This is a genomic window from Streptomyces sp. NPDC049040 (genome assembly GCF_043197715.1).
Lineage (GTDB): Bacteria > Actinomycetota > Actinomycetes > Streptomycetales > Streptomycetaceae > Actinacidiphila.
The window spans coordinates 230,687-288,357 of the sequence record NZ_JBICTO010000001.1 but is presented as its reverse complement, the minus strand read 5'-3'; the positions used below and the strand labels follow the sequence as shown (position 1 = coordinate 288,357).

The window sequence follows — 57,671 nt, the reverse complement described above, 5'->3', positions numbered from 1 at the left end:
CCGCAAGGTGGTGTCGAGCCGGCCGAGCCAGGCGCCGGCGGTGTTCCCGTACAGCCGGGTGATCGTGGCCAACGACCATTCGATCAGCGGGGGTTCACCGCCGGTCGCGTGCTCCCGCAGGACCGCGAGCGCCAGGGTGGAGAGCGCCTGCCGAGTCTGCCCCGAGCAGTCGCGTGCCTCGCTCGCGTCGGTCGCGATGCGGCCGAGCGGTCCCGCGTCGTCGCCCCGGAAGAGCCGGGGCGGCACGCAGGCGAGGGCGGCCAGTGCGGGCGCCCTGACCGGGTCCTGCTCGTTGCGCAGCCGCAGCAGGTCGTCGAGCAGCCGCGCGACGGCCGCGGCGTCACCGGACCTGGCGGCGTTCCTGACCAGCAGGGGGTAGGCCACCGCCCGGTCGTCCGCAGCGGGGCGGCGGGTCGCGGCGATCAGCCGCTCGCGTGCCTCGTCGGGCGGCAGGTGGGCGACGGCGGCCAGCACCACGCCCCAGGGCGCGCCCCTGTCCGCGGCCTGCGCCGCCATCCGCCGCGCCTCGGCTCTGGCGCGGTGGCGCGGCAGGGCTTCGAGTATCGCGTCGCCGAGGTCGGTGCGGCTGAGGTCGCTCCCCGCGGTGGCGGTGTCGTGGAAGGCCTCCCTGCGGGCCGGGGGGAGTGCGCGGAGCAGCCGGGTGAGGGATCCGGGCAGGTGGCCCCAGGCGCGGCCCAGGTCGGTGAACTCCGGTGTCCCGAGCCGGGCGAGCCGGCTCAGCGCGGTGCGCGAGACCAGCGGTACGGGGTTGTCCGCTGCCCGTTCGGGCGCGGTGAGCAGCCGGATGGTCCGTGCGGGCTCGGCTTTCAGCAGCCGGCCCAGGATGCGCTTGACCGCGGGGGGCAGGGTGGCGGGGCAGTGGGCTTCGAGCAGGTCGAGCACCCGCTGCGGGCGGGCGTCGGCGAGGTCGGTGAAGACGTCGGCGTTGACCTCCCACCAGCCGGTGCGGATCTGCGCGGGCAGGTCGGCGAGCTGCCGGGCGATCTCGTCGAGCAGGGCGTCCGGGTGCCGGCGTGCGAGTGCCCGCCGCCGGTCGACGGAGCGGTGGAGGCCGGGGAGCAGCAGCCGCACGGTGTCGGGCCCGCAGCCCGGCAGCAGCCGTGCGGCCTCGACGTCTCCCCACCGCTCCCTGACCGCGGGCAGCAGCCGTTCCGCCAGTGCGGTGCGCCGCCCGGCGACGACGGCGCCGGTGATCTGCCGTCGTACGACCGCGGGCGCGTCGTCCATCGCCCGCTCCAGTGCGGTGTCGCCGATCGGCAGCCGGAGCGACGCCTTGAGCGCGTGGCCGCGCACTGCCGCGTCGGGGTCGGCGAGCCGGTCTTCGAGGAAGCCGGTGTCCCCTGCGACGGCGGCCGCGACGACGGCGAGCCTGCGTCCGTACGCGCCCCGCGTGTCCAACTCATCGAGCATCGGCCGCAGTTCGCCCGCCCCGCGGCGGTCCCGCACCCATGAGGCGAGGGCGCGCATCCGTGCGGGGTAGGAGAGCGGGTCGAGTTCGGCGAGGAGGCTGTCGACCGCGGTGTTCGGGGCGTGCGGGTCGTGCGTTTCGATGGACACGCCGGTCATTGTGCTGCCGCCGGGCGGTGGGGCCGCAGCGGTTTTCGCGAAGACCGCGTTCCCGGGACGGGGGCGAGGATCACCCGAAGGAGTGTCTTCGGTATATGCCAGGAGAAACCTGCCTGGTCGGCAGCACCCCGTGCCATCCCGGTCCGGTGCCGTGGCGATGGTCCTTGCAGGCGGCGGGGGTCGGATCCGCCGCACCCTGAACAGCCGTGGCACGTCGTGCCGTTGTGTGTCGGCAGGGGCGCACGCGCTACGCGTTGTTACGCACGACTCGCTCTCCGGCACCGCTACGATGGCTCGCAACTGCCCGACTCCGCACCGGATATCGCACCAGCACGACGTGGACCCCCCGGGGGCCCACGGAGAGCGTGGTATCCGCCCCGCGAAGAGAAGGGAGTTCCCTCCATGCCCGATCACCAACTGGGCGATGGGGGTCGCAAGAAGCGTGAGTGGTGGGCACCGGCCGAACGGCGTATCGGTGCGAGCGGCCGGTTTCTCATGGCGGTGGCGAGGTTCTTCAAGGACCTCATCGACATCGCCGGGTTCATCGACCGCCACCTGTGACGGTGTGGCCCCCACCGGGGTCGCCCGGTAGGGGCCACATCTTGCGACCGGAAGCGCTTCGCCCTGTCTCAGGCTGCAACCAAGGGGACGGGCGGGGCGCTTCCTTGCGTTCGATCGCGGTCTTCCGCCGGCCCTTCCGTCCACAGGACCCACGGTTGTGATCTACGTCACGTCACGAGGGGTTCGTCCCCATAGTGCCCTTTCCGTCACGCGATGCGCCACACGCTCTCGGCGGATCGGCGTTGGGCAGGGGCCGTACGCAGGGCCATCACCGCAGGCCGCGCAGGGGAGTTGTGACGGAGGTCACAGCGACGAGGTGCCATGAAGTCACCCGTCCGGGGTCACCCGGACGACCGAACTCCGTTGGCACGCCCCCAGGTCGAGGCCAACGGTGCTTCATCATGCCAGTCTGCCGGGCTCGCTTCCAGGCCGCTTCGGACAAAGGCGTCCCGGGCCGACCTGCGAAATCGCCCCAGGGGGTGACATTTCACGGCCTCGGCGGCAATTGCGGATGCACGTGCAGCGGGTGTTCGGCGGGCGGGTGACCTGCCGGGACCCGCTCAGTCCCGGTCGGTGTCCTCGTCGGGGCCGGCCGGCCGGGAGGAGCCGGGCGCATCCGGCTGCCCGGTGATGCCCGGGGCGTCCGCCGGAGCGGCGACGTACGCGGTGACGCGGCCCGCGAGCACGTCGTACTCGGCGGGGCTCAGCCCGACGCGTGCCTGCCGCAGCACGGCCGCCACCAGGGGCCACCGCTCGTCCACCCGGCTCCGGCCCGCCTGGTCGATCCCCGCGGCGTCAGTGCCGCCGGCCTCGCCCGCCGCCCGGCCCGCCTCGGCGTCCCGCAGGGCGTCCGCCGCGTCGCCGCGACCTGCCGCCTCCAGCTGCTCGGCGCTGACGCCGACGGCGCGGGCCATCCGCGCCAGCGTCTCGTCGGGGCTGCGGACCGGCACCCTGGTGCGGCTGACCAGCTGGAAGCCGGAGACCAGCTGGCGCCATCTGGCCTCGCTCAGCCCGGCCCGCCTGGCGGCCTCCCGCTGGGAGAGCCGTGCGGCCAGTTGGGCCCGCTTGATCAGTAGTCCCTCGGGTGGCGCGTCCGGGCCCTCAGTCATGTGCCGAGCTTCGCACAACTACGCATCCAGCGTCCACTCCGCGGCCCGGCTTCGCCCATCCCACCCCCGGCGACCTGCCCGGATGGGTGCCCGTGGCCATCCGGGGATGCGTAGCAGGTGCGTACTACCTTGCTTTACGCGGTACTACGCGCTACTTTCTCCCCATGGCATCCCGCACCCGCACCCGGCCCAGCCGGCTCCACCAGGAGCCGGAGGCGGTCACCTGGGCACGGGAGAAGGCGGGCCTGACCAAGCGGGCGCTCGCCGACCTGGTCGGCATCTCCGAGCAGCTGATGGGCGAGATCGAGTCCGGCTGGCGCAGCGCGACCCCGGCGAACCTGGCCAAGATCGCGGCCGCCCTGAACTGCCCGCTCGTCGTCCTCGAACGCAAGCGGCAGGCCGGCGCGGCCCCCGCACCGACCGACCGGGAGCCGACCGCCACCGACTGAGGCGGCCGCGGCCCGGACCCCGGCCGGGCCGCGCGCCGCGGGTTCACCCGCCGTGGGTGCCGCCGCTGCGGTAGTCGGTGTAGGTGTACGGGTTGTCGAGGATCTTCGTCGCTGGGACATCCGGGTTCATGCCGCGCTGCCAGGCGTCCTCGCCGAGTTCCGCGCGCAGGTGGTCGACGGTGGCCTCGACCGTACGGCGGACGGCCGTGAGGTCGGTGTCGAGCAGACGGCCGTCGCGCTTCACGACGCGGCCGTCGACCAGGACGGTGTGGACGTCGGCGCGCTGGGCCTGGAAGGCGACATGGCCGTGCGGGTTGAGCACGGGGAAGGACACCGGCGAGTGGTCGTTCTTGATCAGCACCAGGTCGGCCTTCTTGCCGACCTCCACGCTGCCGAGGTCGGACTCGCGGCCGAGCGCACGGGCGCCGCCCCTGGTGGCCCACTCGACGACCTGGTCGGCGCGCAGCGCCGCGTGCGTGACGGTCTCGCCGAGGGCGTGCGCCTCCAGGTGCTCGCGGGAGCGGTCGGCGCCCAGCGTGGCGCGCATCGCGGAGAACAGGTCGCCGCTCCACCACACCGAGGTGTCCATCGACAGCGAGACCGGTATGCCGTAGGAGCGCAGCGCCCAGCTGGGCGGGTAGCCCTGGCCCGCGCTCTGCTCGCTCTCGGTGGACACCGACACCGAGCCGCCGGTGGCGGCGATGCGGTGGTAGGAGTCGGCGGACAGCGAGGCGCCGTGCACGTAGACGGTCTCCGGCGTCATGAAGCCGTTCTCGTGCATCAGCCGGATGCCGTCGTCGCCGGTGGCGCCCCAGACGCCGGCGTGGGTGGTGACGGGCAGGCCGAGTTCGCGGGCGACCTCGAAGGCGGGCTTCTCGGGGAAGGCCGGATCGCCGGTGACGTCGAAGGCGAGCTGGAAGTCGAGCATGCCGTCGCCGGTGGCGCGGCGCCGGAGGAAGTCGCGGAATTCGGCGGTGCCTGTCCACTCGGCGGGCGCGGCCTGGATGTTGCCGTAGGCGAGCACGAAGCGGCCCGGCACCGAGGTGAGCGCGTCGGCGGCGGCGTCGGCGTGCTCGGTGGTGCGCAGGCCGTGCGACCAGTCGACGGTGGTGGTCACACCGGCGTCGAGCGCTTCGAGGGCGCCGAGCAGGTTGCCCGCGTGGATGTCCTGCGGGCGGAAGACCTTGCCCCACTCCAGGTAGTACCAGACGAAGTACTGGGTGAGCGTCCAGTCGGCCCCGTAGCCGCGCATCGCGGTCTGCCACAGGTGGCGGTGGGTGTCGATCATGCCGGGCATCACGATGCCGCCGGCCGCGTCGATCTCCAGGGTGCCGTCGGGCACGGCGAGGCCCGGGCCGATGGCGGCGATGCGGTCGCCGACGACCAGGACGTCGTGCCCGGTGCGGACCTGCCGGGTGGCGTCGACGGTCAGGACGGTGCCGCCCCGCAGCACGACCGGACGGCCCGCGGTGCCGCCGGTTCCGCCGCCGGTGGTGGGCTGGCTCATCGCCTCACGCTCCTTCGGGTACGCGTACACTTGTCCGCTCTACGGACAAGGCGTCGGTCCGGTCACCTTCGCTCAGCCGCAACCCGGTGTCAATGGACGGCGGAGCCGGTCCTGCGGCGGCCCCGCGTCGTGGTCGTCCGCCTTGCGGACAGCGGGCGGCTACGCTTCGGATGAGCCCGGTCCGCTGACGCCCGCGGAAGGCCGGGGCAGCCCCGAGGAGGCCGTGTCATGCCGCGTACCGGAACCGGTCCCGACTTCATCGAGGCGCTGGCGCGCGGCCTGGAGGTGATCGCCGCCTTCCGCCCCGGCCGCCCCGCCATGTCGCTGGCCGAGGTGGCCGCCGCGACCGGGCTGGCCCGCCCGACCGCCCGCCGCATCCTGCTCACGCTGGAGGAGCTGGGATACGTGCGGGCCGCGGAGCGCGGCTACTCGCTGACCCCGAGGGTGCTCGAACTCGGCGTCGCCTACGTGCGGTCGATGGGCCTGTGGGACGTGGCGAGGCCCCATCTGGAACGGCTGGTGGAGCGCACCGGCGAGTCCTGCTCGATCGCCCAGCTCGACGGCTCCGACATCGTCTACGTGGCCAGGGTCTCCGTGCCGAAGATCGTCTCGCTCGCGGTGCAGGTCGGAACCCGCTTCCCCGCGCTGGCCACCTCGCTCGGCAAGGTGCAGCTCGCCGCGCTGCCGCCGGACGAGCTCGACGCGGCGCTGGCCGAGCCGACCAGGTCGGGCCTCACCGCCCGCTGGCAGCCCGACGCGGCCGAGCGCGACGCCGAGCTGCGCGATGTGCGGGCGCGCGGCTGGGCGCTGACCGACGAGCAGCTGACACTGGGCATCCGGTCGGTCGCCGCACCGCTGCGGGACGGCTCGGGCCGCGTGATCGCCGGGGTCAACGTCAACTGCCATGCCGCCGAGACGACGGTCGACCACCTGATCGGGCACCACCTGCCGCTGCTGCTGCAAGCGGCCGGTGACATCAGCGCCGATTTCGCACGGGTCCAGGACGTGCCGCACATCGACGCGCGGGCGGTGTCGTGACGCGGGGCGGCGGCCCGGCCGGCTCGGGTCGGCCGGGCGCCCGCGCCGGTGCGCGAACGCCTTGACCAGCGGCGCCCAAGCAGCGCAGACTCAGTTAGCGGACATTGGTCCGCTGTACGGACAGCTGGGAGGCAAGGCGCATGGTGGACGACCCAGGGCCCGGTTCCGCGGCCGAGCAGCCGGCGCCCGTGCCCGGCGCGGCGGCAGGCCCGCTCGCCGGCATCCTGGTCGCGGACTTCTCCCGGGTCCTGGCCGGTCCCTACGCCACGATGCTGCTCGCCGACATGGGCGCCGACGTCATCAAGGTCGAAGGGCCGCAGGGCGACGAGACCCGCGGCTGGCGGCCCCCGGTCAGGGGCGAGGTGTCCACCTACTACCTCGGCGTCAACCGCGGGAAGCGCTCGGTCGCCCTCGACCTGCACGACCCCGCCGACGCCGCCGCGGCCCGCGAACTGGCCCGCCGCGCCGACGTGGTCATCGAGAACTTCAAGCCGGGCGGCCTGGCGAAGTACGGCCTCGACTACGAGGCGGTCGCCGCCGCGAACCCCGGCGCCGTCTACGCCTCCATCAGCGGCTTCGGCACCGGCCCCGGGCGGCACGTGCCCGGCTACGACCTGATGGTGCAGGCCATCTCCGGGCTGATGAGCCTGACCGGGGACCCCGAAGGGCCGCCCTTCCGCGCCGGGATCTCGGTCTTCGACGTGATGGCGGGCAACCACGCGGTGATCGGCATCCTCGCCGCGCTGCGCCACCGCGACGCGACCGGCCGGGGCCAGCACGTCGAGGTCAACCTGCTGTCGTCGGCGCTCACCGGCCTGGTCAACCACAGCTCGGCGTACGCGGCAGGCGGCGTCGTCCCCTTCCGCATGGGCAACGCGCACCCCAGCGTCTTCCCCTACGAGCCGCTGCCGACCGCCGACAGCGACCTGATCGTGGCGGCGGCCAACGACGGGCAGTTCCGCAGGCTCTGCGAGGTGCTCGGGCTGCCGGACGTGCCCGCCGACCCGCGCTTCGCGCACAACGCCGACCGCACCGCCCACCGCGAGGAGTTGCGGCCGCTGCTGGTCGAACGGCTCGCCACCCGGGGTGCGGTGGAGTGGTTCGAGGCGCTCACCGCGGTCGGCGTGCCCTGCGGGCCGATCAACACGATCGACGGCGGCTTCGCCATGGCCGAGCGCTTCGGCCTCGACCCGGTCGTCGAGGTCGGCGAGGGCGACCGGGCGGTGCCCACCACCCGCAACCCGATCCGCTTCTCGGCCACCCCGGTCGGCTACCGGCTGCCGCCGCCCGAACTGGACGAGCACGGGGCCGAGGTGCGCGCATGGCTGACCGACCGGAAGGCGAACGACAGTGACTGACCAGCCCGTTCCCCCCGAGCAGCCGATTCCCCCGGCGCCGCCCGGCTACGACACCGCGCTCGGCGCCGCCTCGCTGCACAGCATCACCCTGCTCGGCCACGACCTCGCCGAGGACGTGATGGGCGAGGTCGGCTTCGGCGAGCTGGCCTTCTGGCTGGCCACCCAGCGCCGTCCGAGCCGCGGCCAGACCCGGGTCTTCGAGGCGGTGCTCGCGGCGCTTGCCGACCACGGCTACACCCCGACCGCCATCGTCACCCGGCTGACGTACCTGTCGGCGCCGGACTCCGTGCAGGGCGCGCTGGCCGCAGGGCTGCTCGGCGGCGGCTCCCGCTTCCTGGGCGTCACCGAGGACAGCGGGCAGTTCCTGCACGGGGTGCTGGCCGCGGTGGAAGGGCCGCTGCCCACCGACGAGGCCGGCTGGGACGGGCTCGCCCTGCGGACGGTCGCGGCGCGGCGGGAGGCCGGCCTCTTCGTCCCCGGCCTCGGCCACCACGTCCATAAGGAGGGCGACCCGCGCACCCCGCGGCTGTTCCGGATCGCCGAGGAGGAGGGCGTCGCCGGCCCGCACCTGGCCCTGTTCGCCGCGATCGGCCGGGTCCACCCGCAGGTGCTGGGCAAGACGCTGCCGCTCAACGGCGCGGGAGTGTGCGGCGCCGCCCTCGCCGACCTCGGGCTGCCGCTGGAACTGCTGCGCGGCTTCGCGCTGCTGGCCCGCACCGCCGGCCTCATCGGCCAGCTCGCCGAGGAGCTGCGGCACCCGGTCGCCCGGGACATCCACCTGTCGGTCGACCTCAACAACCGCCCGGTGCCGCCCGACCCGTACATCCCGCCACCGCTGACGTCCGAGGCGTCCGACACCGAGGAGGGTTGAGATGGCCGAGCTGGTCGCGGTGATCGCATCCACCCACCATCCGTTCTACTACCGTGCCAGCACCGCCACAGGGGCCGAGCGGCCGCCGTTCGCGGACGAGTGGGTGCGCAAGATCGAGGCGTTCAGGGCGACGCTCACCAAGGCCCGCCCCGACGTGCTGGTGATGGTCGGCTCCGACCACTTCCACCAGCTGTGGCTGGACAACATGCCGCAGTTCCTGGTCGGCAAGGCGCCCTTCTACGACGCCAACTTCCACAACGAGGAGCGGGAGTTCGGGCTGCCGAAGATGCTGCTCAAGGGCCACGAGGAGCTGTCGGCCCATGTGCTGCGCGCGGGCCTCGACGCCGGTTTCGACCTGGCCTTCTCCAACGAGCTGCGGATCGACCACTCGATCACCTGCCCGATCATCACCCTGCGGCCCGAGGCGGACCTGCCGATCGTGCCCGTCTACACCAACATCTTCGCGCCGCCGCTGCCGCAGCCCAAGCGCTTCGTCCAACTGGGCGCCGCCCTGCGGGAGATCATCGAGTCCTGGCCGTCGGACCAGCGGGTCGCGGTGATCGGCACCGGACACCTGTCCCTGGAGCTCGGCGGGCCACGGCAGTTCGGGCCGCACGGACCCGACCCGGACTTCGACCGGAAGGCGGTCGGCTGGATCGCGGGCGGCGACATCGAGGAGTGCCTGGCCGAGGTCAGCCTCGACAGCCTGCACGCGCCGGGCAACGCCACCCACGGCTTCATGGACTTCATGCTGATGATGGGCGTCGCGGGCGAGGGCAGGAAGGCGGACTACGTCGACACCCTCGACCTCTTCCACACCATGGAGGCCTACTTCACCTGGTACCCGAACGGAGAGCCGGCGTGAGCAAGTACCTGCTGAACAAGTTCCTCTACACCGTCGACCGCGACCCGGCCCTGGTCGAGCGCTACCGGGAGGACCCGGTCGCCACCGTCGCGGAGTGGGAGGCCGAGCACGGGCCCCGGCTGCTGAACTGCGTCACCGCCGAGGCCACCACCTGGCTCGCCTTCGACGACACCGAACGCGCCGCGCTCGCCGCCCACGACTACCCGAAGCTCTTCGAGCTGGGCGCCCACCCCTTCCTGACCCTGACCCTCTTCATCGCGATGTTCGAGCGCGACCACGCGGAACCGCTGGCCTTCCAGCGGGAGTACGCCGAGCGGCTTGCCCATGTGACGCTGCCCTACCCCGACATCGCCACCTGAGGCCGCCCGGCGCCGGTCACTCGTCCACCGCGGTGTAGCGGTGGAGCTCGTCGCCCTCCACGCACTCCCGCATGCGCTCGTCGAGGTCGACCTCGACGCCGGACGGCTCCAGCGCCTCCCGTATCCGCCGGGAGGCGTCCTCGCCGATGAAGTGGTGGTGCAGGTCGAGCCAGGACAGGTGGGTCAGCGGCTGCCCGGCCAGCAGCGCCTCGGCGCCCTCGTCGCCGAGGGTGCCGAGGGACAGGTCGAGCGAGGCGAGCCGGGCGACGACCGGTGCGGTGGCCAGCGCCGCGGCTATGCCGTCCTGGATCGCGCTGTTGCGCAGGCCCAGGTGCCGCAGGGCGGGGAGGCGCTCGCCGGTGAGGAGGGGGTCGAGGTCGGCGACGGTCGCGTCGCCGCCGAACTCGTCCACGCCGAGCCACAGCTCCAGGTATTCGAGCGCCGGAAGGTCGCTTGCGCCGATCGCGCGCACCACGTCCGCGGGCAGCCCGCCCGCCTCGACGGCCAGCGTCCGCAGGAATTCGTGCCGCACCGGGCCGAGGGCCAGGTCGGTGCCGCCCCTCGCGCCCAGCTCGCGCAGGCCCGGATAGGCGGTGAGCAGCGGGGTGAGGTCGCTCTGCGCGATCCAGGAGATCGCCGCCTCGTCGTCCACGATGTCGCCGACGAAGACCGCGAGCAGCCCGGTCAGCAGCCCGTTGGCCTCGGCCAGCAGCCGTACGGCCTCGCCCGAGTCCTCCTCGGAGACCTCGCCCCACTCGCCGACGACCAGCGCCCGCACCCCCGCGGGATCCACGGTGGCCAGGAAGCGCTGCCACAGCTTCCCGTACGGCTCCGCGGCTCCGCCGTCCTCGTACGGGTCGACGCTCAGCCGCCAGGCCACCGCCCCCGGTTCCGGCAGCTCACCGACCTCGTCCCCGGCGGCGGGGAACGCGAAGACGGGCAGGCCGTGCAGTTCGTCCAAGTGCTCTACGGCGGGCATGTCGTTGATCTCCTGACGCGGACGGCTCGATAGCAGGCTTTTCTACCAACGCCCGCTGACAACGGGCCCGCCGGGTGCGCGACGAGGCCCCACCCCGGGTGGGGTGGGGCCTCGTTCTGCCCGCGGATGCGGTGACGGTCAGTGCAGGACCACCGGCACCGATTCCTGGGCGGACTCGGACCCGGACCGGGAGTCGTCCTCGCTGGAGGCGACCTTGGTGATGCCGGGCCGGCCGGCGTTGATCAGGGTCAGGGCGATCAGCGCGGCGACCGCCTCGATGCCGACGGCCCACCAGATCGCGTGGGTGTAGCCGTGCACCAGGCTCTGTGCCTGGAGCGCCTTCGCACCGCCGGCGCCGACCGCGTGGGCGGCCAGGTAGGTGGTGGTCGCGGACGCGGCGATGGTGTTCAGCAGCGCCGTGCCGATCGCACCGCCCACCTGCTGGGAGGTGTTGACCATCGCGGAGGCGACACCCGCGTCACGCGGCTGCACCCCGGTGGTGGCCAGCGACATCGCCGGCATGAAGGCCGTGCCCATGCCCAGGCCCAGCAGCACCAGGCCCGGCAGGATCACGCCCGGGTAGGAGGAGCCGACACCGATCCGGGTCAGCAGCAGCATCGCGACCGCGGCAACCGCGAATCCGGGCGCCATCAGCGCACGGGCGGGCAGCCGGTTGACCAGCCGGGCGCCGATCTGCGTGGAGCCGGTGACGAAGCCGAGCACCATGGGCAGGAAGGCGAAGCCGGTCTTGATCGCGGAGTAGCCCTGGACGACCTGGAGGTAGTAGGTCATGAACAGGAACACGCCGAACATGCCGATGATGGCCAGGCCGAGCGAGAGGTACGCGCCACCGCGGTTGCGGTCGGTGACCACCCGCAGCGGCAGCAGCGGGGTGCGGACCTTGGACTCGACGACCGCGAAGCTCACGAGCAGCACCACGGCCGCGACGAACAGACCGATGGTGGACACGGACGACCAGCCGGCCGTCTCGGCGCGGGTGAAGCCGTAGACCAGCGAGACCAGGCCGAGCGTGGACAGCACCACACCGGGGATGTCCAGCGGGGAGCGGTTGCGGCCGCCTTCCGGCTCACGGATCACGAAGTACGCGCCCAGGGCGGCGACCACCGCGAAGGGGATGTTGGCGAAGAAGGTCCAGCGCCAGTTGAGGTATTCGGTCAGCACACCGCCGAGCAGCAGCCCGACCGCGCCGCCGCCGCCGGCGATGGCGCCGAAGATGCCGAAGGCCTTCGCACGCTCCTTGACGTCGGTGAAGGTCGTGGCCAGCAGCGAGAGGGCCGCAGGGGCCAGCAGCGCGCCGAAGGCGCCCTGCGCGGCACGGGAGCTGAGCAGCATCGCCTCGTTGCCCGCGAATCCGCCGATGGCGGAGGCGAGGGCGAAGCCGGTCAGGCCGGTGACGAAGGCGCGCTTCCTGCCCCACTTGTCGGCGATGCGGCCGCCGAAGAGCAGCAGCCCGCCGAAGGCCAGGGCGTAGGCGGTGATGACCCACTGCCGGTTGGCGTCGGAAATGCCGAGGTCGTGCTGTGCGCTCGGCAGCGCGATGTTCACGATGGTCGCGTCGAGTACGACCATCAGCTGGGCGATGGAGATGAAGACCAGGGCTTTCCAGCGCCGCGGATCGGGGAGCGCTGTTCGAGCGGTGGCGGACATCGTTTGAGACATGGAGGTATCCACTTCGGTACGCGTGCTCGTCAATGAAGGAGTTCAGGGGCCGGGCCGGAGCCCGTGCCTTATGGGGTGCGCGTCGTCGCGTCGCCCGCTTCGTGGTTCGGATAAGGGGTCTTCAGGCCGTCGAGGAAGAGCTGCAGGTGGCGGTGCAGCTCACTGCCGGAGCAGTCGATCCCAGGCAGCGGGCGGGTGAGGCGCGAGATGGCGACCATCAGGTCGTTGAGGGTCACGTCGGGCCGCAGCCTGCCGTCCTTGCGCGCCCTTTCCATCAGGTCTTCGAGTTCGGCTTCGAGGCGGGCGATCTGCGCGCCCAGCTCCGCGGACCTGCTGTCGTCGCCGTTGACGAGCAGCCCGCACAGGGCGCCGATGTTGTCGTCGACGGCGCTGTGCGCGAAGCGGCCGAGCGCGGCACACGGGTCGTCGCCTGCGGCGGCCGCCGCGTTCTCCACTGCCGCGCGGTCCGCGGTGCGGGTCACGACGGACAGCAGGACGGCGTGCGCCAGCGCCTGCCGGTCGGCGAAGTGTCGGTAGAGGGTGGCATTGCCGATGCCGGCGCGGCGGGCGATCTCGTCGAGCGGGGCGTCGGGCCCGTACTCCACGAAGACGTCGCGGGCCGCCGCGACGATCCGCTCCCGGTTGCGCAGGGCGTCCGCACGGGTCCTGTGCACCCGGACCGCGGCAGGTGCCACGGCGGCGGCGTCCGCCGTCACGTCGACGTCCACGTTCACGTCAGCGACAGTGGTCACAGTGCTCACTCCTCTCGACGGCCGGCACGGTAACCGGGGATCGCGTCCCCGGTTTTTCATTCACGTGCATGTAACGGGGAGGGAGTCCCCGGATATTTCGACCGTCCGATGTGACCTGAGTCACATGGGGGATTCGCGTCCGCCCGCCCGCGGAAAACCGGGTGTGCCCCCGGTGGCCGCTGGCTACGGTGAAGCCGGCTCATGGGCCGGCGGCCCGGGGGTGGACGGGGTCGGACGGGGGAGGGCAAGGGCATGGCACTGGTGAAGAAGGGCTCACGCCTGATCACCGTCGGCGGCGCCGTCTACCGCTGGCGGCTGCGCGGGCGCCCGACCTACGACCAGGGGCTCGCGGCATGGCCCATGACCTACGCGGTCGAGCAGGCCGAGGCGCCGGGCACCACCCTGGTGGTCACGACGGACCAGCCGCACACCGCCAACTGGTTCCAGCGCCAGGCCGCGCCCGTCCTGCCCTCGGACGTCGCCGCCGCGATCCGGGACGCGCTGGCCCGCGGCTGGACCCCGGGCGCGCCGGGCCGGCCCTTCCTGCTCGACCTCTCGGCGGGCTTCGACGCGGGGTGACGCGGCGGCTCAGGCCCGCCGGTGCAGCGACTCCGCGCCGACGGGCCGGTAGCCGGCGGCCTGGAAGGCGCGGACGCTGCGGGCATTGCCCGCGGCCTGCTGCGCCCAGACCGGGCCCGGCACCAGATGCCGGGCGGCGGTCGCCAGCGCCCGCCCCACGCCCCGGTGGCGCGCACCCTCCTCGACCTCGACGGCTGCCTCCCAGCGCCCGGCGACCCCGCGCCCGAGCACCAGCACCCCGCCGTCGGCCGCCCACACCCGTACCCCGTCGCGCCGGGCCAGCGCGCGTACCACCCGCGGATGGCCGGGGTCCTCGATCTCCCGCAGGGCCAGCGGCGGCTTCCCGCCGAGCGGCGCCGCCACCGTCAGCAGGTCGATGGTGTCCGTGCACCGCCGCGACCGGTCGAGCAGCCTCGCCAGGAAGCGCGGGTTCATCGCGGCCGCCAGCGGGTCGCAGTCCGCCGCGGCCAGCTCCGCCAGCACCCACGCCGGGTCCTCGTCGGTGAAGACCACCGCGTGCGCGGTGAAGGCGATCACCCCCGCGTCCCGCTCCCCCGGCTGGGGCACCACCGTGGCCCCGCCGTCGGCCGGCGGGAAGACCCCGCCTGCCGCTGCCTCCAGGATTCCTGCCAACGTCCGCCCCATGGGGCCGAATCGTATGCGGTCGCCAGCGCGGGCCGCCCACGGCGCCCGACGGCCGCGGGCCACTCACTCCAGGCCCAGCTCCTCCTCGCCGCGGAAGTGCCTGGGGAGGGCGGGGACCGAGGCCGCGGCCAGTGCGAGCAGGGCGAGGACGGCGGCAGCGGCCCAGGTGAAGGCGGGCAGGTGGCCGTGGGTCGCCGCGCGGTGGAGGTAGAGGGTGCCGACCGACGTCACGCCGAGGGTGGCGCCGAGCTGTTCCACGGACTCCAGGACGCCGGAGGCCGAGCCCGCGTGGGCGGGGGCGACGTGCTGGAGGGTGATGGCGAACAGCGGGCCCATCAGCATGCCGAGGCCGCTGCCGGCGACCAGCAGGGCGGGGAGCAGCTGCCAGATGTGCGTACGGTCGCCGTAGTGGTGCAGCACCCAGGCCGTACCCGCCGTGCCTGCGGCCAGCGTCGCGCAGCCGAGCGTGACGACATGGCGGCCCAGCCGGGGGACCAGGGGTTCCGCCAGGGCGGCGACACCCAGCACCATGCCCGCGATCATCGGCAGCGTCGTCAGCGCGGCGGTCAGCGCGCTCAGGCCGAGGCCGGCTTGCAGGGTCAGCGTGGTGGACATCATCAGGCCGGCCATCACCGCCTCCACCAGCAGGCTCACCAGCAGCCCCGAGCGGAAGGACCGGTGCCGGAAGAGGCCGGTGTCGACCAGGGTCGCGCCCGGCCTGCTGCCGCGGGCGTGCTGGTCGCGGACGAAGAGGGCCAGTACGGGCACCGACGCGGCCAGGGACAGCGCGCACCACGGCGGCCAGTGCAGGGCGGGGCCCTGCACCAGCGGCAGTACGAGCAGGCCGAGGCCCACGACGGCCAGGACGGTGCCGCGCAGGTCGAGCCCTACCCGCTGGGGCGAGCCGCCGGGAGGCAGCAGAGCCGCACCCGCGGCGAGGGCGGCGAGGCAGAGCGGGACATTGATCAGGAAGATCGGCATCCAGTCCGCGCCGGGCAGGTCGGCCCGGAGCAGGGCGCCCCCGACGATCGGTCCGAAGGCGGCCGCGAGGCCGGCGAGCGCGCCGAAAAGGCCCATCACCCGGGCGCGCTCGCCGGGGGCGTACATCAGCTGGAGCAGCGACGTGGCCTGCGGCACCATCAGCGCGGCGGCGGCGCCCTGCACCGCCCGCGCGCCGATCAGCACCCGTGCGTCGGGGGCGAGCGCGCAGGTCACCGAGGCGGCGAGGAAGCCGGCGGTGCCGAGCAGGAAGGCCCGCCGGTAGCCGATGATGTCGCCGAGGCGGCCGCCGGCGATCAGCAGCACCGCGAAGGGCAGCGTGTAGCCGGCGACCAGCCACTGCACCCCGGAGCCGCCCAGCGAGAAGCCGGCCTGGAGTGAGGGCAGGGCGACGTTGACGGCCGAGGTGTCGACCAGGTCCATCGCCACGGCCAGCATGACGACGGTCACGGCGACGGTCCGGCCGCGTGTCGGCCCTGGTGCCGGGGGCGCGGAGGAGGGTCCGGGTGCCGGGGGCGGCTGGGACGGTGGCGTGGACCGGGGACCGGAGGCGGGCCGGGACCCGGGAGCGGGATCTGCGGGATCGGGCGCGGGATCGGCGGGTACGGCGACAGTCGGCATGGGCCCTCCTGGTGGCACAGCACGGCATGGCAGCACGGCAGCACGGCAGAACACTCCGACAAGACTGAACCGTCTAGTATCGGCCCAGCAAAATTAGACGGAACAGTTCAGTCTTGGCAAGGCGGTACGATGCCGCCATGCCCGCCACCCCGGCCGACGCGGCCGCCGCCCCCCGCCCCCGCCGCTCCGAGGCCAAGCGGGAGGCGATCCTGCGCGCCGCGCTGGCCGTCTTCCTGCGGGAGGGCTTCGCGGGCGCGAGCGTGGACACCGTCGCGGCCACGGCGGGCGTCGGCAAGCAGACGGTCTATGCGCACTTCGGCGACAAGGAGAAGCTCTTCCTGGCCGCGGCCCAGGCGGCGGGCGGCCTGCTGGGGGACACCCCCGACGCCTGGCGGAGCCCGCTGCCCGCCACCGGCGACCCCCGCGCCGACCTGACCGCCGCCGGTGTGCGCATCCTGCGCGCGGTCCTCGCCCCGGACGCCGCGGCCCTGCACCGGATGACCATCGCCGAGCTGTCCCGGCACCCCGAACTCCAGCGCCTCTGGCGCGAGTCCGCTCCCCGCGGGACCCTCGACGACCTGGCCGCCTACCTCGCGGACCGCGACCGCGCGGGCGAGCTCACCGTTCCCGACCCGGCCCTCGCGGCCAGGCAGTTCGCCCTGCTGCTGGCCACCGAGGGCCGCGTTCGCACCCTGCACGGCACCCAGTCGCTGCCGGAGGCCGACTACACGCGCATCGCGGCCGAGACCACCGACCTGATCCTGCGCGCGCACCGCGCCGACGACAGGCCCTAGCCAGGGCGGGTCCGCGAAGTGGCCCCGTCCGCCCGCAGGGGCGGGACTTCGCGGACCCGTCCCGGCGGGCGGGCTCAGCGCAGCGCGTGGGCGTCGGCCCATGCGGAGACGGCCGCCGCGATCTCGGCCGGGCGGTCCTCCGCGGCGTGGTGTCCGGCCTCGCCGCAGGGCACCGTGGTGAGGGCGGAGATGTTGGCCGCGCACCAGGCGGCCATCGGGGCGGTGATGCCCAGGGTGGGGGAGCCGGTGAAGGTGAGCAGGAGTTTGGGCACGCGGGGGGACTGCGCCAGCCAGGTCCCGTAGCCGGCGACGCGGGCGACGACCTCGGCGGGTTCGCCGTCGATGGGGATCTGGCGGGCCCAGGCCAGCAGCGGGCGGCGGCTCTCCACGGTGGGGTAGGGGGCGAGGTACTCGGCGAGTTCTGCCTCGGGCAGCGGGGTGCGGACGCCGCCGGTGTAGGCGGTGCGGACCAGTGGGTTGTCACCGCCGATCATCTCCTCGCCGCGGCCGGGGGTGCGCAGCAGCCGGCTGCGCTCGCGGGCCTGCGGGGTGAGGTCGTCGCCGGCCAGCGGCCTGACGAAGGTCTCGAAGAAGGCGATCCCCGCGACCCGCTCCGGGTGCCGCGCGGCCCAGTCGAAGGCCAGCACGCCGCCCCAGTCGTGGCCGACCAGGACGACCCGGTCCAGGCCGAGCGCGTCGAACCAGGCGTCCAGGTAGCGGGCGTGGTCGGCGAGTGAGTAGGCGATGTCGGGCTTTCCCGATCGGCCCATGCCGATCAGGTCGGGGGCGAGGACGCGTACCGCGCCGAGTCCCGGGGCGACGTTGCGCCAGGTCCTCGAGGTGCCGGGATTGCCGTGCAGCAGCACGAAGGGCGTGCCGGTGCCGGTGTCCTCGTAGTGGAGTGCCGAGTCGAGTACGTCGATCGTGGGCATGGGAGTCCTCGCAGACCATGATGTTAGTGTCGTTAACGTTTATCGCACTAACGAACGTACATCGTTAGGGCCACTAACGCAACGGAATAGGATCCGGCCATGAACGACTCGTCCCGCCCCACCCCCGAGCGGCTGCGCACCCTGCCGAGCCGGCTGCTCGCCATCGCGGCCTCGCAGGGCGACCGGCTGGTCGGCGAGGGCCTGTCGGCGGTCGGCGCGCGCAAGTGGCACTACGCGGTGCTCACCTCACTCCAGGAGTACGGCCCGGCCAGCCAGGCGGAGTTGAGCCGGCGCGCCGGCATCTACCGCAGCGACATGGTCGCGGTGCTCAACGAACTCGCCGACGGCGGCCACGTCGAGCGCACCCCCGACCGCGACGACCGGCGGCGCAACGTCATCACCATCACCGCCCGGGGCCGCCGCCGGGTGGACACCCTCGACGGCCTGATCGACACCATCCAGGGCGAGTTGCTGGCCCCGCTCGACGCGGCCGAGCGGGCGGAACTCGTCCGCTTGCTGACCGTCCTCGTCGCCCACCACGGCGACGGCATGTGACGCGCAGGCAGGGCGTGTGCGCGGTCGGTACGGCGTACGGTCGTGCCTACGCCGCAGGTTCCGCTTCCGCGTCCGAGCGGCGCCGACGCCATCGCGAGGAGCGGCCGTGATATCGGAGCCGGAATTGACGGGAGGTCCCGACGCGGGCGGGGCCGAGGTGATCAGCGACGCCGACCGCAAGCCGCGGTGGGGCGGGATGCGGCGCCCGTGGGTGTGGGGGGTCGGCGGGGTGGTGCTGGCCTCCGCGGTGTGGGCGGGCGGGGTACGGGCCTGGGCCGCGCACCACGACGGGCCGCCCGACCTGCACGGTTACCTGCTCGGCGACAGCCCGTGCGCGGGCACCACGCTGGAGCCGCTGACCCGGGCGCTGCGGGCGGTCGACGTCGCCGCGGTGTCGCCCGCGGCGGCCCGGCTCGGGCCCGCGCTCGACCAGATCCGCTGCACCCTGTCGGTGAACGCACCCGACGGCGAGGGCGGCATGGGCTATTTCCAGATCTTCGTGACCATCGACCTGCACAAGCGGACGGACCCGAGGGCGGAGTTCGAGGACCAGGCCAGGGTCGACAGCGCGGACCTGACCCCGGTGAAGTCGGTGCGCCGGGTCGCGGGGCTCGGCGACGAGGCGTTCGCCCAGACGCTGAGCCGGCAGAGCGAGGAGCTGAAGGTGCTGCACGGCGGCGCCGTCTTCACCCTCACGCTCACCGGTTACAGCGGCGACCACGTCTCAGAGGACACGCTCGGCGCGCTGCACGGCGGCCCCCGGCAGGTCGCCTCGGACGTCGGACGTTTCGAGTCCGAGCTGGTCGACGCGATGCGGAATGTCATGAAAGGACAGCAGAAGACCCGGCGTTGACCCTTTCCGGCGGAAATCGTCTCCCCGCCGATGAACGCAGAATCTTGCGCAAGAAAGTTACTTTCTCGCAATGATGAGCGTGGATATTGCGGACCCGTGTCCGCGACATTACGGTGCCCCTTGCGTTGACCGCTCCACCCCCACCGGTGCAGATCCGGCATTCTGTGTCGAAAGGAGCACGTGATGTTCCACACTCCCCCCTTCTCCCGAGGTCGCAGAAGCCCACAGCCACCCGGTGGTTCGGGCCGCCGCAGCGGCCTGAGACGAGCGGTCGCCGTCGTCGGCAGCACCGCCCTGCTGACCACCGGCGGAGTGCTCGCCCTGAGCGCGGCCCCCGCCTACGCCGCCGCCACCGGCGGCAGCGGCGCGAGCCTGCCCTACGTCGAGGTGCAGGCCGAGAACTCCGCCACCAACGGCAGCCAGATCGGCCCCAGTTGGCTCGCGGGCCAGCTCGCGGACGAGGCGTCCTACCGCAAGGCGGTGACGCTGTCGGGCAGCGGCAAGTTCGTCACCTTCACCACCCCGGTGGCGACCAACTCGATCGACTTCCGCTACAGCATCCCCGACGGCTCAGGCGGCTCGGTCTACACCGCCCCGCTGTCCTTCGCCATCAACGGCACCGCGCAGCCCGACTTCACCCTGACCAACGCCTACAGCTGGTACTACGGCAGCTACCCGTTCACCAACCAGCCGGGCAGCAACCCGCACCACTTCTACGACGAGGCGCACCGGCTGCTGCCGCAGACGTATCCGGCCGGCACCACCTTCACCCTCCAGACGAGCGGCGGCAGTGCCGCCACCACCATCGACTTCGCCGACTTCGAGCAGGTCGGCGCGGCACTTCCGCAGCCGGCCGGCTCGGTGTCGGTCACCAGCAAGGGCGCCGACGCCAGCGGCGCGGCCGACTCCACGGCAGCCTTCAACGCGGCGATCAGCGCGGCGGGTTCCGGCGGCACCGTGTGGATACCGCCGGGCACGTACAAGATCCCCCGGCACATCACGGTCAACAACGTCACCGTCACCGGTGCGGGCATGTGGTATTCGACGGTGACCGGCGCGGCGCCCGGCTTCTACGGCCTCGGCGAGCCGGACAGCTGCGGGGTCGGCGGCAACCGCGGGGTCAGCAGCAACGTCCACCTGTCGAACTTCGCGATCTTCGGCCAGGTCGGCGAGCGCAACGACTGCGACCAGGTCAACGGCATCGGCGGCGCGATGTCCAACTCCTCGGTCTCCGGCCTGTGGATCGACCACATGAAGGTCGGCGCCTGGATGGACGGGCCGATGGACAAGCTCACCCTGAGCGGGCTGCGCATCCGGGACACCACGGCCGACGGCGTCAACTTCCACGGCGGGGTGACCAACTCGACGGTCACCAACAGCGAGATCCGCAACACCGGTGACGACGGCATCGCGACCTGGGCGGACGCCGCACTGGGCGCCGACGCCAACGACACCATCTCGAACAACACCGTCGAGACGCAGATCCTGGCCAACGCCATTGCGATCTACGGCGGCCACGACAACACCGTCAGCGGAAACCTGGTGATGGACACCGGCCTCGCCCAGGGCGGCGGCATCCACGTCGGCCAGCGCTTCACCTCCACGCCGGTCGGCACCACCAACATCACCGGCAACACGCTGATCCGGGCCGGCAGCCTCGACCCGAACTGGCAGTTCGGCGTCGGCGCGCTGTGGTTCGACGGCAGCCAGGGCGCCATCACCGGCCCGATCAACGTCAGCAACGCGCTGATCGAGCAGAGCCCCTACGAAGCCGTGCAGTGGGTCGAGGGCACCGTCAGCGGGGTCAACCTCAACAACGTGACGATCGCCGGCACCGGCACCTTCGCACTCCAGGAGCAGACCGGCGGCGCGGCGAAGTTCACCAACGTCACGGCCACCGGGGTCGGCGCCTCGACGCCCGTCTACAGCTGCGAGGGCGGCAACTTCGCCGTCACCGACGGCGGCGGCAACTCCGGCATCACCGGCACGCCCTTCTGCGGCGGCTTCCCCGCCCCGGTCTTCCCGCCCTACCCGGCCAGCGGCGTCACGGCCACCCCCGGCGCGCTCAACTTCGGCTCCGTCGCGACCGGTTCCAGCAGCTCCGCGCAGACCGTGACGGTCTCCAACCCGACCGGTTCCGCCGCCGCGGTCTCCGCGCTGTCCGCCTCGGGCGACTTCACGCAGACCAACACCTGCGGCTCCTCGGTGCCGGCGAACGGCTCCTGCACCGTCAGCGTCATCTTCCGGCCGACCGTCGCGGGGGAGCGCTCCGGCACCCTCACCGTCACCGCGGGCGGCAACACCAGCACGGTCACCCTGACCGGCACCGGCACCGCGCCCGGCCCGGTGCTCAACGCCAACCCGGGCGGCCTGTCGTTCGGCGGCACGGTCGTCGGCTCGACCGCCGCCCCGCAGACGGTGACCGTCACCAACTCCGGCACCACCGCGGCGACCGTCTCGAACGTCGCGGCCACCGGTGACTTCACCCAGACCAACAACTGCTCCTCGCTCGCGGTCGGCGCGTCCTGCGCGGTGACCGTGACCTTCAAGCCGACCGCGGGCGGCACCCGCAACGGGACGCTGACGCTGACCAGCAACGCCAACAACAGCCCGACCGCGGTCGCGCTGAGCGGCGCAGGCATCGACAGCAGCACCGACATCGCAGCCGGCCGCCCGGCCACCGCGAGCTCCACCAACGGCACCTTCGTGCCCGGCAACGTCACCGACGCGGACGCCTCGACGTACTGGGAGAGCGCCAACGGCGCCTTCCCGCAGTGGGTCCAGGTCGACCTCGGCCAGAACTACAGCGTCGGCAAGGTCACGTTGAAGCTCCCGCCGTCCACGGCGTGGGCGGCCCGCACGCAGACGCTGTCCGTCGAGGGCTCCACCAACGGCACCTCCTTCAGCACCCTGTCGCCCTCCGCGGCACGGACCTTCGACCCGAACAACGGCAACAACACGGTGAACATCACCTTCACCGCGGCCACCGCCCGCTACGTGCGGATCAACGTCAGCGCCAACTCGGGCTGGAGCGCGGCCCAGCTGTCCGCCCTCCAGGTCTTCCCCGGCGGCGGCACCACCCCGACCTCCGCGACGCTGTCGGTCTCCCCGTCCTCCGTCACCTTCGCCACCCAGGCGCCCGGCACCACCAGCGCCGCCCAGAACGTGACGGTGACCAACACCGGTACCGCCGCAGCGTCGATCAGCTCGGTCACCGCGTCGGGCGACTTCACGCAGACCAACACCTGCGGCAGCTCGCTCGCGGCGGGCGCCGGCTGCACCGTCGCGGTGAAGTTCGCCCCGACCGCGTCCGGCACCCGCACCGGCACCCTGACGATCAACAGCAACGCCGGCAACAGCCCGACCACCGTGGCGCTGACCGGCACCGGCACCGGCACGGTCAGCACCAACCTGGCGGCCGGCCGGCCCACCAGCGAGTCCAGCCACACCGATGTCTACCCGTCGTCGAACCTGACCGACGGCAACCAGTCCAGCTACTGGGAGAGCGCCAACAACGCCTTCCCGCAGTGGGCGCAGGTCGACCTCGGCTCGGCCCAGAGCGTGAGCAAGGTCGTCCTCCAGCTGCCGGCCGGCTGGGGCTCGCGCAACGAGACGCTGTCGATCGCGGGCAGCACCGACGGCAGCACCCTGACCACCCTCAAGTCGTCCGCGTCCTACGCCTTCACCCCGGGCGCGAACAACACCGTCACGATCACCTTCCCCGCGTCCACCCAGCGCTACGTCCGGGTGACGATCACCTCCAACGACGGCTGGCCCGCGGGCCAGCTCTCCGAGGTCCAGGTGTGGAACTCCTGACGCGGGCCCGATGAACGCCGGTGCCGCCGGGTGCACGAGCACCCGGCGGCACCGTGCACGGGCGCGCGTCAGGAGGTCGGGATCAGGCCGCCGTCGATCCTGAAGTCGCTGCCCGTGATGTTCCCCGCCCGGTCACCGGCCAGGAAGAGCACCAGGTCGGCGACCTCCGCCGGGCGGCTGAAGCGGCCGCTCGGAATCGAGCCCGAGGTCTCCGCGATCACGTCCTTCGCGCTGCCCCCCGAGGCGGCCGACACCGTCGCGGCCACCCCCTTGTCACCCAGCCACAGGTCGGTCTCCACCGGCCCCGGGCTCACCGTGTTCACCCGCACGCCCTTCGCCGCGACCTCCTTGGACAGCGCCTTGGAGAAGGCGAGCAGCGCCGCCTTGCCCGCGCTGTAGTCGATCACCGCGGGGTCGGGCAGCGTGGAGTTCACCGACGCGATCGTCACCACGGAGCCGCGCCCTGCCTCCAGCATCACCGGCAGCGCCGCCCGCGTGACCCGCACCGCGGCAAGCAGGTTCAGGTCGACCGTGCGCGCCCAGTCCTCGTCGGTGACAGAAAGGAAGCCGCCGGTGCGCACCGGCGCCGCGCCCACGTTGTTGACCAGGACGTCGATCCTCCCGCCCGCCGCGTCCACGAGACGGCCCGCGGCCGCCGGCTCGGCCAGATCCACCCCCACCCACTCCACGGCGCCGCTCGCCACCAGCGCGTCGAGCGCGTCCGAGGTCCGCCGGGACCCCGCGACCACCCGGGCCCCCGCGGCGGCGAGCGCCTCCACCACGGCGAGCCCGATCCCCTTGCTCGCCCCGGTCACCACGGCGGTCCTGCCTTGCAACTCACCAGTCATCGCGCGTCCACTCCTCGGTGTGCGGTGTCCTACGGATACTGCCGCAGTCCTGGCGGCCGCGCCGGGCGACCGGCCGTTGCGGTCACCCGGCGCGGCGGATGCGGAGGGCGCGGGTCCGTGTGATCGAGACAGATCGGCGTACCCGATCCACCGTGTCATGGTGGGCCCGCGGCCCGGCCCCTACACTGCGCACGTGCCGAAACTGTGGAACGAGACGATCGAGGCGCACCGCGGCGCGGTCAGGGACGCGACGCTGGACACCACGGCCGCACTGGTCGCGGAACGCGGGCTGACCGGCGTGACCATGTCGCAGATCGCCGAGCGCACCGGGATCGGCAGGGCCACGCTCTACAAGTACTTCCCGGACATCGAGTCGATCCTGCTCGCCTGGCACGAACGCCAGGTCGGCGCGCACCTCGCGCGGCTCACCGCCACCGCCGGCGACGGGGCGGGGCGGCTCGCCGCGGTCCTCGACGCGTACGCGCTGATCCAGCACGAGCACCCGGTGCACGAACTCGCCGCCGTCCTGCACCGCGGCGACGGCGCCGCCCACGCCGAGCGGCACCTCACGGACTTCGTCGCCGGGCTGATCGCCGAGGGCGCCGCCGCCGGACGGCTCCGCGACGACATCCCGCCCGCTGAACTCGCCCGCTACTGCCTCGGCGCCGCCACCGCCGCCCGCGGCCTGCCCTCCAGAGCCGCCGTAGGGCGCCTGGTCCAGGTCACCCTGGCCGGCCTGCGACCCGCCGCCTGAATCCGAGGACCGCACCCATGCACCCGCCCGACCTGCTCGCCCGGTTGCGCGACGGCGCACGCGAGCGCCGCCTCAGCCGCCCCAAGGGACCCGAACTCGCCGCCGTCGACGACCTCGCGGGACCCGGCGGGCTGCGCCTGCGCCGCTACCGGCCCGGCGGCGAAGGGCTGCCCCTGCTGGTCTTCCTGCACGGCGGCGGCTTCGTCTTCTGCGACCTCGACACCCACGACCGCACCTGCCGCCGTATCGCCCGCGCCTGCGACGTCGACGTGCTGGCCGTCGACTACCGCCTCGCCCCCGAGCACCCGCACCCCGCGGCCCTGGACGACGCCGTCGCCGTACTGCGCCAGGTGCGGCCCGCCGCCGTCGCGGGGGACAGCGCGGGCGGCTTCCTCGCGGCCGCCGCCTGCCTCGCGCTGCGCGACGCCGGCGACCCGCTGCCCGGCCTGCAAGCCCTGATCTGCCCCAACACCGACCTGACCCTCGGCAGCCCCTCGGTCACCGAGAAGGGCACCGGATACGGGCTCGACGCCGATGTGCTGGCCTTCTTCGTCGCCGCGTACGTGCCAGAGCCCGCCGCCCGCGCCGCCGCGAGCCCGCTGCACGCCCCCGACCTCGCGGGCCTGCCGCCCGCCCTGGTCGTCACCGCGGAGCACGACGCGCTCAGGGACGAGGGCGACGCCTACGCGGGACGGCTCGCCGCCGCCGGCGTCCCCGTACGGCACCGCTGCGAGTCCGGGCTGCCGCACGGCTTCATCCAGGGCATGGACCTCACCGACCCGGCCGCGGCCGCGGCCCACGACCGCGTCTTCACCGACCTGCGCGAGCTGATCCCCCGGCACTGAAGGTGCTGTGACCGGGGATCGCGGGCGCCCGTCGAGGACGGGACTTTACACTCGTGGCCATGCCAGACGCCGAGGACGTCCGCCGTATCGCCCTGTCCTTCCCGCAGACCGTGGAGAAGGAGATGTGGAACCACCCGACCTTCCACGTGGCGGGCCGCATGTTCGTCACGGTCCCCGACGACGGCACGTCCTTCGCCGTCCGCTGCCCGCGCCAGGACCGCGCGGAGCTGATCGCCTCCGAGCCGGCCAAGTTCTGGGTGCCGCCGCACGAGGCCCACTCGTCGTGGGTCCGCGCGCGTCTCGTGGAGCTCGACGACCTCGCCGAGCTCCACGACATCCTCCTCGACTCCTGGGTGCAGGCCGCCCCCGCCGACCTGGCACCACCGCAGTAGCCCCGGCCCCTCACACGGAGGAGCCGGGGCCTGGGAGCGTCCGGGGTGTTCGGTTCAGAGAGTCGGCGTCGTGCTGGGGGCCGGGTGGCAGGTGAAGCCCAGCCTGGTCAGCGCCCGTACGACCTCGGTGTTGGTGAAGTCGCGCCGGTCCTGACCGGTGATGATCGCCCCGACCTGCTTGACAGGGTACTGCTTGCGGCCGATGGTCACGGACGCCTCGGTCACGGCCTCCGGCTTGACCCCGCTCATGGATTTCTCGACCTCCTCCTTGATGAGGTCGAAAGAGAAGCGGGCGATGACGCAGCGCATGTTGCCTCCGCAGAGTTCGAGAGGGGGACGTTCAGGACCTACGGCGGGCCGGCCGGCCGGAGCGCGACCGGGAGGACCGGGAGGAGGAGCGGGGCGAGGACGAGCGGGCGGCCGCCGGAGCGGGCGGCGCCGCCGCCGGGACGGGGATGCCCGACGGCGCCTGCGCACCGGTGATGCGGGTCAGCGCGGCCTCGCCCGAGCGGACCTGGGTGACCTCGGGGGTGATGCCGGCCGCGGCCATCAGCCGCGCCATCTCCCGCCGCTGGTGCGGCAGCACCAGGGTGACCACGCTGCCGGACTCGCCCGCGCGGGCGGTCCTGCCGCCGCGGTGCAGGTAGTCCTTGTGGTCGCTGGGCGGATCGATGTTGACGACCAGGTCGAGGTCGTCGATGTGGATGCCGCGGGCCGCGACGTTCGTGGCGACCAGAGCGGTGACATCGCCGGTCTTGAAGCGCGCCAGCGTCCGGGTGCGCTGCGGCTGGGACTTGCCGCCGTGCAGCGCAGCGGCCCGCACCCCGCTGTTGAGCAGGTGCGTGGTGAGCCGGTCCACCGCGTGCTTGGTGTCGAGGAAGAGCAGCACCCGCCCGTCGCGGGCGGCGATCTCGGTGGTCGTGGCGTACTTGTCCGCGTCGTGCACGTGCAGCACGTGGTGCGCCATCGTGGTGACGGCGCCGGCCGCGGGGTCGACCGAGTGCACGACCGGGTCGTTCAGATAACGCCTGACCAGCAGGTCGACATTGCGGTCGAGGGTGGCGGAGAACAGCATCCGCTGCCCCTGGGGGCGCACCTGGTCGAGCAGCTTGGTGACCTGCGGCATGAAGCCCATGTCGGCCATCTGGTCGGCCTCGTCGAGGACGGTGATGCCGACCTCGTCGAGCCGGCAGTCACCGCGTTCGATCAGGTCGGCGAGCCTGCCGGGGGTGGCGACCACGATGTCGACGCCGCGCCGCAATGCCGTCGTCTGCCGGCCGATGGACATGCCGCCGACCACGGTGGTGAGCCGCAGTTGCAGCGTCCGCGCGTACGGGGTCAGCGCGTCGGTGACCTGCTGGGCCAGCTCCCTGGTCGGGACGAGGACCAGGCCGAGCGGGCGGCGCGGCTCGGCACGGCGGCCGACCTCCGCGGTGCGGACCAGCAGCGCGAGCCCGAAGGCCAGCGTCTTGCCGGACCCGGTGCGGCCCCGGCCGAGCACGTCGCGCCCGGCGAGCGTGTTGGGCAGGGTGGCGGCCTGGATCGGGAAGGGCTCGACCACGCCCAGCTCGGTGAGGGCCTTCAGCACCGGCTGGGGTATCCGCAGCTCGGCGAATGACGCGACCGCGGGTAGCGCGGGCGTGACGGTGACCGGCATGGCGAACTCGCCCTGCCGGGCGGGGGCGGGACGGGAGGCGGGGCGCTGCCCGCCGCCGCGGCCTGCGGCACCGCGGGTGCCGCCGAAGCCGGAACCGCGTGCGCCGGCCGAGCCGCGCGCTCCGCGGGAAGTTCTGGAATAGCGTTCGTTGTCGCGAGCCTGACGATTCATGCAAGCCTTTCCTCGATGCGGCGCGTATCGAGGAATTCCCGGTGCGGCGGTCCGTGTTCGGGCCGAGGCGCGGGGAATTGCAGGAACGGGCCGGAACACGAACCCGGGTCCGCACCCGAAGGTGCGGACCCGGATGTGCTGATGCGGGGTGCGTCAGGCGGGAACGATGTTCTCGGCCTGCGGGCCCTTCTGGCCCTGGGTGACGTCGAAGGTCACCTTCTGGCCTTCCTGCAGCTCACGAAAGCCGGAGGCAGCGATGTTGGAGTAGTGGGCGAAGACGTCGGCGCCGCCGCCGTCCTGCTCGATGAAGCCGAAGCCCTTTTCCGCGTTGAACCACTTCACGGTGCCAGTAGCCATTTTTCTAAATTCTCCTTGGGGCAATACCGCCGAGTCCACACTGTGCAAACCCGGTGCTGCCGAAATGATTACCCCATCCGGAGAAACGCACCGGAGTCAAAGCTATGGGAACCACGACTGCAACTGCTTCCACCGTAGCACGACGCAACCGGACGGGCGCGGGATGTCATTTCGCTGAGCCCGCCGTGCCATAAACCCTCAGTGCGGATTCCGATAATTTCTGCCGTGGCGGGGGCAGAATTGCTCAGCTGCCGCCCTCAGCCCGGCGCTCGCCGGCCGGCAGCCGGCCGCGCATCTCCTCGTTGAGCCGCCTGGCCTCCTCCAGCTGGTCCTCCAGGATCACGATCCGGCACGCGGCCTCGATCGGTGTGCCGGAGTCGACCAGCTCGCGGGCGCGGGCGGCAATGCGCAGCTGGTAGCGCGAGTAGCGGCGGTGGCCGCCCTCGGACCGCAGCGGGGTGATCAGCCGGGCCTCGCCGATGGCCCGCAGGAAACCCGGGGTCGCGCCGATCATCTCGGCGGCGCGGCCCATCGTGTATGCGGGGTAGTCGTCGTCGTCCAGCCGGTCGGCGGTCCGCGGCGGAGGTTCAGGGGGCACGTACACCTCTTGGGGAATGCGCCGGGCTTGGCCCGGCCGCACCAGGAACCCTACCGGGCCCACGGCAGCATTTCACGTCCGCGCGGGGCTGTTCCGTAGCTGTTCACCCCCGGAGGAACGCCAGTACGGCCAGCACGCGGCGGTGCGTGTCGTCGGCGACCGGCAGATCCAGCTTGGTCAGGATGCTCCCGATGTGCTTGCCGACAGCGGCGTCCGACACCACCAGGTCACGGGCTATCGCCCCATTGGAGCGCCCCTGCGCGACCAGCCCCAGTACCTCGCGCTCCCTCGGGGTCAGCCGCTCCAGCGGGTCGCGGCGGCGCCGCAGCAGCTGCCGTACGACCTCGGGGTCGACGACCGTGCCGCCCGCCGCGACGTCCTCGACCGCGGCCACGAACTCCTCCACCTGCCCGATCCGGTCCTTGAGCAGATACCCGACGCCGCCGCCGTCACCGGAATCCAGCAGGTCGGCCGCGTACGCCCGCTGCACGTACTGGCTCAGGACCAGCACCGGCAGCCCGGGTCGCGCCGCCCGCAGCCCCACCGCCGCCCGCAGGCCCTCGTCCTGGAAGCCGGGCGGCATACGGACGTCGGTCAGCACGATGTCGGGGCGGTGCCGCTCGACGGCCTCGACGAGCGCGTCCGCGTCGCCGACCGCCGCGGCCACCCGGTGCCCGAACCGCGCCAGCAGCCCGGTCAGCCCGTCCCTGAGCAGCACGCTGTCCTCGGCGAGCACCACGGTCAGCGACGTGCCACGGGCGCCGGCGGCGTCGGGATCGGTCGGCACGGTATCTCCACACGCAGTCGGGTCGGCCCTCCGGGCGGGCTGGTCAGGGCCAGTGTGCCGGACACCACCGCCACCCGGTCCGCCAGCCCGACGAGCCCGCTCCCGCGCGGGGAATGCCCCTCGGGCCCGCCCGCATCCGCATCCGCATTCGCATCCGCCTCCGGCCCGGCGACCGCGCCGCCGCGGCCGTCATCCTGCACGACCAGCACCAGGCGGCCCCTCCGGTGGCCGCCGGTGACCGTGGCGCGGGAGGCGCCGCTGTGCTCCGCCACGTTCGACAGCGCCTCGCACACCGCGAAGTACGCCGCCGCCTCCACCGGCCGCGGCAGCCGGCCCGGCAGGTCCAGGTCGACGTCCACCGGGACAGGGGAGCGGTCCGCGGCGTCCGCCACGGCCGCGGCGAGGCCGTAGTCCGTCAGCACCTGCGGATGGATGCCGTGGATCAGCCGGCGCAGCTCCGCCAGGGCCGCGCCCGCCTCCCCGTGGGCCTTCGCCAGCTGCTCGGCCAGCGGCCCCGGGGGCGCGTCCAGCCGGGCCAGGCCCAGCGTCACCGTCAAGGCGACGAGACGCTGCTGCGCGCCGTCGTGCAGATCACGCTCGATCCGCCGCCTCTCCGCCTCGAAGGCGTCCACCAGCCGCACCCGGGAACGGGTCAGCTCGGTCACCCGCTCCTCCGCGTCCGCGGGCACGAGCAGCGCGCGGGTCGCGGCGGCCCTGGCACCCGCCGCGACCGCCGCCAGGTAGCCGCCCGCGGCCAGCGCCACGAGACCGCCGAGCGCGGCGGCGACGGCGCCCGGCCAGCCGTCGACCGTCCACGCCTTGAGTACTTTCGTCTCGCCGTCCACCGCCAGCGCGACCGGGACCGCCAGCAGCGACACCGGCACCACGACGGCCGCGGCCAGCACGAGCGCGTCCAGCGGCCACAGCACCAGCGCGAGCAGCACCGCGTACCCCAGCTCCCGCCACGTCGCCCGCTCACGGAACCGGGCACGCGCCCAGCTGCCGAGCCCCGGCTCCGCCGGGCGCCGATGCGGCGACGGTACGGGCGCCCCGTCCACCAGGCGCAGCCTGCGCCGCTCGACCGCACCCACCGGGATCCCGCCGAGCGCGGCGAGCGCCAGCAGCGGCAACCCCACCACGACCAGCGCCAGCACGCCGCCCAGCAGCAGCAGTACGGCAAAGGCCGCGAGCGTCAGCGCCCCCGCCGGCACCCCGCAGGCCAGATAGGCGACCGCCCGCCACGGCCACCAGGACGCCAGGAAGCCGCGCCTGGCCAGGGCCTGCCAGATGTTCCGATCGCCGCGCATGCCGCCCACGGTAGGAGGTGGCCCGCGGCCACCGCGATCCGGTCCGCACCACCGCCGGGGGTGGGGCCAGGCATACCCCCAGGACTCGCCCCTGCCCTGATGTCCGCGCGCGGCCGCGGCGGTTGGCTGGTCGGCATGGAAGAAGACATGGTCGAACTGCGCGACGTGAGCCGGAGCCACCGGGCCGCCGGCGGAACGGTGACAGCCCTCGACTCGGTGACCCTCGGCTTCGGGCGAGGCACCTTCACCGCCGTGACCGGGCCCTCGGGGTCCGGCAAATCGACGCTCCTGCACTGCGCGGCCGGGCTCGAACGCCCCACCTCCGGCTCCGTCACGATCGGCGGCACCGACATCACGGGCCTGCGCGAATCCCGGCTCACCCGGCTGCGCCGGGACCGCGTCGGCTTCGTCTTCCAGGCCTACAACCTGCTGCCCGCGCTCACCGCGGAGCAGAACGTGGCCCTCCCGCTCCGCCTCGCCGGGCGCCGCCCCGCCCCCGGCCGGATCCGCGCCGCCCTCGACGAAGTCGGCATGGCCGGGCGGGCCCGGCACCGGCCGGCGGAGCTGTCCGGCGGGCAGCAGCAGCGGGTTGCGCTGGCGCGGGCCATCGTCACCCGGCCCGACGTGCTCTTCGCCGACGAGCCGACCGGGGCGCTCGACGCCCGCACCGCCGCCGAAGTCCTCTCCCTCCTACGGGACCTGGCCGACCGCGGCCAGACCGTCGTCATGGTCACCCACGACCCGGTAGCGGCCGCCCACGCCGCCCGCACCATCGTCTTGGCAGACGGCCGAGTGACCACCGACCAGCACCGCTCCCCTGCCGGGGTGCCCACATGACCTCTTCCCGCCCCCGGCGCTGGGGTCGCACCTTCCCCCGGCGGTTCCTCGCGCCCCTGGGGGGTGCCCCTTGCGGTGGCGTCGCACCTTTCCGCGTCGCGGCGGCTTGTCGCGCAGTTCCCCGCGCCCCTAGGTGGGTGCCCCTGGCGGTGGGGTCGCACCTTTCCGCGTCGCGGTGGCTAGTCGCGCAGTTCCTCGCGCCCCTGAAAAACGCGTGCCCTCCACGGCAGAAGAAGCCCACCAGGGACGAACGCTCCTCCCCACGGGCGCTGGGGGTACCCCCGGGCGAAGCGCTGGGGGCGGAACTGCGCGACCAGCCACGATGCGGCAGCAGACAAGGACTTGCCGCGAGGGGCACTTACCCAGGGGCGCTGGGGGTACCCCCGGGCGAAGCGCTGGGGGCGGAACTGCGTGGGCAGCCACGATGGCGCGGCAGTCGAGCGCGTCCGGCGAGGGGCACTTACCCAGGGGCGCGAGGAACTGCGCGGGCAACCACGATGGCACGGCAGTCGAGCGCGTCCCGCGAGGGGCACTTACCCAGGGGCGCCCCCCAGGGCGCGGGCAGCCGCGATGCGGCCGCAGGCGAGGACTTGCCGCGAGGGGCACTTACCCAGGGGCGCTGGGGGTACCCCCAGGCGAAGCGCTGGGGGCGGAACTGCGCGGGCAATCACGATGGCGCGGCAGTCGAGCGCGTCCCGCAAGGGGCACTTACCCAGGGGCGCGGGCAGCCGCGATGCGGCCGCAGGCGAGGACGTACACGCGAGGGCACCCCGGCAGGGGGCTGCGTGATGAAGGACAGGACACCCGGACACGGAGCCGAAAATGCCGACCACCCGCGCCGCACAGGCGCAAAAGATCTGTTCGCTCGCCATCGTGCTGGCGGTGACGGCCGGAGTGGCCCTGGTCACCTCGATGACGCTCGCGCTGGCCCGCGCCCTGGACGGCCCGCCGTCCAGGGCCCCGCTGAGGTTCGCCGCCGCGACGACCCTGGTGCGCGGCCAGGACACGCTGCACGTGGCGGCGGGATCGGCCCGGCTGCCGGAGCCGCTGCCGCTGCCGACCGCCCTGGTGGCGGAGTTGAAGGCGCTGGGCGGCCGTACCGTCGAGGACCGCACGTTCCCGGTGCGGGCCGACCATGCCCCCGCCGATCTCCTCGCGCACCCGTGGGGCACGGCGCCGCTGGCGGGCTACCGGCTGACCCGGGGCCGCGCCCCGGCCGCCGCTGACGAGGCCGTCGTCACCGGCGGCTGGGCGGCGCCCGGCACCGTCGTGCGGACGGGTGTCGGCACCCTCCGCATCGTGGGCACCGTCGCACCGCCGGGTCCGGTTTTCGAGGACGCACTCTTCCTGACCGACGCGCGGGCCGCGCGGATCGCCCCGCCGGTGAGGCAGTTGGCGGTGGCCGCGGATCCGGTGAGGGTCCGCGCAGTGGTGGCCCGTTCCGGCGCGGGCGCCACCGTTTTGACCGGCGAGGGGCTTCGCGCCGCGGATCCGCCGGGTGGCGACCTCACGGCCCTCGATGTGGTGCTGGGCACCGCGGCGGGCGTGACGGGCTTCGTCGTGGTGTTCGTGGTGGCGTCCACGACGGCTCTCGCGGTGGCGGCGAGGCGCAGGGAGTTCGGGCTGCTGCGGCTGGTGGGTGCGACACCTGGCCAGGTGCGCCGCGGTGTGCTGGCCGGGTCGCTGCTGCCGGCGCTGCCGGCGTCCGCGGCCGGTTGCGTACTCGGGGGGACCTACGGCGTAGGGGAGGCGGCCCGCTGGGCGGTCGGCGGCGGTCTGGCGCCGGCCTGGTTCGAGTCCGGCGGGCATACCCACCTGTGGCCGTATCCCGTCGCCTTCGCCACCGGCGTGGCGGCCGCGCTGTGCGGCAGCGTCGCCGCGTCGTGGCGGGCCGGCCGGACGGCGCCGGCGGAGGCGGCCCGGGAGGCGGAGGCCGACGGCCGCGCGCTCACCGCGGGCCGGGCCGTGACCGGTTCCGCCCTGCTGCTGGCGGCCCTCGCGCTGACGGGCTACGCGCTGTGCGCGGACCCGTCGGACCTGCTGCACCGCAAGACGTACATCAGCCGCCCGATGCTCGCGATCACCGCGGCGGCCCTGCTGTCCCCGGCGCTGGTGCGCCCGCTGGTGAGGCTGGTGGCCGTGCGCGGCGGCCTGGTCAGGGAGCTGGCCGCCGCGTCGGCACGGCGTACGGCGGCGGTCGCGGGCCCGGTGCTGGTGGTGGTCGCCCTGGCCGGTTCGCTGCTGGGCGGCATCGCGAACGTGAACACGGCCAAGTCGGCCGAGGTCCGCCATGCGACGACCGCGGACCTGTACCTGACGGCGCCGGGCGGCCTGGATGCGGCCGCGCTCGCCGGGGTCGGGTCGGTGCCGGGTGTGCGCACGGCCTCAGCGGTGACCGCGGGCACGGTCTTCACCTTGGAGGACGGGGTCGCCCTGATCCGTTCCGAGGCCTGGGCGGTCGATCCGGCCACCCTGCCGGGCACGGCCCGACTCCCGGTCGTCGCGGGCCGGTTGGCGGACCTGGACGACGACTCCATCGTCGTCAACGCCGAGTGGCAGCAGCACACCGTCGGCCGCGAGGTCACCGTGTGGCTCGCCGACGGAACCCGCCGGACGCTGCGGATCGCGGCGGTGCTGGCGACCGGGACCGGCGGCAACGGCGTCTATGTCACCGCGCACAACACCCCGCCCGGGGCCGCCCCCGGCCTGGTGCGTATCCGGCTCGCCCCGGCCGCGGACCCGGCGGCGGTCACGGCGGCGCTGTACCGGGCGGTCCTCGGCGCCCGGGTGCGTACGGCCGCCGACTGGATACGCGCCGCGTCGCCCAGGACCACCGCGGCCACCCGGATGGGCCTTGCCCTCACCCTCGGGATCGCCCTGCTCTATGCCGCTCTCGCCCTGGGCGTCGCCCTGGTCATGTCCACCACGGCCCGCGCTCGCGACCTCACCTTGCTGCGGCTGTCCGGTGCCACCCGCCCGCAGCTGCTCAGGCTGGTGGCCGCCGAGTCCCTCGTGGTGGTGGCGGTCGGCGCGGTGCTCGGGATCCCGGTCGTGCTGCTCGACCTGGCCGGCATGCACACGGCTCTCATCCTCCAGGGCGTGCGCTCCCCCCTCGTGCTGCCCTGGCGGGAGGTCGGCGCGACGGTCGCGGTCTGCGCCGCGGTCGCGGTGGCGTCCTCCGTGGTCCCGGCGGCCCTGCTGACGGCCCGCCGCGCCGGGCGGGGCCAGAGCGCGGTGCGGCGTGCGGGTGCCTGACCGCGGCCGAGGGGAGGGCCGGGGCGGGCGCGGCGCGGCCGCGTCAGCGGCGCCCCGAGGCGCCGGCGGCGAGGCCGGTGTCATGGTCGCCGTCCAGCCCTGCGTCGGCGTACACCCGCTGGAGCAGCGCGACGAAGGTCGCCGCCTCGTCCACGTCGAGGCCGCCGAGCAGTTTGGCCTCGAAGCGGTCCACCAGCACCTCGGCCTCCGCGTGCAACTGCCGTCCGGCGGGCAGCAGGTGGAGGGCATGGGCGCGGCGGTCGGCGGGGTGGCGGCGGCGTTCCACCAGGCCGCGCTGCTCCAGCTCGTCGACCAGGTCGACCATGACGTTGCGGTGGATGTTCAGCGGCCCGCACAGCTGGTGCTGGCTGAGCCCGTCCCGCTCGCCGAGCAGGCTGAGCAGGCCGTACTGCCGCGGGTTGATGCCCAGCGGCGCCAGCAGGGCGGTGACCTGGCCCTGCACATGGACATCGAGCCGGGTGAGGAGGCACGCGGGGTGCCCGAGGAGCGGCTGCGTCTTCACGAAAACCAGGATAGCTCACATGACTATCACCCCGGATGATGATCACCAGGGGTGTGCAAAGCGGGTCCGCGGCCTGGCGCGGTCGCGCCGCAGGCCCCGGCCGCGGTGTGTGCGGTCGGGGCCTGCGGCGCGGAGGGGGAGGTCAGAGCGAGGGGATCAGCTCTCGACCCACTGCGACCACGCCATGTTCCACCCGTTGATGCCGTTGCTCGGGGCGATGACCTTGTCGGGGGAGTTGACGACCTGGACGATGTCACCGATCAGCGAGTGGTTGTAGAACCAGGCGGCCGGGGTGTTGGGGTCGCCGCCGCCCTTGACGTCGTGCAGGCCGACGCAGCCGTGGCTGGTGTTCTCGTGCCCGAAGGTGGACACGGGGCGCCAGTAGTTGCCGTGCGTGTAGGTGCCGGAGTCCGACAGGCGCATGCCGTGCGGGACGTCCTTGATGTGGTAGGCGTTGCCCAGCCCCACGGACTGGGAGTCCATGTCCACCACCGGCTCCTTGCTCTCGATCACCATCTTGCCGTTGTAGGTGGTGTGCTGGGCGTCACCGAGGCTGGCGGGGTAGGTCTTGAAGACCTTGCCGTCGCGGTAGATCGTCAGCATCTTCGTCTTGTTGTCGGCGACGGACGTCTGCGAGCGGCCGATGGTGAAGGACACGTCCTTGTACTGCGCGCCGTACGTGGTCTTGGACGTCTTCACGCCGTCGAGCTTGAGGTGCAGCGTGACCTTGGTGCCGGGCGCCCAGTACTGCTCGGGGCGGAAGTCGATGCGCTGGTTGCTGAACCAGTGGCCTTCGACGGGCACGCTCGGCGTGGAGGTGACGGTGATCGCGTGGCGTACGTCGGCCTGGTTGGTGATCGCCTTGTTGAAGTCGATCCGCACCTCCATGCCCACGCCGTACGTCGCGCCCTGGTCGACGTTGAAGATCCCGTAGTTCGTGGCGGAGGCCGCCGGCTTCAGGGTGGTGAAGGTCGACTGCGTGCTCGTGGCCTTGCCCGCGTCGTCCGTCGCGGTGGCCGCCACCGAGTACTTGGTGTGGGTGCGCAGCGCGCCCTTCGGGGCCCAGCTGGCGCCGTCGGCGGATATCGCGCCGTCGACCGCGGTGCCGTCCGCCGCGGTGACCGCGACCTTGGTCAGCTTGCCCTTCGCCGCGGAGACCTTCAGCGCGCCCGAGGTGTCCACGCCGGTGGCACCGTTCTTGGGCAGGACGGTCACGGCGGCCTGCGAGCCGGCCGCCGTCGTGCTGTTCGCCGAGCTGCCGCTCTTGCCGTCCTGCTGGCCGCCGGAATGCGCGTCGGCATTGCCGCCGCAGGCCGCCGCGCCGAGCAGGACGGCGCCCAGCGCGAGCGCCATGAGCCCCTTCCTGCCGCGAGCGCCGCGAAGGGCTCGCAGCCCGCCGCGCGTCCCTGCCGCCGGGCTGCCCGGGCCGGCCCCCTCCACCCTGGTGGCGGTGTCGGCCGCCGTCTGCTCCGTCATCACTCTGTGTCTCCCCATTTCCGCAAAGGTCGCAACCTAGGAGACCGCATCCCGGGTCTGCGGTTGCGGCTGTTGCATGACTGATACGTCACGTACCCCGGCGGGGTTCAACCGGGGTGCCGTTTCGTGGCGTCCGGCGGGCGGTGCGCGCGCCCGACCCGGGCCCCCGGAGGGGCGGTTTCCTGCCCTTCCGCGGTGCGCGGGGCGCGCTGGTTCCGTAAACGTTGCCGGTTCCCTTGACAGCGCGGACGCCAGGGGAAGACTCTCCTGAGAGCGCTCTCACCTCCACAACCCGGTAACGCGGCAAGGCCAGTTGCGTCACCGCCCCCCACAGGAGAAGGAGTACGTCCGCATGTCGATAACAGGCAAGCGTCTGCGGCCGCCGGGCCGCGGGCCGGTCAGGCGGTTCGGGATCGGGCTGCTGGCCGCCACGGCTGTGGCGGCGGTCACACTGGCGGGCTCGGGCCAGGCGACGGCGTCCGCGTCCGCCGGCACCGCCGCCGCCCGTCCGGCGGCGGCACAGCCGGCCGCCGTCCAGCCCGCCGCGGTGCCCGCCGCGCCGTCCGGCTTCACCACCACCTGGAGCGACGACTTCAACGGTGCCGCCAACACCGGTCTGAACACCGACACCTGGCGCTACGACGCGGGCGCCGGCTGGACCTTCGGCACCGGCGAGATCGAGACGATGACCAACAGCACGGCCAACGTCTACCAGGACGGCAGCGGCCACCTGGTGCTCAAGGCCCTGCACACCGGCACCGACCCGGCCGCCAACTGGACGTCGGGCCGGGTCGAGACCCAGGCCGACGGCTTCGGCGCCCAGCCGGGCGGCGTCGTAAGGATGCAGGCGTCCATCCAGCAGCCCAATGTGACCACCGCCAACGGCGCCGGCTACTGGCCGGCCTTCTGGATGCTCGGCTCGCCGCTGCGGGTCGGCGTGCCGTGGCCCGGGTCGGGCGAGGTCGACATCCTGGAGGACATCAACGGCCGCAGCTCCGTCTTCGGCACCCTGCACTGCGGTGTCGGCTCCGGCGGCCCCTGCAACGAGACCAGCGGCGTCGGCAGCGGCGAGCGCGCCTGCTCCGGCTGCCAGACCGGCTACCACACCTACGCCGTCGAGGTCGACCGCTCGACCTCGCCCGAGCAGATCCGCTGGTACCTGGACGGCGCGAACTACTTCACGCTGAACTCCAACCAGGTGGACGCGGCGGCCTGGGCCAACGCGGTGGACCACAGCTTCTACATCATCTTCGACCTGGCGATCGGCGGCGGATTCCCCGCGGCCTTCGGCGGCGGCCCCAACGCCGCCACCGTCTCCGGCGGCCAGATGAACATCGACTACGTGGCCGTCTACAACAAGTCGCCCGACCACGGCGCCAACATCGCCAAGGGCAAGCCGACCACGTCCTCGTCCAACGAGAGCGCGACCTTCCCGGCCTCCAACGCCACCGACGGCGACATCACCACCCGCTGGTCGAGCGGCTTCTCCGACCCGCAGTGGCTCCAGGTCGACCTCGGCCAGAACTACAACCTCAACCACGCCACCCTGACCTGGGAGGCGGCGGCGGCGTCCGCCTACCAGTTGCAGACGTCCACCGACGGCAGCAACTGGACCACGGTCTACACCAACAACAACAGCCCGGCCGACATCCAGGACACCAACCTGTCGGCGACCGCCCGCTACGTCAGGGTCTACGCCACCGCCAGATCCTCGCAGTACGGCGACTCGCTCTACGAACTCGCCCTGTTCGGCAGCCCGTCGTCCGGCGGCGGCGACCCGGGCGGCGGCCCGACGACCCTGCTCTCGCAGGGGAAGACGGCCACCGCGTCGTCCTCGGAGAACGGCAGCTTCACCGCCCCGATGGCGGTGGACGGCAACACCGGCACCCGCTGGTCGAGCACCTTCTCCGACCCGCAGTGGCTCCAGGTCGACCTCGGCGCGAGCCACACCATCAGCCAGGTCGTCCTCAACTGGGAGGCCGCGGCGGGCAAGTCCTACCAGATCCAGACCTCGCCCAACGGCACCACCTGGACCACCGTCTACAGCACGACGACCGGCACCGGCGGCATCCAGACCATCCCGGTCACCGGAAGCGGCCGCTACGTCCGGATGAACGGCACCGCCCGCACCACGCAATACGGCTACTCGCTCTGGGAGTTCCAGGTCTACGGCAGCTGACCTGCCGCCCTGCCCGGTACGCCCGCCGCGTCGACGCGGCGGGCGTACCGCCGGGCCTATGGCCGCAGCCGCCTGAGCAGCAGCACGTTGGCGGCCGCGGCCGCGGTCAGCACCAGGACGTTCAGCGTCCCGCTGGCCGCGGTCAGCCACCCGGCGTCGCTGCCGTCGGCGACCGTACGGGAAGCGAACAGGCCCCCGACGCCGGACAGCAGCGCGTAACCGCCGTAGATCGCCAGCACCGCGGCGATGCCGCACGGCAGGGCGAGCACGATCGCGGCCAGATAGCAGCGCGGGTCCTCGCGCACCGCGCCCAGCACCGCGAGCACCGCGACCACCCCGATGTAACCGCCCTCGACCCACCGCCGCCACCCCATGGCCGCAGTGTGGCAGCCCGCCCCGCGGGCGACGCCACCGGTACCGCGAGGGCCGTCGAACCGGCCTACCGCCAGGGCCAGTCGGCGCTGCGGCCCGACTCCAGCAGCGGGATCATCCGGAAGGCGTGGTCGGTGAGCCCGCCGAAGGTGTGCCTGCGGCCGCCGCCCGACGGGGTCGCACCGGCGACGTAACCGGCCATGTTCCACATGTAGACGGGGACGTCCGCGGGTACGAGCGCGTCGATCTCGGTCGGCGGCATGCCGCCGTACGAGCCGGCGTTGGAGGGGAGCCAACCCGCCCTCGTCTGCTCGTCGGTGACCACCACCACCCGGTCGTGCCCGTCGAAGTGCGCCTTGACCGCCGACGGGATGTCGGTGCCGTCGTGCCGGCCGAACGCCTCGACCAGCCGCAGCACGCTGCCGCCGCGGGGCACCCGGACGACCTTGTTGCGGATGCCGAACTCCACCAGCGTCGGCTGCTGCGCCCGTACCGCGAGCGCCGCGCCGAACACCGCCGCCTGCTCGGCCAGCGGGATGTCGGAGCTGTTCGGCGTGGAGAAGCCGTAGCCGGGGAACATCGACGGCGACCGGTCCACCAGGATCAGCGAACGGCCCTTCAGCACGGGGACGTTGGCCAGCGACAGGTTCAGCGCCTTGTCCAGCGCGTGCGCCCAGCGCAGCGAGTCGGTGTGCTTGTACGCGGCCCAGAAGCGGAAGGGCAGCATCCGCGAACGGGCCACCTCCTGCGGGTCGCTGATCCGCCGCGCGACCTGCGCCGCGACCTCGTCAGAGACACCGGCCCTGTCGAAATTCCGCAGGTTGCGCACCAGCGCGAAGACGCCCATCGACGGGATGACCGCCTCCCAGGCCGCCGCGTCCATCGGCCCCTGCAGCCAGCCCGCAAGCGACTCCCAGGACATCCCGGCCGCCGCCAGCCGCTCCCGGCCCTCGGCGCCCGAAGCCACCAACCCGCGCCGCTGCGCGACCGGTTCCGCCATCAGCGCCGCCCGTGCCCGGATGACCTCCAGCTGCTCGGGGATCTCGCCGCCCCGCCCGTGCCGCCGGTCGATGGCGTGCCGGAACAGCTCCCCCTGCCGGGGCGAGTCCGGCGCCGGGTGCACCAGCTCCAGCACGTCCCCGAAGCGGAAGGCGGCACCGTCCGAGTCGTACTTGAGCAGCGCGCGCTCGGTGTAGAGGGTGCCGATCGCGTCCCCTATGCCTCGCTTGAGCGGCTTGGGCACCTGCCGCCCGTAGCGCGACATCCAGTACGCCAGCAGCTCGCCCGGCTCGTCGGCCCGCCGCAGCACCGACGCGACGACCTCGCGGTTGCTCACCCCGCCCGTGCCGCCCTGCCCGCCGTCCGCCGCCTCCAGCCGGGCCTTGACGAATTCTGCGGCGCCCACGAGCGCCGCGGTGCGCATGTTGCCCTCGGCCCGCAGCCAGCCCAGCAGCCCTGCCGTCCACTCCGGGTCGTCGACGGCCAGTTCCCCGACCAGCTCGGCGAACCGCTCGTCGCGGTCGCCGGCCTTCTCGTAGTAGGTGTCCGTGCCCACGAAGTCGGAGACCGCCAGCAGGAACAGCTCGGACCTGGCGTCCCGCAGGTAGCCGGGCGCACCCGCCGCGGTCCGCACCCGCTCTCCGGTGGTCCGCACGGGCGAGGTGGCCGCCACGCGCGCGCGGCGGGTGTTGAAACGGGACATACGGAAACAGACCCCTCACATGGAGCCACGAAGGCAGGGAGGGAGAGCCCAGCCGGCGTCGGCCGCCCGTGACGGGGCGGGCCGGCGGCTGTGCCTCCCGAGATCAAGTCGGCAGCGGTTTCGCGAGGTTGACCCCCGCTCGCCCGAAGGCGATTCATGGAAGGAAGTAACCGCGGCCTGCGCACCGGGAGGTGCGGGATGTCGTGCCCCGAGGATAGCCCGCGGTGACCCCGCGGTGTCGGCGTATTTACGCCGCCCCGGCGGCAGGGGGTCCGGCGGCAGGGGCGCCCGCCGTTTCGCCGCCCGGCGCCATGGGTCCATGGGTCCGGGGGTCACGGGTCCGGCGCCACGGGTCCGGGGCGGGGGGCCGGCCGTCCGGGGGCGTGCCCCGTCCGGCTGCCAGCGGTGGCGGGTCCCGCGGGGGTCGCCCAGGATGGGCCGGGGTCGTCCCATCGGCCCGCGCGCACGTGCCCGTCGACCCCTGGAGAGCGATGTGGACCTCTTCCCGCCCCTGCCGCTGGAGTCCTGGCGGGACACGAAGGAGACCCTGCACCGCTTCCTCCAGATCGTCGGCAAGATCCGGCTGGCCGGCAGCCCGCGCCGCAACCACTGGTGGAACGTGCCCTTCCACGTGACCGGGCAGGGCATCACCACCCGCCCGATGGGCCCGGCCCGCGGCGGCGACGCCTTCTGCATCGACTTCGACTTCCTCGCCCACCGCCTCGTGGTGCGCACGCTGTCCGGCCGGGAGACGTCCTTCCCGCTGACCGAGCGCTCCGTCGCCGACTTCTACCGGGACACCCTCACCGCCCTGGTCGCGCTGGACATCGACGCGGAGCCGCGGCACCCGTACCCCTACGACCTGCCCGACGCGCGCCGGGCCTTCGCGGAGGACCACGAGCACCGCAGCTACGACCCGGCCGCGGTCACCCGCTACTGGCGCATCCTCAGCCAGGTGAACCTGCTCCTGGAGGAGTACGCGGCCGGCTACTCCGGCAAGACCAGCCCGGTCCACCACTTCTGGCACACCTTCGACATCGCCGTCACCCGCTTCTCCGAGCGCCGGGTCACCCCGCCGGCCGAAGCCGACCCGGTGACCCGCGAGGCCTACTCGCGGGAGGTGATCAGCGCCGGTTTCTGGTTCGGCGACGACACCGTGCCCGAGCCGGCCTTCTACTCCTACACCGCGCCGGAACCGCCCGGCCTTGCCGACCGCCCGCTCCACCCGGCCGCGGCCGAGTGGTCGGCCGCGCGCGGCAGCCACATCGCCCTGCTGCGGTACGGCGACGCCCGCGCCGCAGGGGACCCGTGGGCGACCACCCTGGCCTTCCTCGACAGTGCCTACCGCGCCGGAGCCGACCTCACCCACTGGGAGCGCAGCCGCGAATGCCCGGGCGGCATCACCGACCCCCGGCTGAGCGCCGCCGAAGCAGGCTGAAGAAGCGGGGCGCCCCGGGCGTCCCACGGCCCTGACCCGCGCGGGTCTCAGGCGTCCCAGGCGGCGCCCAGCGCGAGCAGCCGGTCGCGGTACTCGATGTCCCGAACCCACTCGCCCGGCCAGGCGGCGGCCCCGTGGTGAGCGCCGGCGAAGGCCCCGGCCAGGGCGGCCACCGAGTCGGAGTCACCCGAGGAGTACGCGGCGCGGCGGACCACCGCGGGCGGGTCGTCGTGCAGCAGCAGGAAGCAGAAGAGACCGGTGGCGAAGGCCTCCTCCGCGATCCACCCGGCGCCGGTGGCCAGGCACGGATCGGCCTCCGGGTCGGCGGTCCGCAGTGCGGCGGCCAGCCGGTCGATCACGGCCAGGCACTCGTCCCAGCCGCGGGCCGTGAAGGCCGCACGGTCCTGATCGTGGGCCCGGTCGGCCAGGTCCCCCAGCCAGTCGGCACGGTAGGCGTCACGGCTCTCGCGGGCGTGGTCGCGCAGCGCGGGCAGCAGTGCGGCGGTGCCGACGCCGTCGGCCAGCAGCCGTACGGCGTACGCGGTCAGGTCGCTCGCGGCCAGGGCCGTGGGGTGGCCGTGGGTCAGCGCGGACTGCAACTGGGCCGCGCCGGAAAGCTGCCGCCGGTCGAGGCCGGGGACGAGGCCCAGCGGTGCGACCCGCATGTTCGCCCCGCACCCCTTGGAGCCGATGTCGCTCGCCTCCTGCCACCGCCCGCCCAGGCTCAGCGCCTCGCACGCCCGCAGGCACGTCATGCCAGGGGCCCGGTTGTTGTCCGGCGAGGTGTACCACTCGACGAAGCGCGCGCGGACCGGCGGCTCCATGCTGCCTGCCGTCAGGGCCCGCCCGCCCGCCATCGCCTCGACCAGGCCCTCGCCCAGCGCCAGCGTCATCTGCGTGTCGTCGGTGACATACGCACGCCCCGAGGAGAGCGGCAGCGGCATCGTCCGCCAGGGACCGCACTTCGCCTCGATCTGCGCCATGTCGTTGAACTCGGTGGGAAATCCCATGGCGTCCCCGACCGCCAGCCCCACCAGCGCCCCCGTCGCCGCCTGCTTCACGTACGCCCCCGTCCCCTGCCCTGCCGCTGCCGGACCGGCCCATCCTCGCAGGCCGGCCGCGGCACGCGGCGGCCGGTCAGTATTGCCAGTGCGGCCTTCCCGACTTCATCGCGCAGGTGATGGCGCGGCCGTCGGCGTCGGTGGTGCTCGCCCCGAGGTCGGCATTCCTGCAGAACTGCCCCGCGTGATAGCAGTTCCCCGCGTTGGAGCGGATGCTGCACACGTGGCTCACAGCCGGGGCGGTGGTCTGGTGCACCGGACGCGCGGTGGTGTGCCGCGGGGCGGGGGACGCGGTGTGCGTGGCGCGCGGGGTGTGCGCGGTGTGCGTGGCGTGGGTCGTGACCGGGACACTCGCCGGGCTGGTGGACGGCGGGGCGGTCGTGGGCGGGGCGGTCGTCGTCGGCGACGGCGATATGGACGAGGGGGACGGTGAGGCGGAGGGCGACACGGCGGCGGGCGTGCTCGTCACCGCGGGCGCGGCGTCCCCCACGCTCTGCGTTCCCGCAGGTCCGCACGCGGTGAACAGGAGCGCGGTCAGGCCGGTGGCGACTGCGACAGCAGTACGACTGTGTTTCATGCCCCGCACCGTAGGACCGCCCTACCGCCGATCGCGTGGGAACGGCCCCAGCTACGCAGCGTGCATCTCTCCCCCTAGACGAAACGCCCGAATCTCGCGTACACGCCCACGATTCCGGCCGGCCGGCGACGCGGGGATACCGTCGGACGGTGTCCCCGAGGGAGGTGCCGGGAGTGGGTGCGGTGGCAAGAGCGGAACAACCGGCCGGGCCGGCGGTCGCCGACCGGCGGCTGCTGCTCGCCCGGCTGCCCGAACTCGCCGCGGGTGAGGTGGATTTCCTTCCGGCGGAGTCCCCCCGGGAGGGACGGATGGCCTTCAGGGCGCCCGGCTCTGACCCCGAGGACGCCGCTGTCCTGCTGCTGCCGGTCGACCAGGCACTGCCCCTGCTGACCCGGTGCCGGGCCCTGGGCGCCGACGGCACCGGCCGCGCCTCGACCAGTGCCGCCCTCTGGGGCGCGGCCGCCGTCATGGCCCTCGCGCTGCTCGCCCGCGGCCGGGTACAGGCCGCACCTGACGGCTCCGCCGGATGCCGAATCGGCCCCCTCGACGCCGCCGACCACACCCGCCTGGCCACCCTTGCCGCGGACCTGCCGCCCGGCAGCGGGGTGCCGGACGCCCCAGGCCACGACCTGCCCGCGCCGCCGGGTACGGACCTGCCGCCGGGCGCCGGGCCCGGCGGGCCGTTCGCGCCGCCGGAGGCCGAAGCGCTGGTGCTGGCCTTCCTGGACGCCGTCGCGGACTCGCTCACCCGGACACCGCCGGCCCGTACACCCGTCGCCGCCCCGGCGGTACGGGCGGTACCGGCGCCCCGGCCGGTGCCCGCGGCGCGGACCGCGGACGCGGCGGAAGGCCCCGAGGTGTCGCTGCGGCTGGAGCTGGGCGACGAGGGCGCCGCCCGGGCCGTGGTGCAGCTGCGGAGCCCGGCCGACCCCGCGGTGCTCGCCGACGCGGCGGAGGTGTGGTCAGGTGCGGTCGGCGGTCCCGGACTGTCCGGCCGGCGGGCCCGCGCTGAGGTGGAGCGGACGCTGCGTAGGGCCGCCCGCGTATGGCCGCCGGCCCGCAGGCTGCTGGAGGCGGCGGTTCCTGCCGGGCTCGAACTGTCCGACGGGGAGGCCGCGGCGCTGCTCGGCGAGGCGGCGACCCGGCTCGCCGCGGCGGGCGTCGCCGTGCACTGGCCCAGGGACCTGGTGCGCGGGCTGACCTCCACCGGCGTCCTCGAACCCGCCCGTGAGGGGCCGCGGTCCGCCGCGGAGACCTTCGTGTCCTCCGGCGGGGTGCTGGACTTCCGCTGGCGGGTCGCGCTCGGCGACCTGGAGCTCACCGAGGAGGAGCTGGAGCGGCTGGTCGCGGCGCACCGGCCGGTCGTGCGGCTGCGCGACCGGTGGGTGGTCGTGGACCAGGCGCTGGTCCGCCGGCTGCGCAGGGCCGCCCGCTCCGGCACGCCGTCGCTGACGGCGATCCAGGCGCTGGGCGCGGCGCTGACCGGCAGCGTCGAGGTGGACGGCGAGCGGGTGGCGGTCGGTGGTGACGGTGTACTCGAGGAGCTGCGGGCCCGTGTCGCCGAGCCCGCGGCGGCCGGGCGCGGGGAGCGGACCGCCACCGGCGCCGCGGCTGGATCACAGGGTCCGCCTCAGGCCCTGGCCGCCACCCTGCGCGACTACCAGCTGCGCGGCCTTGACTGGCTGCACCGCATGACCGCCCTCGGCCTCGGGGCCTGCCTTGCCGACGACATGGGCCTCGGCAAGACCGTCACGCTCATCGCGCTCCACCTGCGCCGCCAGGAGCAGGCGGCCACGGCGGGCCCGACCCTGGTGGTGTGCCCGGCGTCGCTGCTCGGCAACTGGGAGCGCGAGATCCGCCGTTTCGCCCCCACCGCGCCCGTCCACCGCTACCACGGGCCGGGCCGCGAGCTGCCGTTCCCGGACCCCTCCGCCCGTGACCTGCCCGCCCCCGCCGTCGCGGCATCCGGCTTCGTGCTGACCACCTACGGGACGATGCGCCGCGACGCCGACCGGCTCGCCGCGTACGACTGGGGGCTCCTCGTCGCCGACGAGGCCCAGCACGTCAAGAATCCGCACGCGCACACCGCGCGAGCGCTCCGTGCCATCCCCTCCCGCGGCCGGGTCGCGCTGACCGGCACCCCCGTCGAGAACAACCTCACCGAACTGTGGGCGCTGCTCGACTGGACCACCCCCGGCCTGCTCGGCACCCTCCCCGCCTTCCGCGACCGCCACGCCAGAGCCGTCGAGGGCGACCGCGACGAGGAGGCGGCCGCCCGGCTCGCGGCGCTGGTGGGGCCCTTCCTGCTGCGCCGCCGCAAGTCCGACCCCGGTGTCGCGCCCGAGTTGCCGCCCAAGACCGAGACCGACCGGCCGGTCTCCCTGACCAGGGAGCAGGTCTCCCTGTACGAGGCCCTGGTCCGGGAGTCGCTGGCCGAGATCGAGGGCAGCGGCGGCATCGCCAGGCGCGGCCTGGTCATGAAGCTGCTCACGGGCCTGAAGCAGGTCTGCAACCACCCGGCCCACTTCCTGAAGGAGCCCGCGGGCGCCCGGCTGCCGGGCCGTTCCGGCAAGTTGCGGCTGCTGGACGAGATCCTGGACACCGTGCTGGCCGAGGGCGGCTCGGCCCTGGTCTTCACCCAGTACGTGGCCATGGGCCGGCTGATCGAACACCACCTGGCCGACCGCGGGGTGGGCACCCTCTTCCTGCACGGCGGCACGGCGGTGGGGCGCCGCGAGCAGATGGTCGACGCCTTCCAGGCCGGTGACGAACGGGTGTTCCTGCTGTCCCTCAAAGCGGCGGGCACCGGCCTGAATCTCACCCGGGCGGAACACGTCATCCACTACGACCGCTGGTGGAATCCCGCCGTCGAGGACCAGGCCACCGACCGGGCCCACCGCATCGGCCAGACCCGGCCGGTGCAGGTCCACCGGCTGATCGCGGAAGGCACCGTGGAGGACCGGGTCGCCGAAATGCTGCGGAGCAAAAGGGAGTTGGCGGACGCCGTACTCGCTTCCGGTGAAGGGGTGTTCGGCGAGATGTCCGACGGCGAACTGGCGGACCTCGTCACCCTGCGCAGGCCCCGCCGGTAATTTGGTTGTCACGGGAGCCGATGCTTTGGAGGGGCCGGGGTGGGGGCTGCAAGTGGGGCGCCGCGGCTGGGCCTTGTGCTGGTGCACGGATTCACCTCGTCGCCGGACATGTGGAAGCCGCTGATCAGGCTGATCGCCGCGGACGAAGGACTGGGGTTCGTGGAACCGCTGCCCTTCGGCTACGCCACGAGCCTGTGGGCCTTCGATCCGCGCCGCGGCATCCCGACCTTCGACACGGTCGCGGACAGCCTGAAGGAGTTCCTCGACACCGAGGCGGAGGCCTTCGACCGGCTGATGGTCGTGTCGCACAGCCAGGGCGGCCTGGTGGTCCAGCGCCACCTGGCGCGTATGACCGCGGAAGGACGCGGCGCCGACCTGGCCCGTATCCGCAGGGTCGTGCTGCTGGCGTGCCCGAACAGCGGCTCCGAGCTCGCCAGTGGCTTACGCCGCGGCCTGCTGAACCGCAACCCGCAGGAACGCGAACTGCGGCCGCTGAACGAGCTGGTGACCAGGACCCTGCGCTTGGTACTGCGGGACATCGTCAACGCCGAGGGCGTGACGGCGCACAGCTGCCGCATACCCTTCACGGTCTACGCGGGCGAGACCGACGACATCGTGCCCCCCGCCTCCGCGCTCGGCGTCTTCCCCGACGCGGCCGTCCTGCCGGGCGACCACTTCGGCATCGCCAAGCCGAAGGACGACCGGCACCGCACCTATACGACGCTGCGGCGCCTGATCCTGCGCACCTGGGCCGAGCCGCCCGCCGAGCCGCCTGCCGCGGCCCCCAGCGTCCGCCGGGCCGCCGGCCTCCCGGCTTCCCGCCCCCGGACCCCGCGCCCCGCGGAACCCCGTCCCGCGACCACCGAGGACACCGGCAGCACCGGCTCCGGCTACGACGTGCCCGGCGGCACCGGCGGCACCGGCTCCGGCGACGACGTGCCCGGCAGCACCGACAGCACTCACAGCACCCACGGCACCGGCAGCGGCTACGACTTCCCCGACACCCTCGCCGTCGTCACCGCTGCCCTGGACGTGAGCGACATGGACGACCCCGGCTTCCGGGCGCTGGTCGTCGGCCGGATGCGCAGCCAACTGCCCTCCCAGCCGGGCTTCGTGGCGGCCTACCGGGCGCACCCGCGGGACCACCTGCTCGAGATCGTCGAGCGCTGCCGTGCCCGCGGCGACGCCCCGGCGGCGCTCGCCGCCTTCCGTGACGCCGTCGCCTTCCTGCGCCCCGAGGAGGCGGCGACCGCCCGGCTGGTGGCGCTGATCAAGGACGCCGGATGACGCCGGGCGCTGCTGCCGGCTCGCACGGGTTCGACACCGCCCCGCGCAACTGGGACGCGGCGGAGGCCGATCAGCTCTGCACGGTCCTCGGCGGCTTCTTCGACTTCCAGGACCCGCAGTTCTTCCAGCAGGTCGTGTTCGCGGTGGGCAAGCGGCTCGGCCCCGGGTACGGGCGCCCGTTCGCCGTCGCTTTCCACCACGACGTCCGCAGCCAGATCGTGGCGCTGGTGCAGACGATCGAGCGGCACCGCGACCCCGAGGGGGTGCTGCGCGCCCTCGCCGACACCCTGCGCTTCCTGCGCGGCGACCAGGCGGCGATGGCGGAGCTGGACGAGCTGGTCGAGGAGCTCGCCCCGGCGGGGCGCCTGCTGGGCCCGCGGCTGCGGGCGGTCGTCGCCACGCTGGACGCGATGAAGAAGGCGGTACCGCTGGCGGCGGCCAGTGACGCGCTGGCCAGGGCGGCGCTGCCCGGGGAGCCGTCGGCCCTGCGGGGGAACGAGACCGTGACCGACATGGTGCGCAGGCTCAACGACGCGCGGGAGGCGGTACCTGCCGGGGGCGCGACCGGAGGGGAAGTCGGCCACGAGCAAGGGCCGCTGGTCCTGCGGTTCCTGGCCGAGCTGGCCAGGGTGCTGCCGGAGGACGCCGCAGCGGTCCTGCGCGGCCACATCGCCCTGGCCGCGGAGGAGTTGCTGCTCCCCCCGCACGTGGCCGCCGCGCTCGCCGCCCGCCGCGGACTGCCGCACGGGCCCGCGGCCCGCCGGGTGCTGCAGATCCGGCTGAACGAGACCGCGCCGGGCAAGCAGGAGTACGAGATGGACGGCACCCTCTTCGACTGGACCGATTCCGGCCTCCAGCGGCCCCGCAAGCGGGCGGGCAAAAGGCCGTACGGGATAAGGGAGTTGAAGGAGCTGGGGCGTACCTGCCTGATCGAGTGGGAGGACCTGGCGGCACAACTGGACGAGGCCGACCGGGTGCAGGTGGAATTCCTGCTGCCGTGGTCGCTGCTCGGCCACCCCGTCGACCGCTGGCTGACCGACACCCAGGGCTACCTGCTGGGGCACAAGTACCCGGTGGTCATCCGCTCGCTCGACCGCCTGCGGCAGCGCTCGTGGCACCGGGACTGGGAGCTGCGCTGGAAGGCGCTCCAGCGCACCGCGACCCCGGGTCACGCGCGGCCGATCGGCTGGCTCGCGACGGACTCCGCGACGGTGCTCGACCAGAGTTGCGAGGTCCTGTATCTGAGCGGCAGGGAGGGCGAGATCCGGGCGTGGCTCGACGCCCACCCGGACGCGGCGGGCGTGGCGCTGGCCTTCGCCTACGACCACCACGACCCGCGCCACGCGCTGTCGGTCCAGGAGGCCGTGTGCGAGGGCGTGCCCTTCATGGTGTGGCGCCGCGACGACGGCAATCCGGCGGAACTCGCCCTGCGGTTGCGCGAGTCGGAGGACAAGCACTACACCGACCTGCCCGCGCACCTGCGGTTGTGGCGGCGCGGTGCCGCCCGCGACGACCTCTCGGACATGCACAACCACCTGACGCTGCTCTGGGACGACCCCGACTGCGTCTACCGGGAGACCGCCCTTTCCGTCCCCGGTGCGTACGCGGACCAGCCATGACGCATTCGACGAACGGAAGCGAGCGGAGATGACCGCGGACGAGATGGCGGGTGGTCCCGGCGCGGGCAAGCGGGGCTCCCTCCCGGTGCCCGGCGCCGCGCCCAGGCCGGCGCCCGACTGGTGGATCTACAGATGCGCCCCCGAGCCGCACGACGGGATACTCCGGCTTCCCGGCGCGCCGCCCTGGCGGTCGTTCACCGGCGACGGCACCCGCGACGACGTACTGGAGACGCCTGCCCCTGAGCCGTCGGCCACCGAGCACCGGCGCCTGGGCCGCAACGCGCAGGCGTCCTTCTACCAGGCGGACCGCGAGGAGATCCACCTGGTGAACATGGCGCTGCTGCTGCGCCGCCCGCTGCTGGTGACGGGCCCGCCGGGGGTGGGCAAGACGACGCTCGCGTACAGCATCGCCCGGGAGTTGCGGCTCGGCCCTGTGCTCCGCTGGTCCGTCACCAGCCGTACCGGCCTCCAGGACGGGCAGTACCAGTACGACGCGATCGGCCGCCTCCAGGATGTCGGGCTGAGCCGGCGCTTCCTGCAACTCCCCTGGGAGCTGCCGGTCCACCCGGCGGGACCCGATACGGCACAGGCCCCCGGGCAGGACCCCGCCCAGGACGCGCGGCAGCACCCTGCCCAGGGCCCCGCCCGGGGCGCGCGGCAGGACCCGGCCCAGGACCCCGCGCAGCCCTCCGCCCAGGGCGAGCCCCCCGACATCGGGCAGTACCTTCGGCTTGGCCCGCTCGGCACCGCCTTCCTGCCGTGGCGCTCCCCGCGCGTGCTGCTGATCGACGAGATCGACAAGAGCGACGTCGACTTCCCGAACGACCTGCTGCACATCTTCGAGGAGGGGGAGTTCACCATCCGGGAGCTCGCCCGGCTGAAGCGGTCCCCGGTCACGGTGATGACCGATGACGACGACAGCTGGGTGGAGCTGCGCCACGGCCGGGTGCGCTGCCACGAGTTCCCGGTGGTGGTGATGACCAGCAACGGGGAGCGGGAATTCCCGCCCGCCTTCCTGCGCCGCTGCATCCGGCTGGAGATCCGGCAGCCGGACAAGGGGAAGCTCGGCCGCCTGCTGGCCGCGCACCTCCCTGCGGCCGAAGGCCCCTCGCAGGCGGTCAGGGACGAGCTGATCGCCGACTTCCTGCACAAGCAGGACCAGGACGCCGACCTCGCGGGCGACCAGATCCTCAACGCGGTGCGGCTCGCCCAGCACGTGTGGAACGACCAGGAGGAGCGCTCCCTCATCAAGGACCACCTGCTGCGCCCGCTCAACGGGGACTGACCGGTGGACGAGGAACTCGCCCGCACCATGCGCCGGTTGCTCACCGCGGGGGAGGAGCCGACGGCGGAGGAGCTGGCGGACACCCTGTGGGTCGCCCGCCTGGCCGGGCAGGCGGAACCGCCGGGCGCCGGAAAGGCGGCGAGCGCGGGGCCGGCCGCCGCGGGTCCTGCGGAGCCGGCCGCGGACCGGGACGCCGGGGGGCCCGGCGGCGCCGAGGTGCCGCTGCACCCCGTGTCGACGGTCCGCCCCGCAATACCGGACAGGACGCCGGCGCCGCCGTCCCGGCCACGGCGCCGCGCGGCGGACCGCCCGGCCACCGTCGTGCGGGTGGCGGGCGACAGCGCGCTGGACGAACCGCTGGCACTGTCCCGAGCCCTGCGCCCCCTCAAGCGGTATGTACGCGGCCGCGGCAAACCGCTGCTCGACGAGGAGGCCACCGCCCGCGCGTCCGGTGAGACGTCCCTGCTGATCCCGGCCTGGCGGCCGCGTACCGAGCGGCTGTTCGCCGCCGACCTGGTGATCGACACCGGCCCCTCGATGGTGATGTGGCGCCGGCTCGCCACCGAGCTGCGGACCCTGCTGGAAGACCACGGCGCCTTCCGGGTGGTGCGCACCTGGTCCCTCGACACCGGCGACACCGAACCGCGCCTGTCGGTCTTCCACCGCGCGCCGGCCACCGGCACCCCGCGCACCCTGTCACCCGACCACCTCCTCGACCCCACGGGCCGGAGCCTGCTGCTGGTCCTCACCGACGGGGTGGGGCCGCTGTGGCGCGGGGGCGCGCTGACCGCGGCCCTGGGGAAGCTGTCGCGCACCGGCCCGGTCGCCATCCTCCAGGTGCTGCCCCAGGCGCTGTGGCACCGCGCGGCCATCGTCCCGGAGCCGGCGCTCGCCCGCGCGGCCACCCGGGGCCCGCGCGGGCCGCTGATCAGGCCCAGGGCGCAGGGGCGCAGGGCGGCGGAGCGAAAGGGGCCGGGCGGCTGGATCCCCGTACTCCAGCTGGACGCGGACTGGGTGGCCCCCTGGGCCCGGCTGGTCGCGGGAAGCACCACCGGGTGGATCCCGATGGCGGCCCTCGAGGTCGCGGTCCCGCGCGCCCGCCGCGGTGCGGCGCGAGCGGCGCCCGCCCCGCCGCCGGCACCCCCGCCGGATTCCCCGTCACAGGGCCCCCAGGACGGCGCCACCGTGGTCGAGCGCTTCCGCGGCGAGGCGTCCCCCGGCGCCTTCGAACTCGCCGGCTACCTCGCTGCGGTGCCGCTGGTGCTCCCGGTGATGCGGCTCGTGCAGCGGGTCATGATGCCCGCCACCAGCACCGCCCTGCTCGCCGAGGTGTTCCTGTCCGGCCTGGTCGTCCCGAGCGGCGACGGGCCGGCGCCCGGCGGCGACCCCGAGCTGACCCTCTACGACTTCCGCCCCGGCGTCCGGGAGGCGCTGCTCGACACCCTCACCCGGCGCGAGTCGCTGCGCGTGCTCGACGTCGTCGGCCGGCTGTCGGGCAAGGTCGCCGCGCGGCTCGGCGGCACCTGCAACTTCCGTGCCCTGCTGCCGGTCGCCGCGTCCACCGGGCCCTGGCGGCTCCCCGAGGGAAGCCAGCCCTTCGCCCGGGTGGCGGCGACCGTCCTGGCCGGGCTCGGCGGCGAGTACGCGGCAGCGGCCGAACTCCTCGCGGCCCGGCAGCGGGAGGCCGCGGAACCCGCGGAATCCGCGGTACCCGGGGCACCCGCGGAATCCACCCCCGTACCGGAACCTGGCCCTGTCGCCCCGGCGGCGACCAGCCACCGTCCGGCCGTGCCGTTCACCGGGCCCAGGCAACCGGTGTACGACCCCGCCGAGGTCCTGACCCCCCTCATCGGCGAGGCCACTGTGCGCGTGCACGGCCCCGAGGAGGGCCATCCCTTCCATGGCAGCGGTTTCTTCGTCGCGCCCCGCTGGGTGCTGACCTGCGCCCATGTGGCGCTGGCCGGCCAGCGGAGGTCGGCGGGGTCGCCGCGCAGGGTGTCGATCGGCTACGGCGACAGGCTGCTCGACGGTGTCGTCGAGTGGGCCGAGCCCGACTCCCAGTCCCCTGAGGGCGTCTGGTCCGCCCCCGACCTCGCCCTGGTCCGGCTGCTCGACCATGTCGAGCACCCCTGCGCCTGGGTGAGCGAGCGGACGGCCAGGATCTACACCAGCAGCCGGGTCACCGTCTCCGGCTGGGCCCCGATGGACGGCGAGGCCCGCAGGTACAGCAGCCGCCTCACCGTGCGCGGCGAGGTCCAGGTCGGCAGTGCCGCGGAGTTCGAGCTCGACCACCAGGACGAGCTGCCGAACGGCCTGTCCGGCGGCCCGGTGGTGGACCAGGCCCGCGGCGAGGTCATCGGGGTGTTCAGGTCCCGCGAGTTCCCGCACTACCGCGGCCGGGCCGTGGGGATCCAGCAGCTTCGCCGGCTGCCGCACGCCGACGACCCCCAAGCCGACCTGTACCACCGGGTGATGGCCGCGCACGACCTCTACCACGCCGACCGGCACGCCTTCCTGCGCGACCACGAGCCCACCTGGACCGACGCGCACGCCGAGATCGGCGCGACCGCGGGACGCGCGCTCACCCCGGGCCAGCGCACCAGCCTGCTCGGCCTGCTGGCCCAGCTCCCGCCGCCGGCCGGCGGCCGGGTGCTGCAGGAGATCGTCACCTCGGTACGCGGCGGCCCCGCGCAGGGCCTGCCGCATCCGCCCCGCACCTGGCGCGACGGCCTCGGCCTCCTCTACGACCTGCGGCGCGACACCACGGAGCTGGAGGCCGTCCTGCGCTATGCGGTGCAGGCCGCCACCGCCGACCTCGCGCACCCCGCCGACGAGGCCACGGAGAGGCTGGTGTGGCAGTGGGCCCAGGACACGGCTGCCCAGTCGGGTCTGACCCGCGCCTTCCGCAACAGCCTCGCGGTGGAGCGCCGCAACAGGCACCGGGGCCGCCGCACGGTGACCGCGGCGCGCACCCCGGGTGCCAGGACCAGGCCCGAGGTCCTGCTCGAGCTCCGGCCGCTGGACTGGGACAGCGGCCGCGTCGACTGGTCCGTCCGCATCGTGCCGGTCGACGGGGAGATGGGGCAGGTCGCCGAGGGCCCGGGGGGAGGAACCGCTCTCGCCGACCTGGCGACCCGGCTGGCGGGGCCCCTCGCGGAGGCCTTCCGCCGGTGCGACGAACCCGGCCACGCCGCGACCCTCCAGGTGGCCGTGCCCGGTTCCCTGGCGGACCTGGCCGCGGACACGTGGCGGCTGGGCCCGGGGGACCGGTCGCTCGGCGCCGAGCGACCGGTCGTCGTCCGGCCCCGCGATGCGGAAGTCCCTGACGAGGACGCGGCCGCCGTCGACGCGCGCCGCCACCGCCGCTGGAGCGCCCAGCAACTGCGCGCCATCACCCCGGTGGTGCTGGACAGCGAGGTGGACGGCGGCGAGATGCCCACGATGGGGGAGCTGCTCGCCCTGTCGGACGAAGCGGTCCCCATCCTGTGCCACAGCCCGGCCGCGGCACCGCAGCGGCTCCGGGACCTGGCCGCCGCGGGCTTCCCCGTGGCGCTCTGGTGCCGCGAGTCCCTCGGCCCCGCGGAGGCAGGCGCCTACCTGCGCGGCGTCCAGCGCATGGTCCGCTCCGCCGGCACCGCCGCCGAACTCCCCACGGCCCTGGCCGCCCTCCGCTCGGCAGCCGCAGACGGCGCCCCCGACACGTACTGGACCGCGGGCCTGGTGCTCATGTACGACGACCCCACCTGCCCCCTCCCCGGCGACGGCCCCCTTCGCGGCTCCGACGCCCCCTGACCCGGGGGCCGCGGGTCCGCCGCGGACCCGCCCCTGGCCGCACCACCCCGGCGTACGCCCTCGGCTGACGCCTGCGTCCGCGCGCCGGGAGGGCGTTTCGCGCGCGGGCCGTGGCGCGCGGACAGGTGGAGCAGACTGGTGGGCCGGGCGCGGTCGGGCAGGGCGGCGGAAGGTGGACACTTCGTGACCGAGAAGGCGCACTTACGGCCCCGGCGGAAGGGCGGCGCGAAGAACGGCCCCGCCCAGGACCCGCCCCCCGGGCCGGCCCCGGATCCGGCCGCAGCGCCGGCCACGGACCCGGCCCCGGACCCGGAGCAGGCCCCGGAGCCGGCCCCCCGGTCGGAGGAGATGCGGCTGGAGTTCCCCGGCGACCGGCGGCTGGAGGCCGGTCACGCGATCACGCTGCGGGCCATGGCCCGCCGCCTGCCCCAACTGGTGCGCCGCGCCCTGGGCATGGCCTGGCAGGTCGACCGCGACGCGGTGATCGCGCTGCTGGCCTGCCAGGTGGTGTCCGGCGTGCTGGAAGCGCTCGGGCTGCTGGCGATGACCGGCACGATCACCGCGGTCATCGCCTCGGGCCACATCACGGAACGCCTCCACCAGGCGGCGCCCTCGCTGCTGCTGCTGGCCTCCGCGGCCGGTGTGCGGGCGGTGCTCGGCATCGCGATCGGCGGCCTGTCGACCCGTCTGTCCCCGCGGATCTCCCGTGAGGCGGAGCTGCGGCTGCTGGACGCCGCGACCCACGCGGAACTGGCCGCGTACGACCACCCCGGCTTCAACGACCGCTGGGACGCCGCCGACCGCGGTGTCGAGGTCTCGCAGGACATGCTCAACCAGTCACAGAACATCCTGGCGTCCGCCGCCTCGCTGATCGCCGCCGCGGCGGTGCTGACCAGCGTCCACCCGGTGCTGCTGCCGCTGCTCGTGCTGGCCGCGCTCCCGCAGGCGGTGGCGGGGGTGAAGGGGGCGCGCCTGACGTATCTGGCGTCGCTCGACACGATGAAGGACCGCCGCCTGCTGGGCATCCTGCGCTGGAACCTCGTCGACAAGCAGCACGCCGACCAGATCCGCTCGGGCACCATGGCCGACTTCCTGCTCGGCCGCTACCGGGCCGCAGGCGCCCGCGTCGACGCCGCCACCGACCGCGCGGCCTGGGAGGCGGCCAAGATGTCCCTGCTGGGCAGCCTCGCCGGGGGACTGGCGGCGGGGACGGTGTGGGCGGCGCTGCTCTTCCTCATCGGCACCGGCCGGATATCCGTGGCGTCCGCGGGCACCGCCACCTTCGCGCTGCGCTCGGTCGCCGGCGGGCTGCACGGCATCATCGGCTACGGCGCGATCATCTTCCGCACCGGGATGTACCTCGACGACTGGTCGGACTTCCTCGACGAGGCGGGCGGCCACCGCATCACCCGCGGCGACGCCGTCCCCACGGGGCCCGCCGTCGTCCGCGCCGACCGGCTGTCCTACACCTACCCGCACGCCGCCCGACCCGCCCTGCGGGACATCACCCTCGAGGTCCGCCGCGGCGAGGTGCTCGCCCTGGTCGGCGAGAACGGCTCGGGCAAGACCACGCTGAGCAAGCTGCTCTCCGCCCTCTACCTCCCCACGGAAGGCACCGTCAGCTGGGACGGCGCCGACATCCGCACCCTCGACGCGCACGCCGCCTGGTCGCGCGTCGCGGTGGTGCCGCAGGACTACGCGAAGTGGCCGCTGACCGCCCGCGACAACATCACCCTCGGCCAGCCGCTGCCGGGCGCCGACGTCCCGGTGCGGGCGGCGGCCCTCGCCTCGGGCGCCGACGAGGTGGTCACCGCGCTGCGCTCGGGCCTCGACACCCTGCTGGCCCGCGAGTGGTGGGGCGGCCAGGAGCTGTCCGGCGGGCAGTGGCAGCGCATCGCCCTGGCCCGCGCCTTCCACCGCGACGCCGGCCTGCTCGTCCTGGACGAACCCACCGCCGCCCTCGACCCGCGGGCCGAGCACCGCATCTTCACCGGCCTGCGCCGGGTCGCCGCCGACCGGGCCGTCGTCCTGGTCACCCACCGGCTGAGCAATGTCGCCGTCGCCGACAACATCGCCGTCCTCGACGGGGGCCGCGTCGTCCAGTACGGCACCTTCGCCCGCCTCCGCGACACCCCCGGCCTCTTCCACGACCTGTGGGTCCTGCAGAACGACCGCGAAGGCGGGGTCCCCGCCCAGGACGGACGGCCCGCGGAGGCCGCGGACGCCGCCGCCCGGCAGTGAGGGACCCGGCCATACCGCGCCACCGGCTCATCTACAGTGCTGACGGAAGTAACCGTCACCTGGCGACCTGCGAAGGACCAACGGACCCATGCCCACCGAGACGTTCGAGTTCCAGGTGGAAGCCCGCCAGCTTCTGCAGATGATGATCCACTCGATCTACTCCAACAAGGACGTGTTCCTGCGCGAACTCGTCTCCAACGCCTCCGACGCCCTGGACAAGCTGCGGCTGGAAGCCCTGCGCGACGACTCGCTCGGCGCGGACGTCTCCGACCTGCACATCGCCCTGGAGCCCGACCCGCAGGCCCGTACG

48 protein-coding genes (2 of these 48 running past the window's edge) are annotated in these 57,671 nt (G+C 73.9%); 26 read left to right on the top strand and 22 right to left on the bottom strand.

From position 1 onward, the window contains the following. Positions 1-1,578: the beginning of a hypothetical protein gene (locus tag ACGFMP_RS01280; RefSeq protein ID WP_393669528.1), read on the bottom strand. Its footprint begins 1,965 nt before the window's first position; only the first 1,578 of its 3,543 coding nucleotides appear in the window; it begins with the start codon at positions 1,576-1,578; its stop codon lies beyond the left edge, outside the window. A 411-nt stretch (positions 1,579-1,989) separates the two neighbouring features. Here ACGFMP_RS01280 and ACGFMP_RS01275 point away from each other — a divergent pair, with 411 nt between their 5' ends. Further along, on the top strand, positions 1,990-2,148 hold the full coding sequence (locus ACGFMP_RS01275) for a hypothetical protein (protein ID WP_393669527.1): 159 nt from the start codon (positions 1,990-1,992) through the stop codon (positions 2,146-2,148). Between the two features lie 560 nt (positions 2,149-2,708). On the opposite strand, the gene ACGFMP_RS01270 is transcribed toward ACGFMP_RS01275, so the two are convergent. Continuing rightward, entirely contained in the window at positions 2,709-3,257 is a 549-nt protein-coding gene (locus tag ACGFMP_RS01270) for a helix-turn-helix domain-containing protein (RefSeq protein WP_393669526.1), read from the bottom strand. Between the two features lie 164 nt (positions 3,258-3,421). Here ACGFMP_RS01270 and ACGFMP_RS01265 point away from each other — a divergent pair, with 164 nt between their 5' ends. Next, positions 3,422-3,706: a helix-turn-helix domain-containing protein gene (locus ACGFMP_RS01265; RefSeq protein WP_393669525.1), complete on the top strand. Its 285-nt coding sequence runs from the start codon at positions 3,422-3,424 to the stop codon at positions 3,704-3,706. Between the two features lie 43 nt (positions 3,707-3,749). On the opposite strand, the gene ACGFMP_RS01260 is transcribed toward ACGFMP_RS01265, so the two are convergent. Then, on the bottom strand, positions 3,750-5,213 hold the full coding sequence (locus ACGFMP_RS01260) for an amidohydrolase family protein (protein WP_393669524.1): 1,464 nt from the start codon (positions 5,211-5,213) through the stop codon (positions 3,750-3,752). A gap of 228 nt (positions 5,214-5,441) precedes the next feature. Between ACGFMP_RS01260 and ACGFMP_RS01255 the strand changes: the two genes are divergently transcribed. The 5 genes from ACGFMP_RS01255 (at position 5,442) to ACGFMP_RS01235 (ending at position 9,704) form a co-directional block, all read left to right on the top strand. Continuing rightward, positions 5,442-6,251 (top strand): IclR family transcriptional regulator C-terminal domain-containing protein, encoded by an 810-nt coding sequence (locus ACGFMP_RS01255; protein ID WP_393669523.1) that lies wholly within the window; start codon positions 5,442-5,444, stop codon positions 6,249-6,251. A 140-nt stretch (positions 6,252-6,391) separates the two neighbouring features. Then, positions 6,392-7,609 (top strand): CaiB/BaiF CoA transferase family protein, encoded by a 1,218-nt coding sequence (locus ACGFMP_RS01250; RefSeq protein ID WP_393669522.1) that lies wholly within the window; start codon positions 6,392-6,394, stop codon positions 7,607-7,609. Further along, positions 7,602-8,480, top strand: coding sequence for a citryl-CoA lyase (locus ACGFMP_RS01245; RefSeq protein ID WP_393669521.1), 879 nt, complete (start codon positions 7,602-7,604; stop codon positions 8,478-8,480). Before ACGFMP_RS01250 ends, ACGFMP_RS01245 begins: the two co-directional genes overlap by 8 nt. A gap of 1 nt (position 8,481) precedes the next feature. Continuing rightward, positions 8,482-9,345: an extradiol ring-cleavage dioxygenase gene (locus tag ACGFMP_RS01240; protein WP_393669520.1), complete on the top strand. Its 864-nt coding sequence runs from the start codon at positions 8,482-8,484 to the stop codon at positions 9,343-9,345. Continuing rightward, entirely contained in the window at positions 9,342-9,704 is a 363-nt protein-coding gene (locus ACGFMP_RS01235) for a hypothetical protein (RefSeq protein WP_393669519.1), read from the top strand. The genes ACGFMP_RS01240 and ACGFMP_RS01235 overlap by 4 nt, the downstream gene beginning before the upstream one ends. 16 nt (positions 9,705-9,720) lie before the next feature. Here the strand turns inward: ACGFMP_RS01235 and ACGFMP_RS01230 are convergent, their stop codons facing one another. From ACGFMP_RS01230 to ACGFMP_RS01220, 3 genes are all read right to left on the bottom strand, one after another. After that, positions 9,721-10,683: an STM4015 family protein gene (locus ACGFMP_RS01230; protein ID WP_393669518.1), complete on the bottom strand. Its 963-nt coding sequence runs from the start codon at positions 10,681-10,683 to the stop codon at positions 9,721-9,723. Between the two features lie 138 nt (positions 10,684-10,821). Further along, entirely contained in the window at positions 10,822-12,351 is a 1,530-nt protein-coding gene (locus ACGFMP_RS01225; RefSeq protein WP_393670285.1) for an MFS transporter, read from the bottom strand. A gap of 80 nt (positions 12,352-12,431) precedes the next feature. Beyond that, on the bottom strand, positions 12,432-13,115 hold the full coding sequence (locus ACGFMP_RS01220) for a TetR/AcrR family transcriptional regulator (protein WP_393669517.1): 684 nt from the start codon (positions 13,113-13,115) through the stop codon (positions 12,432-12,434). A gap of 252 nt (positions 13,116-13,367) precedes the next feature. On the opposite strand from ACGFMP_RS01220, the gene ACGFMP_RS01215 reads away from it, so the two are divergent. Beyond that, a complete protein-coding gene (locus tag ACGFMP_RS01215; protein WP_393669516.1) occupies positions 13,368-13,694 on the top strand; it encodes a hypothetical protein in 327 nt (108 codons plus the stop codon). 9 nt (positions 13,695-13,703) lie between these two features. Here ACGFMP_RS01215 and ACGFMP_RS01210 read toward each other — a convergent pair whose 3' ends face one another. Next, the gene (locus ACGFMP_RS01210) at positions 13,704-14,339 is read right to left on the bottom strand and encodes a GNAT family N-acetyltransferase (protein ID WP_393669515.1); all 636 of its coding nucleotides are present in this window, start codon (positions 14,337-14,339) and stop codon (positions 13,704-13,706) included. A gap of 63 nt (positions 14,340-14,402) precedes the next feature. After that, on the bottom strand, positions 14,403-15,788 hold the full coding sequence (locus tag ACGFMP_RS01205) for an MFS transporter (protein ID WP_393669514.1): 1,386 nt from the start codon (positions 15,786-15,788) through the stop codon (positions 14,403-14,405). A 308-nt stretch (positions 15,789-16,096) separates the two neighbouring features. On the opposite strand from ACGFMP_RS01205, the gene ACGFMP_RS01200 reads away from it, so the two are divergent. Beyond that, positions 16,097-16,753, top strand: a complete 657-nt coding sequence (locus ACGFMP_RS01200) for a TetR/AcrR family transcriptional regulator (protein WP_393669513.1) — start codon at positions 16,097-16,099, stop codon at positions 16,751-16,753. A gap of 74 nt (positions 16,754-16,827) precedes the next feature. On the opposite strand, the gene ACGFMP_RS01195 is transcribed toward ACGFMP_RS01200, so the two are convergent. Continuing rightward, positions 16,828-17,685: a haloalkane dehalogenase gene (locus ACGFMP_RS01195; protein WP_393669512.1), complete on the bottom strand. Its 858-nt coding sequence runs from the start codon at positions 17,683-17,685 to the stop codon at positions 16,828-16,830. Positions 17,686-17,784: 99 nt separating this feature from the next. Here ACGFMP_RS01195 and ACGFMP_RS01190 point away from each other — a divergent pair, with 99 nt between their 5' ends. From ACGFMP_RS01190 to ACGFMP_RS01180, 3 genes are all read left to right on the top strand, one after another. Beyond that, positions 17,785-18,240: a MarR family winged helix-turn-helix transcriptional regulator gene (locus tag ACGFMP_RS01190; protein ID WP_393669511.1), complete on the top strand. Its 456-nt coding sequence runs from the start codon at positions 17,785-17,787 to the stop codon at positions 18,238-18,240. A 106-nt stretch (positions 18,241-18,346) separates the two neighbouring features. Then, positions 18,347-19,093, top strand: coding sequence for a hypothetical protein (locus tag ACGFMP_RS01185; protein ID WP_393669510.1), 747 nt, complete (start codon positions 18,347-18,349; stop codon positions 19,091-19,093). A 183-nt stretch (positions 19,094-19,276) separates the two neighbouring features. After that, the gene (locus tag ACGFMP_RS01180) at positions 19,277-22,909 is read left to right on the top strand and encodes a choice-of-anchor D domain-containing protein (protein ID WP_393669509.1); all 3,633 of its coding nucleotides are present in this window, start codon (positions 19,277-19,279) and stop codon (positions 22,907-22,909) included. A 68-nt stretch (positions 22,910-22,977) separates the two neighbouring features. Here the strand turns inward: ACGFMP_RS01180 and ACGFMP_RS01175 are convergent, their stop codons facing one another. After that, on the bottom strand, positions 22,978-23,757 hold the full coding sequence (locus tag ACGFMP_RS01175; RefSeq protein ID WP_393669508.1) for an oxidoreductase: 780 nt from the start codon (positions 23,755-23,757) through the stop codon (positions 22,978-22,980). A 193-nt stretch (positions 23,758-23,950) separates the two neighbouring features. Between ACGFMP_RS01175 and ACGFMP_RS01170 the strand changes: the two genes are divergently transcribed. Genes ACGFMP_RS01170 through ACGFMP_RS01160 form a run of 3 tightly spaced genes read left to right on the top strand, consistent with a single transcriptional unit; the run spans position 23,951 to position 25,748 of the window. After that, positions 23,951-24,511, top strand: a complete 561-nt coding sequence (locus ACGFMP_RS01170; protein WP_393669507.1) for a TetR/AcrR family transcriptional regulator — start codon at positions 23,951-23,953, stop codon at positions 24,509-24,511. A gap of 17 nt (positions 24,512-24,528) precedes the next feature. Continuing rightward, positions 24,529-25,356: an alpha/beta hydrolase gene (locus ACGFMP_RS01165; RefSeq protein ID WP_393669506.1), complete on the top strand. Its 828-nt coding sequence runs from the start codon at positions 24,529-24,531 to the stop codon at positions 25,354-25,356. A 59-nt stretch (positions 25,357-25,415) separates the two neighbouring features. Beyond that, positions 25,416-25,748, top strand: coding sequence for an MmcQ/YjbR family DNA-binding protein (locus ACGFMP_RS01160; RefSeq protein WP_393669505.1), 333 nt, complete (start codon positions 25,416-25,418; stop codon positions 25,746-25,748). Between the two features lie 54 nt (positions 25,749-25,802). On the opposite strand, the gene ACGFMP_RS01155 is transcribed toward ACGFMP_RS01160, so the two are convergent. The 6 genes from ACGFMP_RS01155 to ACGFMP_RS01130 all read right to left on the bottom strand — a co-directional run bounded on the left by ACGFMP_RS01155 (position 25,803) and on the right by ACGFMP_RS01130 (position 30,625). Further along, positions 25,803-26,057 carry an SCO5918 family protein gene (locus ACGFMP_RS01155; RefSeq protein WP_393669504.1) on the bottom strand — a complete coding sequence of 85 codons (255 nt, stop codon included), beginning with the start codon at positions 26,055-26,057 and terminating at the stop codon, positions 25,803-25,805. 31 nt (positions 26,058-26,088) lie between these two features. After that, positions 26,089-27,576: a DEAD/DEAH box helicase gene (locus ACGFMP_RS01150; protein WP_393669503.1), complete on the bottom strand. Its 1,488-nt coding sequence runs from the start codon at positions 27,574-27,576 to the stop codon at positions 26,089-26,091. Between the two features lie 153 nt (positions 27,577-27,729). Beyond that, complete coding sequence (locus tag ACGFMP_RS01145; protein WP_073494967.1) at positions 27,730-27,933, bottom strand: cold-shock protein; 204 nt, start codon at positions 27,931-27,933, stop codon at positions 27,730-27,732. A gap of 244 nt (positions 27,934-28,177) precedes the next feature. Then, positions 28,178-28,531, bottom strand: a complete 354-nt coding sequence (locus ACGFMP_RS01140) for a MerR family transcriptional regulator (RefSeq protein WP_393669502.1) — start codon at positions 28,529-28,531, stop codon at positions 28,178-28,180. Between the two features lie 103 nt (positions 28,532-28,634). Continuing rightward, on the bottom strand, positions 28,635-29,267 hold the full coding sequence (locus ACGFMP_RS01135) for a response regulator (RefSeq protein ID WP_393670284.1): 633 nt from the start codon (positions 29,265-29,267) through the stop codon (positions 28,635-28,637). A 5-nt stretch (positions 29,268-29,272) separates the two neighbouring features. Beyond that, positions 29,273-30,625, bottom strand: a complete 1,353-nt coding sequence (locus ACGFMP_RS01130) for a sensor histidine kinase (RefSeq protein WP_393669501.1) — start codon at positions 30,623-30,625, stop codon at positions 29,273-29,275. 135 nt (positions 30,626-30,760) lie between these two features. Between ACGFMP_RS01130 and ACGFMP_RS01125 the strand changes: the two genes are divergently transcribed. Both ACGFMP_RS01125 and ACGFMP_RS01120 read left to right on the top strand, forming a co-directional pair. Beyond that, positions 30,761-31,462, top strand: a complete 702-nt coding sequence (locus ACGFMP_RS01125) for an ABC transporter ATP-binding protein (RefSeq protein WP_393669500.1) — start codon at positions 30,761-30,763, stop codon at positions 31,460-31,462. Positions 31,463-32,284: 822 nt separating this feature from the next. Next, complete coding sequence (locus tag ACGFMP_RS01120) at positions 32,285-34,717, top strand: FtsX-like permease family protein (protein ID WP_393669499.1); 2,433 nt, start codon at positions 32,285-32,287, stop codon at positions 34,715-34,717. A gap of 43 nt (positions 34,718-34,760) precedes the next feature. Here the strand turns inward: ACGFMP_RS01120 and ACGFMP_RS01115 are convergent, their stop codons facing one another. Continuing rightward, complete coding sequence (locus ACGFMP_RS01115) at positions 34,761-35,240, bottom strand: MarR family winged helix-turn-helix transcriptional regulator (RefSeq protein WP_393669498.1); 480 nt, start codon at positions 35,238-35,240, stop codon at positions 34,761-34,763. A gap of 156 nt (positions 35,241-35,396) precedes the next feature. Then, a complete protein-coding gene (locus ACGFMP_RS01110; RefSeq protein WP_393670282.1) occupies positions 35,397-36,719 on the bottom strand; it encodes an Ig-like domain-containing protein in 1,323 nt (440 codons plus the stop codon). Between the two features lie 349 nt (positions 36,720-37,068). On the opposite strand from ACGFMP_RS01110, the gene ACGFMP_RS01105 reads away from it, so the two are divergent. After that, the gene (locus ACGFMP_RS01105) at positions 37,069-38,895 is read left to right on the top strand and encodes a discoidin domain-containing protein (RefSeq protein ID WP_393669497.1); all 1,827 of its coding nucleotides are present in this window, start codon (positions 37,069-37,071) and stop codon (positions 38,893-38,895) included. 56 nt (positions 38,896-38,951) lie between these two features. Here the strand turns inward: ACGFMP_RS01105 and ACGFMP_RS01100 are convergent, their stop codons facing one another. Both ACGFMP_RS01100 and ACGFMP_RS01095 read right to left on the bottom strand, forming a co-directional pair. Further along, positions 38,952-39,269: a hypothetical protein gene (locus ACGFMP_RS01100; RefSeq protein WP_393669496.1), complete on the bottom strand. Its 318-nt coding sequence runs from the start codon at positions 39,267-39,269 to the stop codon at positions 38,952-38,954. 65 nt (positions 39,270-39,334) lie between these two features. Next, entirely contained in the window at positions 39,335-40,969 is a 1,635-nt protein-coding gene (locus ACGFMP_RS01095) for a TROVE domain-containing protein (protein WP_393669495.1), read from the bottom strand. A gap of 493 nt (positions 40,970-41,462) precedes the next feature. Here ACGFMP_RS01095 and ACGFMP_RS01090 point away from each other — a divergent pair, with 493 nt between their 5' ends. Continuing rightward, positions 41,463-42,407, top strand: a complete 945-nt coding sequence (locus tag ACGFMP_RS01090) for a DUF5996 family protein (protein WP_393669494.1) — start codon at positions 41,463-41,465, stop codon at positions 42,405-42,407. A gap of 47 nt (positions 42,408-42,454) precedes the next feature. On the opposite strand, the gene ACGFMP_RS01085 is transcribed toward ACGFMP_RS01090, so the two are convergent. Continuing rightward, positions 42,455-43,468, bottom strand: a complete 1,014-nt coding sequence (locus ACGFMP_RS01085; protein ID WP_393669493.1) for an ADP-ribosylglycohydrolase family protein — start codon at positions 43,466-43,468, stop codon at positions 42,455-42,457. 76 nt (positions 43,469-43,544) lie between these two features. Next, on the bottom strand, positions 43,545-44,045 hold the full coding sequence (locus tag ACGFMP_RS01080; protein ID WP_393669492.1) for a hypothetical protein: 501 nt from the start codon (positions 44,043-44,045) through the stop codon (positions 43,545-43,547). A gap of 182 nt (positions 44,046-44,227) precedes the next feature. Here ACGFMP_RS01080 and ACGFMP_RS01075 point away from each other — a divergent pair, with 182 nt between their 5' ends. The 7 genes from ACGFMP_RS01075 to htpG all read left to right on the top strand — a co-directional run. Beyond that, positions 44,228-47,137 (top strand): DEAD/DEAH box helicase, encoded by a 2,910-nt coding sequence (locus ACGFMP_RS01075; RefSeq protein WP_393669491.1) that lies wholly within the window; start codon positions 44,228-44,230, stop codon positions 47,135-47,137. Positions 47,138-47,176: 39 nt separating this feature from the next. Next, positions 47,177-48,424 carry an alpha/beta fold hydrolase gene (locus tag ACGFMP_RS01070; RefSeq protein ID WP_393669490.1) on the top strand — a complete coding sequence of 416 codons (1,248 nt, stop codon included), beginning with the start codon at positions 47,177-47,179 and terminating at the stop codon, positions 48,422-48,424. Beyond that, positions 48,421-50,043, top strand: a complete 1,623-nt coding sequence (locus ACGFMP_RS01065; RefSeq protein ID WP_393669489.1) for a hypothetical protein — start codon at positions 48,421-48,423, stop codon at positions 50,041-50,043. The genes ACGFMP_RS01070 and ACGFMP_RS01065 overlap by 4 nt, the downstream gene beginning before the upstream one ends. Before the next feature lie 28 nt (positions 50,044-50,071). After that, a complete protein-coding gene (locus ACGFMP_RS01060; RefSeq protein WP_393669488.1) occupies positions 50,072-51,328 on the top strand; it encodes an AAA family ATPase in 1,257 nt (418 codons plus the stop codon). 3 nt (positions 51,329-51,331) lie between these two features. Then, on the top strand, positions 51,332-55,120 hold the full coding sequence (locus ACGFMP_RS01055) for an SAV_2336 N-terminal domain-related protein (RefSeq protein ID WP_393669487.1): 3,789 nt from the start codon (positions 51,332-51,334) through the stop codon (positions 55,118-55,120). A gap of 348 nt (positions 55,121-55,468) precedes the next feature. After that, positions 55,469-57,361, top strand: coding sequence for an ABC transporter ATP-binding protein (locus tag ACGFMP_RS01050; RefSeq protein ID WP_393670281.1), 1,893 nt, complete (start codon positions 55,469-55,471; stop codon positions 57,359-57,361). Positions 57,362-57,449: 88 nt separating this feature from the next. Continuing rightward, positions 57,450-57,671: the beginning of a molecular chaperone HtpG gene (gene htpG, locus ACGFMP_RS01045; protein WP_393669486.1), read on the top strand. 1,740 nt of this gene lie beyond the right edge of the window; only the first 222 of its 1,962 coding nucleotides appear in the window; the start codon lies at positions 57,450-57,452; its stop codon lies beyond the right edge, outside the window.

Coding starts and splice junctions, on each gene's coding strand:
- ACGFMP_RS01275 (WP_393669527.1), top strand. CDS start 1,990: ATGCCCGATCACCAACTGGGCGATGGGGGTCGCAAGAAGCGTGAGTGG.
- ACGFMP_RS01270 (WP_393669526.1), bottom strand. CDS start 3,257: ATGACTGAGGGCCCGGACGCGCCACCCGAGGGACTACTGATCAAGCGG.
- ACGFMP_RS01265 (WP_393669525.1), top strand. CDS start 3,422: ATGGCATCCCGCACCCGCACCCGGCCCAGCCGGCTCCACCAGGAGCCG.
- ACGFMP_RS01260 (WP_393669524.1), bottom strand. CDS start 5,213: ATGAGCCAGCCCACCACCGGCGGCGGAACCGGCGGCACCGCGGGCCGT.
- ACGFMP_RS01255 (WP_393669523.1), top strand. CDS start 5,442: ATGCCGCGTACCGGAACCGGTCCCGACTTCATCGAGGCGCTGGCGCGC.
- ACGFMP_RS01250 (WP_393669522.1), top strand. CDS start 6,392: ATGGTGGACGACCCAGGGCCCGGTTCCGCGGCCGAGCAGCCGGCGCCC.
- ACGFMP_RS01240 (WP_393669520.1), top strand. CDS start 8,482: ATGGCCGAGCTGGTCGCGGTGATCGCATCCACCCACCATCCGTTCTAC.
- ACGFMP_RS01230 (WP_393669518.1), bottom strand. CDS start 10,683: ATGCCCGCCGTAGAGCACTTGGACGAACTGCACGGCCTGCCCGTCTTC.
- ACGFMP_RS01225 (WP_393670285.1), bottom strand. CDS start 12,351: ATGTCCGCCACCGCTCGAACAGCGCTCCCCGATCCGCGGCGCTGGAAA.
- ACGFMP_RS01215 (WP_393669516.1), top strand. CDS start 13,368: ATGGCACTGGTGAAGAAGGGCTCACGCCTGATCACCGTCGGCGGCGCC.
- ACGFMP_RS01210 (WP_393669515.1), bottom strand. CDS start 14,339: ATGGGGCGGACGTTGGCAGGAATCCTGGAGGCAGCGGCAGGCGGGGTC.
- ACGFMP_RS01200 (WP_393669513.1), top strand. CDS start 16,097: ATGCCCGCCACCCCGGCCGACGCGGCCGCCGCCCCCCGCCCCCGCCGC.
- ACGFMP_RS01195 (WP_393669512.1), bottom strand. CDS start 17,685: ATGCCCACGATCGACGTACTCGACTCGGCACTCCACTACGAGGACACC.
- ACGFMP_RS01190 (WP_393669511.1), top strand. CDS start 17,785: ATGAACGACTCGTCCCGCCCCACCCCCGAGCGGCTGCGCACCCTGCCG.
- ACGFMP_RS01180 (WP_393669509.1), top strand. CDS start 19,277: ATGTTCCACACTCCCCCCTTCTCCCGAGGTCGCAGAAGCCCACAGCCA.
- ACGFMP_RS01175 (WP_393669508.1), bottom strand. CDS start 23,757: ATGACTGGTGAGTTGCAAGGCAGGACCGCCGTGGTGACCGGGGCGAGC.
- ACGFMP_RS01165 (WP_393669506.1), top strand. CDS start 24,529: ATGCACCCGCCCGACCTGCTCGCCCGGTTGCGCGACGGCGCACGCGAG.
- ACGFMP_RS01160 (WP_393669505.1), top strand. CDS start 25,416: ATGCCAGACGCCGAGGACGTCCGCCGTATCGCCCTGTCCTTCCCGCAG.
- ACGFMP_RS01155 (WP_393669504.1), bottom strand. CDS start 26,057: ATGCGCTGCGTCATCGCCCGCTTCTCTTTCGACCTCATCAAGGAGGAG.
- ACGFMP_RS01150 (WP_393669503.1), bottom strand. CDS start 27,576: ATGAATCGTCAGGCTCGCGACAACGAACGCTATTCCAGAACTTCCCGC.
- ACGFMP_RS01145 (WP_073494967.1), bottom strand. CDS start 27,933: ATGGCTACTGGCACCGTGAAGTGGTTCAACGCGGAAAAGGGCTTCGGC.
- ACGFMP_RS01130 (WP_393669501.1), bottom strand. CDS start 30,625: ATGCGCGGCGATCGGAACATCTGGCAGGCCCTGGCCAGGCGCGGCTTC.
- ACGFMP_RS01125 (WP_393669500.1), top strand. CDS start 30,761: ATGGAAGAAGACATGGTCGAACTGCGCGACGTGAGCCGGAGCCACCGG.
- ACGFMP_RS01120 (WP_393669499.1), top strand. CDS start 32,285: ATGCCGACCACCCGCGCCGCACAGGCGCAAAAGATCTGTTCGCTCGCC.
- ACGFMP_RS01105 (WP_393669497.1), top strand. CDS start 37,069: ATGTCGATAACAGGCAAGCGTCTGCGGCCGCCGGGCCGCGGGCCGGTC.
- ACGFMP_RS01100 (WP_393669496.1), bottom strand. CDS start 39,269: ATGGGGTGGCGGCGGTGGGTCGAGGGCGGTTACATCGGGGTGGTCGCG.
- ACGFMP_RS01095 (WP_393669495.1), bottom strand. CDS start 40,969: ATGTCCCGTTTCAACACCCGCCGCGCGCGCGTGGCGGCCACCTCGCCC.
- ACGFMP_RS01080 (WP_393669492.1), bottom strand. CDS start 44,045: ATGAAACACAGTCGTACTGCTGTCGCAGTCGCCACCGGCCTGACCGCG.
- ACGFMP_RS01065 (WP_393669489.1), top strand. CDS start 48,421: ATGACGCCGGGCGCTGCTGCCGGCTCGCACGGGTTCGACACCGCCCCG.
- ACGFMP_RS01060 (WP_393669488.1), top strand. CDS start 50,072: ATGACCGCGGACGAGATGGCGGGTGGTCCCGGCGCGGGCAAGCGGGGC.
- ACGFMP_RS01050 (WP_393670281.1), top strand. CDS start 55,469: ATGCGGCTGGAGTTCCCCGGCGACCGGCGGCTGGAGGCCGGTCACGCG.